General features: G+C 70.6%; 56 protein-coding genes (1 of these 56 only partly in view). 27 read left to right on the top strand and 29 right to left on the bottom strand.

Translation table 11 applies throughout. The features are described from left to right. Positions 1-125 precede the first annotated feature (125 nt). From AC4PMY_RS14715 to AC4PMY_RS14705, 3 genes are all read right to left on the bottom strand, one after another. The gene (locus AC4PMY_RS14715; RefSeq protein WP_064294941.1) at positions 126-2,378 is read right to left on the bottom strand and encodes a DUF7507 domain-containing protein; all 2,253 of its coding nucleotides are present in this window, start codon (positions 2,376-2,378) and stop codon (positions 126-128) included. Between the two features lie 180 nt (positions 2,379-2,558). After that, entirely contained in the window at positions 2,559-3,224 is a 666-nt protein-coding gene (locus AC4PMY_RS14710; protein ID WP_064294940.1) for a hypothetical protein, read from the bottom strand. A 116-nt stretch (positions 3,225-3,340) separates the two neighbouring features. Next, entirely contained in the window at positions 3,341-5,728 is a 2,388-nt protein-coding gene (locus AC4PMY_RS14705; protein WP_491623076.1) for an immunoglobulin-like domain-containing protein, read from the bottom strand. Positions 5,729-5,970: 242 nt separating this feature from the next. Here AC4PMY_RS14705 and AC4PMY_RS14700 point away from each other — a divergent pair, with 242 nt between their 5' ends. Then, positions 5,971-6,621, top strand: a complete 651-nt coding sequence (locus tag AC4PMY_RS14700; RefSeq protein ID WP_064294938.1) for a GntR family transcriptional regulator — start codon at positions 5,971-5,973, stop codon at positions 6,619-6,621. An 88-nt stretch (positions 6,622-6,709) separates the two neighbouring features. On the opposite strand, the gene AC4PMY_RS14695 is transcribed toward AC4PMY_RS14700, so the two are convergent. Both AC4PMY_RS14695 and AC4PMY_RS14690 read right to left on the bottom strand, forming a co-directional pair. Continuing rightward, positions 6,710-7,957, bottom strand: coding sequence for an APC family permease (locus AC4PMY_RS14695; RefSeq protein WP_064294937.1), 1,248 nt, complete (start codon positions 7,955-7,957; stop codon positions 6,710-6,712). Between the two features lie 43 nt (positions 7,958-8,000). Further along, complete coding sequence (locus AC4PMY_RS14690) at positions 8,001-10,001, bottom strand: ABC1 kinase family protein (RefSeq protein ID WP_064294936.1); 2,001 nt, start codon at positions 9,999-10,001, stop codon at positions 8,001-8,003. Between the two features lie 158 nt (positions 10,002-10,159). Here AC4PMY_RS14690 and AC4PMY_RS14685 point away from each other — a divergent pair, with 158 nt between their 5' ends. Then, positions 10,160-10,990 carry a hypothetical protein gene (locus AC4PMY_RS14685; RefSeq protein WP_064294935.1) on the top strand — a complete coding sequence of 277 codons (831 nt, stop codon included), beginning with the start codon at positions 10,160-10,162 and terminating at the stop codon, positions 10,988-10,990. Positions 10,991-11,024: 34 nt separating this feature from the next. Here AC4PMY_RS14685 and AC4PMY_RS14680 read toward each other — a convergent pair whose 3' ends face one another. The 4 genes from AC4PMY_RS14680 to AC4PMY_RS14665 are packed head-to-tail and all read right to left on the bottom strand — an operon-like array spanning position 11,025 to position 14,842. Then, positions 11,025-11,519: an NUDIX domain-containing protein gene (locus AC4PMY_RS14680; protein WP_491623075.1), complete on the bottom strand. Its 495-nt coding sequence runs from the start codon at positions 11,517-11,519 to the stop codon at positions 11,025-11,027. A 39-nt stretch (positions 11,520-11,558) separates the two neighbouring features. Continuing rightward, positions 11,559-12,539: a hypothetical protein gene (locus AC4PMY_RS14675; RefSeq protein ID WP_491623074.1), complete on the bottom strand. Its 981-nt coding sequence runs from the start codon at positions 12,537-12,539 to the stop codon at positions 11,559-11,561. 54 nt (positions 12,540-12,593) lie between these two features. Beyond that, complete coding sequence (locus AC4PMY_RS14670; protein WP_491623073.1) at positions 12,594-13,820, bottom strand: MFS transporter; 1,227 nt, start codon at positions 13,818-13,820, stop codon at positions 12,594-12,596. Next, complete coding sequence (locus AC4PMY_RS14665; protein ID WP_064294933.1) at positions 13,817-14,842, bottom strand: zinc-dependent alcohol dehydrogenase family protein; 1,026 nt, start codon at positions 14,840-14,842, stop codon at positions 13,817-13,819. The genes AC4PMY_RS14670 and AC4PMY_RS14665 overlap by 4 nt, the downstream gene beginning before the upstream one ends. Before the next feature lie 128 nt (positions 14,843-14,970). On the opposite strand from AC4PMY_RS14665, the gene AC4PMY_RS14660 reads away from it, so the two are divergent. Together AC4PMY_RS14660 and AC4PMY_RS14655 are read left to right on the top strand one after the other, a co-directional pair. Beyond that, positions 14,971-15,903 (top strand): helix-turn-helix transcriptional regulator, encoded by a 933-nt coding sequence (locus AC4PMY_RS14660; RefSeq protein WP_064294932.1) that lies wholly within the window; start codon positions 14,971-14,973, stop codon positions 15,901-15,903. Beyond that, positions 15,903-16,625 (top strand): SDR family NAD(P)-dependent oxidoreductase, encoded by a 723-nt coding sequence (locus tag AC4PMY_RS14655; RefSeq protein WP_064294931.1) that lies wholly within the window; start codon positions 15,903-15,905, stop codon positions 16,623-16,625. Before AC4PMY_RS14660 ends, AC4PMY_RS14655 begins: the two co-directional genes overlap by 1 nt. 78 nt (positions 16,626-16,703) lie before the next feature. Here the strand turns inward: AC4PMY_RS14655 and AC4PMY_RS14650 are convergent, their stop codons facing one another. From AC4PMY_RS14650 to AC4PMY_RS14610, 9 genes are all read right to left on the bottom strand, one after another. After that, positions 16,704-17,573 (bottom strand): MurR/RpiR family transcriptional regulator, encoded by an 870-nt coding sequence (locus AC4PMY_RS14650; protein WP_491623072.1) that lies wholly within the window; start codon positions 17,571-17,573, stop codon positions 16,704-16,706. Continuing rightward, positions 17,563-18,576, bottom strand: coding sequence for an N-acetylmuramic acid 6-phosphate etherase (gene murQ / locus AC4PMY_RS14645; RefSeq protein ID WP_082915984.1), 1,014 nt, complete (start codon positions 18,574-18,576; stop codon positions 17,563-17,565). The genes AC4PMY_RS14650 and murQ overlap by 11 nt, the downstream gene beginning before the upstream one ends. Then, a complete protein-coding gene (locus AC4PMY_RS14640) occupies positions 18,560-19,501 on the bottom strand; it encodes an N-acetylglucosamine kinase (protein ID WP_064294929.1) in 942 nt (313 codons plus the stop codon). Before AC4PMY_RS14640 ends, murQ begins: the two co-directional genes overlap by 17 nt. Beyond that, a complete protein-coding gene (locus AC4PMY_RS14635; RefSeq protein WP_491623071.1) occupies positions 19,498-21,126 on the bottom strand; it encodes a glycoside hydrolase family 3 protein in 1,629 nt (542 codons plus the stop codon). The genes AC4PMY_RS14640 and AC4PMY_RS14635 overlap by 4 nt, the downstream gene beginning before the upstream one ends. Next, the gene (locus AC4PMY_RS14630) at positions 21,123-21,965 is read right to left on the bottom strand and encodes a carbohydrate ABC transporter permease (protein WP_064294955.1); all 843 of its coding nucleotides are present in this window, start codon (positions 21,963-21,965) and stop codon (positions 21,123-21,125) included. Before AC4PMY_RS14630 ends, AC4PMY_RS14635 begins: the two co-directional genes overlap by 4 nt. A gap of 83 nt (positions 21,966-22,048) precedes the next feature. Beyond that, complete coding sequence (locus AC4PMY_RS14625) at positions 22,049-23,020, bottom strand: carbohydrate ABC transporter permease (protein ID WP_369808448.1); 972 nt, start codon at positions 23,018-23,020, stop codon at positions 22,049-22,051. Between the two features lie 6 nt (positions 23,021-23,026). Then, positions 23,027-24,313: a sugar ABC transporter substrate-binding protein gene (locus AC4PMY_RS14620; RefSeq protein ID WP_064294926.1), complete on the bottom strand. Its 1,287-nt coding sequence runs from the start codon at positions 24,311-24,313 to the stop codon at positions 23,027-23,029. 240 nt (positions 24,314-24,553) lie between these two features. Beyond that, positions 24,554-25,231, bottom strand: a complete 678-nt coding sequence (locus AC4PMY_RS14615; protein WP_064294925.1) for a FadR/GntR family transcriptional regulator — start codon at positions 25,229-25,231, stop codon at positions 24,554-24,556. Further along, on the bottom strand, positions 25,228-25,956 hold the full coding sequence (locus AC4PMY_RS14610; protein ID WP_064294924.1) for an SDR family oxidoreductase: 729 nt from the start codon (positions 25,954-25,956) through the stop codon (positions 25,228-25,230). Before AC4PMY_RS14610 ends, AC4PMY_RS14615 begins: the two co-directional genes overlap by 4 nt. A 116-nt stretch (positions 25,957-26,072) precedes the next feature. On the opposite strand from AC4PMY_RS14610, the gene AC4PMY_RS14605 reads away from it, so the two are divergent. Both AC4PMY_RS14605 and AC4PMY_RS14600 read left to right on the top strand, forming a co-directional pair. After that, complete coding sequence (locus tag AC4PMY_RS14605; protein ID WP_071260465.1) at positions 26,073-26,843, top strand: SDR family NAD(P)-dependent oxidoreductase; 771 nt, start codon at positions 26,073-26,075, stop codon at positions 26,841-26,843. A gap of 268 nt (positions 26,844-27,111) precedes the next feature. Beyond that, a complete protein-coding gene (locus AC4PMY_RS14600; RefSeq protein WP_064294922.1) occupies positions 27,112-28,017 on the top strand; it encodes a serine hydrolase in 906 nt (301 codons plus the stop codon). Positions 28,018-28,115: 98 nt separating this feature from the next. On the opposite strand, the gene AC4PMY_RS14595 is transcribed toward AC4PMY_RS14600, so the two are convergent. Continuing rightward, positions 28,116-28,547 carry an NUDIX hydrolase gene (locus AC4PMY_RS14595; RefSeq protein ID WP_071260463.1) on the bottom strand — a complete coding sequence of 144 codons (432 nt, stop codon included), beginning with the start codon at positions 28,545-28,547 and terminating at the stop codon, positions 28,116-28,118. Then, a complete protein-coding gene (locus AC4PMY_RS14590) occupies positions 28,544-29,344 on the bottom strand; it encodes an esterase/lipase family protein (RefSeq protein ID WP_139205363.1) in 801 nt (266 codons plus the stop codon). The genes AC4PMY_RS14595 and AC4PMY_RS14590 overlap by 4 nt, the downstream gene beginning before the upstream one ends. A 154-nt stretch (positions 29,345-29,498) precedes the next feature. On the opposite strand from AC4PMY_RS14590, the gene AC4PMY_RS14585 reads away from it, so the two are divergent. Continuing rightward, positions 29,499-30,092, top strand: a complete 594-nt coding sequence (locus AC4PMY_RS14585) for a DUF4190 domain-containing protein (protein ID WP_491623070.1) — start codon at positions 29,499-29,501, stop codon at positions 30,090-30,092. A 118-nt stretch (positions 30,093-30,210) separates the two neighbouring features. Here the strand turns inward: AC4PMY_RS14585 and AC4PMY_RS14580 are convergent, their stop codons facing one another. Further along, positions 30,211-31,671 carry a glutamyl-tRNA reductase gene (locus AC4PMY_RS14580; RefSeq protein WP_071260461.1) on the bottom strand — a complete coding sequence of 487 codons (1,461 nt, stop codon included), beginning with the start codon at positions 31,669-31,671 and terminating at the stop codon, positions 30,211-30,213. 114 nt (positions 31,672-31,785) lie between these two features. Here AC4PMY_RS14580 and hemE point away from each other — a divergent pair, with 114 nt between their 5' ends. From hemE to AC4PMY_RS14555, 5 genes are all read left to right on the top strand, one after another. Next, positions 31,786-32,877, top strand: coding sequence for a uroporphyrinogen decarboxylase (gene hemE / locus AC4PMY_RS14575; protein ID WP_064294918.1), 1,092 nt, complete (start codon positions 31,786-31,788; stop codon positions 32,875-32,877). Beyond that, positions 32,874-34,418, top strand: a complete 1,545-nt coding sequence (locus tag AC4PMY_RS14570) for a protoporphyrinogen/coproporphyrinogen oxidase (protein WP_071260460.1) — start codon at positions 32,874-32,876, stop codon at positions 34,416-34,418. The genes hemE and AC4PMY_RS14570 overlap by 4 nt, the downstream gene beginning before the upstream one ends. A gap of 132 nt (positions 34,419-34,550) precedes the next feature. Beyond that, a complete protein-coding gene (locus AC4PMY_RS14565; protein WP_064294916.1) occupies positions 34,551-34,973 on the top strand; it encodes a hypothetical protein in 423 nt (140 codons plus the stop codon). A gap of 17 nt (positions 34,974-34,990) precedes the next feature. Further along, positions 34,991-35,413 (top strand): phage holin family protein, encoded by a 423-nt coding sequence (locus AC4PMY_RS14560; protein ID WP_064294953.1) that lies wholly within the window; start codon positions 34,991-34,993, stop codon positions 35,411-35,413. After that, positions 35,403-35,654, top strand: coding sequence for a DUF3618 domain-containing protein (locus tag AC4PMY_RS14555; RefSeq protein WP_079003603.1), 252 nt, complete (start codon positions 35,403-35,405; stop codon positions 35,652-35,654). Before AC4PMY_RS14560 ends, AC4PMY_RS14555 begins: the two co-directional genes overlap by 11 nt. Positions 35,655-35,670: 16 nt before the next feature. Here the strand turns inward: AC4PMY_RS14555 and AC4PMY_RS14550 are convergent, their stop codons facing one another. Beyond that, positions 35,671-36,132 carry a GNAT family N-acetyltransferase gene (locus AC4PMY_RS14550; RefSeq protein WP_064294914.1) on the bottom strand — a complete coding sequence of 154 codons (462 nt, stop codon included), beginning with the start codon at positions 36,130-36,132 and terminating at the stop codon, positions 35,671-35,673. 91 nt (positions 36,133-36,223) lie between these two features. Here AC4PMY_RS14550 and hemQ point away from each other — a divergent pair, with 91 nt between their 5' ends. The 9 genes from hemQ (at position 36,224) to AC4PMY_RS14505 (ending at position 43,903) form a co-directional block, all read left to right on the top strand. Further along, on the top strand, positions 36,224-36,946 hold the full coding sequence (hemQ, locus tag AC4PMY_RS14545) for a hydrogen peroxide-dependent heme synthase (protein WP_064294913.1): 723 nt from the start codon (positions 36,224-36,226) through the stop codon (positions 36,944-36,946). Further along, on the top strand, positions 36,946-38,196 hold the full coding sequence (locus AC4PMY_RS14540) for a ferrochelatase (RefSeq protein ID WP_064294912.1): 1,251 nt from the start codon (positions 36,946-36,948) through the stop codon (positions 38,194-38,196). Before hemQ ends, AC4PMY_RS14540 begins: the two co-directional genes overlap by 1 nt. Further along, complete coding sequence (gene hemC, locus AC4PMY_RS14535) at positions 38,193-39,140, top strand: hydroxymethylbilane synthase (RefSeq protein ID WP_064294911.1); 948 nt, start codon at positions 38,193-38,195, stop codon at positions 39,138-39,140. The genes AC4PMY_RS14540 and hemC overlap by 4 nt, the downstream gene beginning before the upstream one ends. Next, the gene (locus tag AC4PMY_RS14530; protein ID WP_071260454.1) at positions 39,137-39,961 is read left to right on the top strand and encodes a uroporphyrinogen-III synthase; all 825 of its coding nucleotides are present in this window, start codon (positions 39,137-39,139) and stop codon (positions 39,959-39,961) included. The genes hemC and AC4PMY_RS14530 overlap by 4 nt, the downstream gene beginning before the upstream one ends. 61 nt (positions 39,962-40,022) lie before the next feature. Further along, a complete protein-coding gene (gene hemB, locus AC4PMY_RS14525) occupies positions 40,023-41,030 on the top strand; it encodes a porphobilinogen synthase (RefSeq protein WP_086475190.1) in 1,008 nt (335 codons plus the stop codon). Continuing rightward, on the top strand, positions 41,027-42,442 hold the full coding sequence (gene hemL / locus AC4PMY_RS14520; RefSeq protein ID WP_491623069.1) for a glutamate-1-semialdehyde 2,1-aminomutase: 1,416 nt from the start codon (positions 41,027-41,029) through the stop codon (positions 42,440-42,442). Before hemB ends, hemL begins: the two co-directional genes overlap by 4 nt. A gap of 108 nt (positions 42,443-42,550) precedes the next feature. Next, positions 42,551-42,898 carry a hypothetical protein gene (locus AC4PMY_RS14515; protein WP_064294907.1) on the top strand — a complete coding sequence of 116 codons (348 nt, stop codon included), beginning with the start codon at positions 42,551-42,553 and terminating at the stop codon, positions 42,896-42,898. Between the two features lie 192 nt (positions 42,899-43,090). Next, positions 43,091-43,501, top strand: a complete 411-nt coding sequence (locus AC4PMY_RS14510; RefSeq protein WP_491623068.1) for a DUF4190 domain-containing protein — start codon at positions 43,091-43,093, stop codon at positions 43,499-43,501. 111 nt (positions 43,502-43,612) lie between these two features. After that, entirely contained in the window at positions 43,613-43,903 is a 291-nt protein-coding gene (locus AC4PMY_RS14505; RefSeq protein WP_064294905.1) for a hypothetical protein, read from the top strand. Positions 43,904-44,172: 269 nt separating this feature from the next. On the opposite strand, the gene AC4PMY_RS14500 is transcribed toward AC4PMY_RS14505, so the two are convergent. The 6 genes from AC4PMY_RS14500 to AC4PMY_RS14475 form a co-directional block, all read right to left on the bottom strand. Continuing rightward, the gene (locus tag AC4PMY_RS14500; protein ID WP_071260450.1) at positions 44,173-45,189 is read right to left on the bottom strand and encodes an MDR family oxidoreductase; all 1,017 of its coding nucleotides are present in this window, start codon (positions 45,187-45,189) and stop codon (positions 44,173-44,175) included. A gap of 100 nt (positions 45,190-45,289) precedes the next feature. Then, positions 45,290-46,114: an ABC transporter permease subunit gene (locus AC4PMY_RS14495; RefSeq protein WP_071260449.1), complete on the bottom strand. Its 825-nt coding sequence runs from the start codon at positions 46,112-46,114 to the stop codon at positions 45,290-45,292. After that, the gene (locus tag AC4PMY_RS14490) at positions 46,111-47,016 is read right to left on the bottom strand and encodes an ATP-binding cassette domain-containing protein (protein WP_071260448.1); all 906 of its coding nucleotides are present in this window, start codon (positions 47,014-47,016) and stop codon (positions 46,111-46,113) included. The genes AC4PMY_RS14495 and AC4PMY_RS14490 overlap by 4 nt, the downstream gene beginning before the upstream one ends. A gap of 214 nt (positions 47,017-47,230) precedes the next feature. Further along, complete coding sequence (locus tag AC4PMY_RS14485; protein WP_064294901.1) at positions 47,231-48,184, bottom strand: L-lactate dehydrogenase; 954 nt, start codon at positions 48,182-48,184, stop codon at positions 47,231-47,233. Between the two features lie 144 nt (positions 48,185-48,328). Then, a complete protein-coding gene (locus tag AC4PMY_RS14480; protein WP_491623067.1) occupies positions 48,329-48,802 on the bottom strand; it encodes an SRPBCC family protein in 474 nt (157 codons plus the stop codon). 12 nt (positions 48,803-48,814) lie between these two features. Continuing rightward, entirely contained in the window at positions 48,815-49,798 is a 984-nt protein-coding gene (locus AC4PMY_RS14475) for a tRNA uridine(34) hydroxylase (RefSeq protein WP_491623066.1), read from the bottom strand. A gap of 150 nt (positions 49,799-49,948) precedes the next feature. Between AC4PMY_RS14475 and AC4PMY_RS14470 the strand changes: the two genes are divergently transcribed. The 5 genes from AC4PMY_RS14470 (at position 49,949) to AC4PMY_RS14450 (ending at position 54,098) form a co-directional block, all read left to right on the top strand. Continuing rightward, positions 49,949-51,130: a thiolase family protein gene (locus AC4PMY_RS14470; RefSeq protein WP_491623065.1), complete on the top strand. Its 1,182-nt coding sequence runs from the start codon at positions 49,949-49,951 to the stop codon at positions 51,128-51,130. 33 nt (positions 51,131-51,163) lie between these two features. Continuing rightward, positions 51,164-51,943 (top strand): 3-hydroxyacyl-CoA dehydrogenase, encoded by a 780-nt coding sequence (locus AC4PMY_RS14465; RefSeq protein WP_491623064.1) that lies wholly within the window; start codon positions 51,164-51,166, stop codon positions 51,941-51,943. Positions 51,944-51,992: 49 nt separating this feature from the next. Next, positions 51,993-52,826 (top strand): enoyl-CoA hydratase/isomerase family protein, encoded by an 834-nt coding sequence (locus tag AC4PMY_RS14460; protein WP_491623063.1) that lies wholly within the window; start codon positions 51,993-51,995, stop codon positions 52,824-52,826. Continuing rightward, complete coding sequence (locus AC4PMY_RS14455) at positions 52,823-53,647, top strand: SDR family oxidoreductase (protein ID WP_064294896.1); 825 nt, start codon at positions 52,823-52,825, stop codon at positions 53,645-53,647. The genes AC4PMY_RS14460 and AC4PMY_RS14455 overlap by 4 nt, the downstream gene beginning before the upstream one ends. Before the next feature lie 118 nt (positions 53,648-53,765). Further along, complete coding sequence (locus AC4PMY_RS14450) at positions 53,766-54,098, top strand: helix-turn-helix domain-containing protein (protein ID WP_491623062.1); 333 nt, start codon at positions 53,766-53,768, stop codon at positions 54,096-54,098. 85 nt (positions 54,099-54,183) lie between these two features. Here the strand turns inward: AC4PMY_RS14450 and AC4PMY_RS14445 are convergent, their stop codons facing one another. Next, positions 54,184-54,645: a hypothetical protein gene (locus AC4PMY_RS14445; RefSeq protein WP_491623061.1), complete on the bottom strand. Its 462-nt coding sequence runs from the start codon at positions 54,643-54,645 to the stop codon at positions 54,184-54,186. Between the two features lie 270 nt (positions 54,646-54,915). Between AC4PMY_RS14445 and AC4PMY_RS14440 the strand changes: the two genes are divergently transcribed. Beyond that, positions 54,916-55,310: the 5' end (the start) of an MmgE/PrpD family protein gene (locus AC4PMY_RS14440; RefSeq protein ID WP_491623060.1), read on the top strand. The gene runs 1,129 nt beyond the window's last position; only the first 395 of its 1,524 coding nucleotides appear in the window; it begins with the start codon at positions 54,916-54,918; its stop codon lies off the right edge, out of view.

Raw genomic sequence — 55,310 nt, 5'->3', positions numbered from 1 at the left:
AAGGCCTGATCGGGATTCGGGCTTGGGCGGCCGTTCGGCGATCATGCCGACGAGCGGGGTCGCTCCGGGAACACAGCGGAGGGCGGGTTGTCGACAACCCGCCCTCCGCTGCACCAGTGATGCGTCTACGCGTTCCGCTCAGCGCCTGCTGCGGCGCGTGACCGTCGGCGCGTTTCCGCGAGCACCGCGGCGCCGACGCCGAACAGGAGCAGTGCGCCGAGGGTGAGTCCGGTGAGCGCGCCGCTGTCGACGCCGGTCTTCGCCAGGTCGCCGGTGGTCGCGCCGGGTGCCGGGGCGACCGTTCCCGGAGCGGGCGACCGGGAGGGCTCCGGGGTCGGCGTGGGATCCGGGTCCGGGGTCGGTTCCGGGTCCGGCGTGACGATCGAGCTGCTCAGATCGGTTGACACCGAGGCGCTGCTGTCGACGCCGACGCCGTCGGGCCCGGTTCCGCTCGCGGTCGCCACGTTCCTGACCGACCCGAGCTCGATGTCCGTCGCCGTGATGGGGTACCCGGTCGTGACGCGGACCTGCTCGCCGGGAGCGAGGACGCCCGCCGCGCCCGGCCACTCGATGACGAACTCGGACAGCTCCGGGAGCGATGCGGTGACCGTTGTCCCGGTGAGGGTTCGCGTGCCGGTGTTCGCCGCGATGATGGCGTAGCCGATGGGGTCGCCGACCGCCGCCGGTTCGCCGACGGACGTGGTGTCTGCCGTGATGGTCACGCTGATCTCGTTCAGTCCGTCGATCGGGAGGGTGGCTGCCGCTTCGTTCGAGACCACCGGCGAGGTCGCCGCGGCTCCAGTGGCGGTGGCGGAGCTGTCGAGGCGCATGGCATCGATGTCGGTCTGCGTCAGCGTGCTCGTCGCCGTCGCCGTCGCGACCTGTCCCGGCGCGAGGACACGCTCGGCCGCGGGCCAGTCGAAGCTGAATCCGGAGAGGCCGGGAGTGGTGTCGGTGATCGAGACGTCGGAGACCGTCGCCGTGCCCGTGTTCCGGAGGGTGTACGTGTGCGTCACCGTGTCGCCGGGGGCGGGGTGGGTGCCGGTCTCCTCGAGCGCCATGGACTGCTCGAGTTCGAGCGACCCGACCGTCGCGATCGAGCGCTGGGTGATCCGCCCCGAGAACGCGGAGTACGAGCCGATGCCGAGGTCGCGGACCGTCCATGCGAGGGAGTTGTTGCCGACCGCTGCGAACGTCCAGGTGTTGCTCGCTGAGTCGTACTGCGCGGTGGCCGAGGTGACGGGCGCCGGGGTTCCGTCGAGCGACCGGATCGGGTTCTCCTGTGGTGCGCCGACGGCGATCTCGGGGAGCGCGATCACCTGGCGGTCCAGGCGGACGTAGTTCGTCGCGACCAGGCCGGCGAGCGGTGCGATGGAGGAGATGTGGTTCCCGGACAACTCGAGGGTCTCGATGTGGACCAGTTCGCGGAGCGGTGTGACGTCCTCGATCAGGTTGTCGTTGATCGTGAGCACCTGGAGCGCGGTGAGCGGGATGAAGGGCGAGAGGTCGGTGATCCGGTTGTCGTCGAGCGCCAGGGAGGTCAACCTCGTCAGGGTGCTCAACGGGCCGGCGTCGGACACGCGGTTGAGTTGCAGGTTCAGGGTGCGGAGGTTCGTGAGGCCTTGGATCGGCGTGACGTCCTCGATCTGGTTGGAGAGCAGGTTCAGGTGCTGCAGCCTCGTCAAGCTCGCCACCGGCGAGACGTCGGAGATCTGGTTGGACGCCGCCTCGAGCGAGTGCAGCGCGGTGAGTGTCGACAGCGGCGCCAGCGTGGTCAGCCGGTTGCCCTTGACGGAGAGGGCTTCCAAGCCGGAGAGACCGCTGAGGGGGCTCAGATCGCTGGCCCCGACGTCGTTGAGTCCGAGGCTCGTGAGGTTCACCATCGAGGCGAGCGGCGACAGGTCGGTCAGCGGCGCGGACTGGATGTTGAGCGATGTGAGCTGTGTCATCCCGGCGATGACCGACAGGTCGAGACTCGATGTCCCGGTGAGCGACAGGCTCGTGATCGAAGCGAGGGACGCGAGCGGCTCGACGCCGGCGGAGAGCGGCGCACGGGTGAGCGAGAGTGACGTGAGGTTGGTGAGTGACTCGATGCCGACAAGCGACTGGACGGTCGTGCCGCAGCGGAGCGTGGTCACCGTCGCAGCCTGCTCCTCGGAGATGGGCGTCCCGGATGGGAGCCCGAGCGCCTGTTGGACACAGTAGTTGAGGTTGCCATCGGCGAACGTGACGTCTGCGGCATGCGCTGGCGTGGCATTGGCGATCGCCGCGACGGCGCCGATCGCCAGCGCGGCGATGGAGCGGAGTACGGGTGCCCGTCTCCGCGGCGGAGCGGCACCGACGCCTGGGTCGGGTTGGACGAGTGAGGGAGGGGTCATGAGATTCCTTCGATGGGGGAGCTGGTCGAAGACCATGGCTCTCGCCACGGCGCGGACGGACTTCCGGCGAACGGAGCTCAGCTCACGATGAAGGATCAGTATATCAGTCTGATATGCAGAATATGTTCGGATCGAGTTTCTCGTATCACGAGGGGCGCCACCCTCCACTGCCACTTTGGCTCACGACAGGACGAGCACCCCGCCCGTCGTGTCGGCGATCAGCGCCGCGAGGCCCGCCTGGAGCGCGTCGCCCGCATGCGCGGCGACCCCCGGCAAGCCGTTCGGCGCCGCTCGGGGCTCGTCGGCACGTCGCGCGGTCGCACCCGGCCAGACCACCGCGGTGACGTTCGCCGTCGGCTCCGGCAATTGTGCGCCGATGATGAGGAACTGCTGCCCGAGATTTGACGCCGAGGAGCGGTCGGCGACGTCGAGCAGCTCCAGGCCGAGCACGACCACGAGGTCGGGGGAACCGGCGAGCACGTCTGTGAGGGGATCTCCCGTGCCGGCGCCACCGGGAGGCACCACCGTCCTGCTGACGGCCGCGCCGGTTCGCGCGCCGATGGCGTCCACCGCGGCGTCGATCTCGGGGTCGGCGCCCTGGGGCACTGCGGTCACGACGGCGACCGTGAACCCCTCCGGTGCGACGGCGTCGGCCCATGAGGCGGGCTCGGGCGTGCTCGTCGCGCCCGGCACCGACGGCGCAGCGTCGGTCCGACCGGTCGGCGCTGTCAGGACCCCTTCGGTTCCACCGGTTCCGGAGCACCCGGTCAGTGCGAGTGCGAGCGCGAAGACGGCTGCGGAGTGGAAGCGGGCGACGCGCGATGGGCGCGTGCGGGTGGGCGACATGTGGGATCCGATCGTGCAGGCGATGACGAGATGACCGACCAGGGCCGGGCGCGGAAGCAGAGGTGCCCCGCCGTCGGATCGCGGACGACCATGGACGACGGGGCACCCGCCCGAGGTCAGCCCTCGCGACGCGCGCGGGCCCGACGCTGCAGCAGCGTCAGCGCGCCACCCAACAGGAGCATGAACGCGATCGCGACGATCCCGCCGATCTCCGCACCCGTGTTCGCGAGCGGGTCGGAGCCGGACGCGACCGGCGTCGGGGATCCTGCACCCGTCCCGCTGCCGGCGCCCGGTGTGCCCGGAACGGCGGGGGCAGCGGTGACTGTCACCGAGCGGCTCGCCGTCGCCGTGTTGCCGGCGGCGTCGGACACCGCGTAGCTCAAGGCGTAGGTGCCCGGCGTCGTCGTGTCGACCGATCCTGAGACGGTGATCGCCGCGGTCAGGTCACCGTCGCGCGTATCCGTCGCCGTGACGCCGGCGAGCGCATCGAACGCAGCACCCTGTTCCACCGTGGTCTCGGTCTCAGGCAGCACGAGCTGCGGCGCGACGGTGTCCTCGCGCTGCAGGGTCACCTCGTCCACGACGCTGTTCACCGCCGCCCGGGCGGCAGAGTTGGCCTCGCTCCGGAGCGTCGTGATCGTGATGGAGTCGTCGGTCACCCGGATGTTCGAGTAGTTGCGCGTGTACTCCTGGTTGATGACCGAGGCGAACCAGGCGTCGGGCGCCTTGACGTCGTAGTACTTCGACCCGCTCGCGGAGTTGGCGGTGACGTAGAGAACCTCGCCTGGGCCCGCGGTGACGGTGCCCTGTGCGGCGGTCTCGTCCGGGTTCGCGAGCTCGCCGTCCTTGATGAGGTAGCTGCGCGTGTAGCTGTGGTCGTGTCCCTGGAGGACGAGGTCGACGCCGAGGTCGGAGATGATCGACGGCAGCTTCGCCCGCATGTCCACGATCTGCGTGTCGTTCGTGTGCGCCGCCACCGAGTAGATCGAGTGGTGGAACGCGAGCACCTTCCACTTCGCGGACGCACCCTGCTCGGCGACGACCTGCTCGAGGAACGCGGCGTGCGAGTCGTAGTCGCTGCTGTTCGAATTGATCACCATGAACAGGACGTCCTTGTAGGAGAACCAGTAGTCGCCGCCCGAGGAGGTACCGGAGGTCGCCGCGCCGGCGGTGGGGTCCAGGTTCGGCACGTTGTAGTGCTGCTCGTAGGCCTTCGAGCCGACGTCGTGGTTGCCGTTGACGGGCACGAGCGGCATGGTGCGGAGCTGCTCGGGGGCGAGGAAGGCGTTGTAGTGGTCCTCGTTGCCGGCGCGCTCGACCTGGTCACCCGCTGAGAACAGCAGTTCCGCATCGGGGTAGGCGGCCTGTGCGACGTCCAGGGTGTCGGCCCAGCCGGCCTGGTCGTCCGCCACGTTCCCGGAGGCTCCGATCTGCGGGTCCCCGACGAAGAGGAAGTCGTAGTCGCCGGAGAAGGACTTGGTCGTGAACGCCGAGACCTCCGACCATCCGTTGTCGTCACTGCCGACCCGGTAGACGTAACCGGTGCTCTCGGCGAGTCCCGTGATCGTCGCGAAGCGGTTGAACTCACCACTCGTCGTGACGCCGCCGACACCCGGCACGTTCACCGCCGACGCCTCGGGGAAGGCGTCACCGGTCATCGCGGACGCCGGTGCGACCTGAGCGACCTGGGCGACATCGCGGTCGCTGTACCAGGTGATGCCGCGTTCGCTCTCATCGGCGCCGATCGTGAGGACGACGTCGGAGATCGACACGGGTTCGTCGGCTGCGACCGGGGCGAGCGAGGTCAGGTCGAAGTAGATGTCCGAGCTCGTGGCCCGGTCCTGGTAGAGCGCGACCGCGACGGTGTTCTCGCCGGCGACGAGTGCGCCCGCCGGAACGGTGAACGTGGAGGTGAGCGGATCGCCGTTGCTGGCGCCGGCGTACATCTGGTTGCGTGACGCCTCCGGCGCCGCCTCGACCTGCTCGTCGACGAAGCCGGCGACCTTGGTGCCGTTCACGAAGACCTGCACGGCGTCGTCGTACACGATGCTGCCCTGGAGGCTGTCGAGTCCGTCGAGCTGCTCACCGGTCAGCTCGAAGTCCGAACGGAAGTGATACGTCGGCACATCGGGTGCCGCGCTGCCGTCGATGTACTGGTTGAGCAGGGTCTTCGCGGTGTACGGGCCGATGCCGGTCGCGCGACCGTTCTTCGCGCCGAAGCTGCCGTTCGCGGTCTTCCATGCGCTGTCGTCGAAGCCGCCCTGCGTCCAGACCAGGCGATCGGCGGAACCGGCGGCCGGGTCGCTCGCGTCGTCGGAGTAGCTCCAGACGGTCGACGCGGTGTCGAGGAAGGTGTCGGGGTACGAGGCCGCCTGCGCCGGTGCGGCGGCGGTGGTGCCGACGCCCACGAGGAGCACGAGCGCTCCGAGGGTGCCGCCGGCGAGTCGCGTCGCGCGGTGTCGCGAGCGGTGGCGCGTGTCAGTCGCGCCGGTGATGTCGTTCACGCAGATCTCCAGTGTTCTTCCGAGGTGCAGGCATCGCCCGAACCGCCGAGCGAATCGCAACGCTCGGCAGCCGATCACGGTACGGAGACCGGATGAATGCGCGGTTGCGGGCGGGCGACCCTGCGGTGACCGCGCGGTGACCCCGCCCGTCAGGTGTCGTCGACTCTCCCGTCAACCCCGGGTGGATCCGCTGATATTCGGTACGCTGATGGCATAGCATTCGCCGACGAAGGAGATCCCGCATGCCCGTGCCCTCAGCCAACCCGCCCGTCGAGCGTCGGTCACTCCGCGAGGTCGCGGTCGAACGCATCCGCACGGCCATCTTCGACGGCACCCTCGAGCCCGGTGAGCACCTCAACGACGGCGAACTCCAGTCCTGGCTCGGGATCTCCCGCACGCCGATCCGCGAGGCCCTCAACGACCTCGCCCGCGTCGGCCTCATCGAGATGGCCGCACAGCGGTACACCCGAGTCGCCCTGCCCGACCCGGCACAGCGCACCGAGGTCATGCAGACACTGGGCGCGATGCTCGGCGGTGTCGTCCGCGTCACCGTGCCCGGTCTCGGCGCGACGCAGAAGAAGGCGCTCGTCCGCGCGATCAACCAGGTGATCGTGGTCGTCGAGCAGCGAGACATGGCCGAGCACGGGCGACTCAGCTGGGAGCTCTTCGACGCGTTCATCGCCGCGTGCCCGAACGCCACGCTCGTCGCGGCGACGAAGGACATCATCGACGGCCTCACCTACCGGTCCTCCGCGACCCGCACCGAGGAGAACACGGACTGGGCGGCCAAGGAGCAGGGCTATCCGGAGCTCCGTGAGGCGGTCGAGGCCGGTGACGCGATCGCCGCCGAACTGGCGGTCGAGAACATCTTCCGCCTCTCCACGCAGCTGTAGCCCCCTTTCGTCGGCCACCCTCCGACAGGCGGATCCTGAGCTTGTCGAAGGGCAGGGACCAGCATCCGGTCACTGAGCCGAATTCCGGTCACTGAGCCTGCCGAAGTGCCACCGCCCGCCCGGCGAACCCGACGAGGACGACGACGCCGCCCACGAGCACCGACGTCGGCGGCAGTGTGAACATGAGGACGACGCAACCGACGGCGCCGAACACACTGACCGCGCGAGGGTACCGTCGGTGCTCGCGCGTCTGGCGGAACGCCGCGACGTTGGCGACCACGTAGTAGAGCAGCACGCCGAACGAGGAGAACCCGATCGCGCTCCGGAGGTCGATGAGCAGGACGAGGACGACGACGACCGCGCCGACGAGGAGCTCCGCCCGGTAGGGGGTCGCGAAGCGCGGGTGCACCGCGTCGAGCACCCGGGGCAGGTCGCCGGTCCTCGCCATCGCGAAGGCGGTCCGTCCGATGCCTGCGAACACGGCGAGGAGCGCCCCCAGACAGGCCGCCGCCGCACCGAGTCGCACCAGCGTCGCAGCCCACGGCCACCCGTTCGTCTCCACCACCGCGGCCAAGGGGCGCGCACTGGACGCGAGACCGTCTGCGCCGAGCGTGAGCAGCGACACGACCGCGACGGCCGCGTAGACGATCACCGCGACGGCGAACGCGATCCCGATGGCGCGCGGGATCGTCTTGGCCGGGTCGCGGACCTCCTCGCCGAGGGTCGCGATCCGCGCATACCCGGCGAAAGCGAAGAACAGCAACCCCGCGGACTGCAGCACGGCGAGCGGGCCGGCGTCGAACCCGAGCGACGCGAGCCCCGTCGAACCGGCGTCCGGTCCGACGAGGCCTGAGCCGACGACCACGGCGAGGACCAGGAGGACGGCCACCACGATCACCCGGGTCGCGGTCGCGGTGCGGGTGACCCCGAGGCAGTTGGTCACGACCACGAGGGCGACCGCGAGCGCGGCGACCGGACGACTCCACTCGGCCGGTGCAGCGTACGCGGCGAAGGCGACCGCCATGGCTGCGGCGCTCGCCGTCTTGCCCACCACGAAGCTCCATCCGGCCGCGAAGCCCCACCACGGCCCGATGAGTTCGCGGCCGTACAGGTAGGTGCCGCCGGCCGAGGGGAGTTGTGCGGCGAGTTGCGCGGAGGACATCGCGTTGCAGCAGGCGACGACCGCGGCGATCATGAGCCCGATGAGGAGTCCTGCGCCGGCGACCTCCGCCGCCGGCTGGAACACCGCGAAGACGCCGGCGCCCATCATCGACCCCAGGCCGATGAACACCGCGGCGCTCGTGCCCAGGCGTCGCTGCAGTCGGGGATCGCTCACCCGATCACGGTAGTGCCGTCAGGTGAACAGCAGGGTGCTCCGGTCACCGACCTCGGCGGACGACGGTCTGCCGCAGCACGCGCAACAGGCCCAGGAAGCCGAGGAACCCGATGAACGCCGCGATCAGGTCGAACACCCGGAGGCCGCCGGGGAGGACCGGGCCGGCACCGGTGACGACGAGGACCACGGCGATCACGAGGGCGGCGATCGAGATCAGGGTTCCCACGATCTCCGCGGTCACACCCTCCACGAGCCCCTTCGCCGGTTCATCGGCGAAGCCCTTCAGCGTCACGCCCACCGTCCCGTCCTCGAGGCCGGACAGCAGCGAGTCGAGTCGGCGCGGGAGGTTGCGGGCCAAGGCGGCGGTGACGGCGGCCTGCGCCTGCAGGGTGACCGCCGTCTGCCGGATGGACTGCGAGCGGCGGAGCAGGCGCGGGACCATCGGGAGGGCCTGTTCGAACATGTCGAAGTCGGGGTCGAGCGCTTTGAGGCACCCTTCGAGGGTCGCGAAACTGCGGAACGCGGCGGCGAGGTCGCCGGGGAGCGCGATGTGGTGCTGCCGGATGACGTCGAGGAGTCGGCTGAAGATCGAGCCGTCGCCACCCGGGCGGTGACGTTCGGTCGTGATGACGATGCCCACGTCGTGGCGCAGGGCATCGAGGTCGGCGTCCTCGGGCAGGTCCACGATGAGGAGGAGGGCGTCGGTCGCCGCGATGTCGTCCTCGCTGACGGTGGCGAGCATCACCGCGGTGAGTCGCTGCCGCTGGCTGCGCTCGATGACGCCGACGGCCCCGAAGTCGATCAGTCCGAGCGATCCGTCCTCGCGGAGGATGACGTTGCCCGGGTGGAGGTCGGCGTGGAAGACGCCGTGCACGAGGATCTGTTCGAGCACGACCTCCATGAGGCCGGTCGCGAGGGTCTCGCGTTCCTCCTTGGGGATGGTCGCGATGCGGTCCCGCGCTCGACTGAGTGGCAGTCCGTCGACGAGGTCCATGGTGAGCAGGCGGGCACCGGAGGCCGCCGGATAGACGCGTGGGACCGTGATCCGGACGCCTTCGTCGCGCTCATCGCGACGCTTCAAGGTGCTGCGGATCATCTCCACGTTGCGGGCTTCGATCCGGTAGTCGAGTTCTTCGAGCAGGGTCGAGGTGAAGGCCCGCGCAACGGAGGCGAGGCGGAGGTCCTGCCCGAACTTGGTGTGCGTCTCGGCGCGCTCGGCGAGGCGGACGACGATGTCGGCGTCTGCCTCGACCTGCACGCGGGCGGCCGGTCGCTGGACCTTCACGACCACGGGGGTACCGTCGAGCATCTCGGCGGTGTGCACCTGGGCGACGGATGCGGCCGCGAGCGGTTCGGAGTCGATCGACGCGAACACGGTGTCGATCGGTGCGCCGAGCTCGGTCTCGATGACGACCTGGACCTCGTGCCAGGGGAGGGTGGTCGCCTCGGACTGCAGGGACGCGAGGGCGCTGAGGTACGGCTCGGGCACGAGGTCCCGTCTCGTGGAGAGCACTTGTCCGAGCTTCACGAAGGTGACGCCGGAGTCGTTGATCGTCGCGATGATCGCGTTGGCGCGCTGCTCGCTCGTGGTGAGTTCGAGCTGGACGCGGGACCGGCCGTGCACGAGCCAGCCCGCGCCGTGTCGGGATGCGATGGCGAGGATCTGCAGGTATCGCCTCGTCCGTCGCCGTCGTTTGATCGCGGAGCGGACGACGTCGATCGGGTTCATCAGCGGCCGGGTCGGGATGATGACCTCGATGGCGACGAGGACACCGAGCCCGAGGGCGAAGATCCAGCCGATCGCGAGGAGGGCGACGGCGATCGCCGCGAAGGCCGCCCGAGCGTCCCCGGCCTCACCGGGCTGGACCAGGCCGGTCTGTTGCAGCAGCCAGTTCACGAACGGTGGGCCGGTGACGAACACGACGAGCCCGACCAGGATGCTGCGTGGCCAACCCACCGGGGCGTCGAGCACCCGTCGGGCGGCGAACCCGAGGAGCAGCGCCGACACGACCGCCAGCACGATGGTGAGTGCGTCAGTCAGCATCCGGCATCCCCTCGTCGGTCGAGCGTTCGTCTCGCCCCGCTCGCCAGCGTATCCGGCCCGGCTGAGCGAGCGCGAGCGCTGACCCTCCTCGGGATCCGGCGGAACGGTCCCTCTCCGCCCGGGGTTCGCTAGGGTGTCGGACGGGGACGGGGATATCTATGGGCGACCAGCGGGTTCAGAAACAGGCCGCGGCGGCGGACGGGGGCCGCCGGGAGACCTTTCGTCGCCATCAGCTCGTCGTCATCCGCGTCCTCTGCGGCGTGCTGGCGGTGCTCGCGTTCACCAGTGCGGCAGGGCTCACCCTCCCGGTCGTGCCGGCGGACGGGCCGGCGTTCAGCGCGCCCGACCGCATCACCGTGACCACCGCGGACGGAACCGAGGTCGAGCTCGAACGATTCCAGGGCCCGGTCGGTCGCTTCGGGTCGTACTCGCGTGATGATCGGACCTTCACGCTCATCGACGTCGACACCCGCTCCCGTGTCCCGGACCGCGTGTCGATCGTCGAGCCGTCCGAGCTCATCCTGTCCGACGACCTTCCTGCACGGTTCATCGCCACGGTGAGCGGGCGGGATGGCGTGGAGGACCCGAACGAGCGTGAAGCGTCACTGGCCGACGAATGGCGCATGTACGTTCCGTTGAGCGCTGGGCTGCCCGAGTACACCGATGCGCAGATCAACCGGGGCGAGGTCGCCGCTGCCGGTGAGACGGTCACCACGGACGAACCCTCGGTCCTCGCGATGGCACCCTACTACACCGATGGAGTGCAGCGTCCACAGGAGTGGGTCGTCCTGTTCGACTTCGCCGCGCTGCATGCCGCGGGCAACACCAATCTCAGCTTCCCGCTCGCTTGGTACGAGGACGGCCCGGTGGTCCCCGCCATCCGTGCCGTGGCCCCCTGGCTCGGCGTCGCCCTCCTCGGGCTCGCGCTCTTCCTCCCCCGACTGGCCCGCTCGCCGAGATCGCACAAGCGGCGCTCATCCGCCGTCTGAGGCGACATCTACTGCGCTCTCGTGGAGCGCGGCGTCACCCCGCCTGAAACCTTCCCGACGCGGCGTAGGCGTCGAACAGGCGCAGGACTTCGAGGGTCGGACCATGCGTCGGTGAAGGCGGGGCGATGAGCGGAGCCCAGCGGAACTCGACGACCTCGTCCACCTCGGCGCGGAGCGAACCGGTCCACGTGTGTACCACGAAGCACATCGCGAACGCGTGGACCCGGTCGCCGTTCGGGTACTCGAGGACGTGGTGCTCAGCGGCTGAGAGACAGGCGAACGGCTCGAGGTCGCGCTCGTCCACTGACAGACCGGTCTCTTCGATCAGTTCGATGACTGCGGTCTGCGCGAAGCTGCTTCCGGGCTCGCAGCTGCCGGCCGGGATCTCCCACAGGCCGGTGTCGACCCGCCGCTGGAAGAGTGCGTTCCCCTCGCTGTCCAGCACGAGCACCTGCGCACCGGGGAGCGCGAGGAGCCGATGCCCCACGAGCTGCCGCAGCTCCCAGAGATCGCTTCCGACATAACCCATGCGCGGGAGTCTAGGTGGCTCAGGTCCTCGGGCGAAGCGTCACCCGACGGCGTCGCGACGGCGGATGAGTTCCTGCAGTTGCTCGTCACGTCGGTCGGCGTCCGCCCTGACCATCGCACGCAGTGAGGAGTCGTACACGGACGCCGCTTGCTCCGGCTCACAGTCCAGGACGGCTGCGATGCGCTCCAACGCCTCGTCGTCCGACACCGCGCTCCCGACCACCTCGGCGATCTCGGGCCAGGACCGGCGGGCGCCGACTCGCAGCTGCTCTGCTTCGATCTGTCGTTCGAAGGCTCGGCGCTCGCTCGCGGGGTCGGCCCGGTGACGGTTCTGCTTGGCGACCTGACGCGCCACCATCTCTGCAGTCAGCTCGACCCGCAGCGGCTCGGCGAGGCGCAGGCCGAGTTCGACGACCACGACGTGCAGGTCGTAGGGGCCGGGCCGCAATGATGACGGGTCGGACTGCAGTTGCAGCTGCACCGGGACGCGGTTGTACTCCCCGGGGTCGAGCGGGACGGCGCGGCCCGCCGCGGAACCCATCCATCCGAAGGAGAACCCGGTCTCGCCTGGAGTGGTGAGTGCGCCGATGGCAAAGAACCCCTCGTCAGTGGGCGTCCATCTGGTGGTGCCCGCGTTGACGATGTCGATGACGAGCTCGCTCGGGTCGGCCAGCTCCGCGATGAACCGCGGCCATCGCAGCACCAATCCCTCTCGGCGCTCCGCTCGGCTCGGTCGCACGTCCAAGGTGTCCGGGTGCACGCGCACCACCGGAGGCCGCTCTCCCTCATGCACCTGTGCCAGGCGCCAGGTCCGGTGGTCCGCATCGACCGGCGAACCGAGATACACCGCACCGCTCTCCAACCGGCGGAGCACCCGCCAACCATCCGACGGGGCCTCAGCGGTGGTGGCGTCGTCGACGCCACAGGCCAGTTCGTCCGCCAGCGCCGAGAGTGTCGTGCCGTCGCCGGTGAGTGCGTCGCCGTCGACCTCGAGGTCCCCGATCCGGGGTGCATCATCCATGGAAGCCATGCCCGATGGTCTCACGCGACCACCGCCGCCGGCTCGGCCTCGTCGTCACCCCGCGGCGAAGGCCGACCGGCGTCCCGCGATCGTGAGCAGTAGCGCAGCGAGTCCGAGGGCGATCATGACCACCGGGAGGATCAGGCCGTCGAAGGTGCCGAGGAGGAGCGCCCCGAGGACACCGCCGGCGAAGATCGCGAGGTTGAACGCGACGGGCAGGAAGGAGTTCGCGACGTCCGAGTGCTCGCGTCCCGATCGGGTGAGCGCCGACTGCAGCTGGGCCGAGGAGCCGCCGAACGCCAGGCCCCACAGGACGGTCGCAATGAGGACGGCGACCATCGACGCGTGGCCGATCAGGAGCAGCGCGCCCGCCGTGACGAACATCGCGACGCTCCCGTGGAGCAGCGCACGCGGAGCCCGGTCGATGAGCGCCGCCGTGAGACCGATGCCCGCGATGGACGCGACACCGTAGACCAGCAGCACGAGATCGGCTCCGAGTCCCGTGCCCGAGGACCGAAGGAACGGCGAGATGTAGGTGTAGACCGTGTTGTGCGCCAGCATCCAGACGACGATCACCGCGAGGACGACAGCGACACCCGGTAGGACGAGCACCCGTCGAAGCGGGAGCCGTGCCGAGCGAGGCTGTCCGGGCGCGTCGGGCACCACCACCGCGATGGACACGAGCACGACGAGCGCGAGCGCCGTGAGTCCTCCGAACGCCCAGCGCCAGTCGAACGCGGTGCCCAGCCAGGCGCCGAGCGGTGTCCCGAGCGCCAGCCCGGCAGGCGCTCCGACGGACACGATCGACAGTGCGAGGCCTCCACGGTCGGGCGGGCTGATGCGACGCCCATAGGCGGCGAGCATGCCCCAGATCACCCCGCAGAACGCACCGGCGACGAACCGCGACACCAGCGCGACGACGACGTCCCCCGCGACCGCGGTCACGGTGTTCGCGAGGATGAGCCCGACGATCGCGCCGAGGAGGAGCGGCTTGCGACGCAGCCCACGGGTGATGGCGAGCGCCGGGATCGTGACGATGACGGTCCCGAGCGCCCACACACTGATGAACTGACCGATCAGGCCCTCGCTCGTCTCGAGATCTCGGGCGATGACCGGGAGGAGCCCTGCCGGCATCGTCTCCGAGGCCACGAGGACGAACCCCATGGCGGTGAGGGCCGCGAGCGCGAACCAGGGCATCCGGGTGGGCGCACCGGCTGTCGGGAGAGGCGACGCCCCGGCCGGAGCGTCCGGGGTCGAGGTGATCGGTTCCGCGGGGTTCACAGTGTCAGCAGCACCTTGATCGCACGACGCTCGTCCATGGCCCGGTAGCCCTCGGCGGCGTCTTCGAGCGGCAGCGTGAGGTCGAAGACCTTCCCCGGGTCGATCCTCCGCTCCCAGATCATCCGGATGAGCTCGGGGAGGAACCGTCGCACCGGCGCCGGCCCACCGTGGAGGTGCACCTCGGCGAAGAAGAGCTCGTCGAGCGGCAGCGAGACACCCTCGTGGGCGACGCCGACGAAGCCGACGTGGCCGCCCCCGCGGGTGGAGCGGATCGCCTGCAGCATGGATTCCTCGGTGCCGACCGCCTCGATGACGCTGTGCGCGCCGAGACCGCCGGTCAGCTCCGTGATCCGTGCGACACCCTCGGCGCCGCGCTCCTCGACGATGTCGGTCGCGCCGAACTCGCGGGCGAGCGCCTGCCGGTCGGCGTGACGGGACATCGCGATGATGCGTTCCGCCCCGAGCTCCCGGGCCGCGAGGACGCCCATGAGTCCGACGGCCCCGTCACCGACGACCGCGACCGTCTTCCCCGGCCCCACCTCGGCGGCGACAGCGGCGAACCAGCCCGTCCCGAGTACGTCGGACGCGGCGAGCAGCGAGGGGATGAGCTCCGCGTCCGGCTGCCCCGGCGTCGCCACGAGCGTGCCGTCGGCGTGGGGGATACGGGCGAGCTGCGCCTGCGTGCCGGCGGCGACCGACACGAACTCGGCGTGCACGCACTTCGACTGGTACCCCGCCTGACAGATCTCACAGGTGTTGTCGGAGGTCACGAAGGAGCCCACCACGAAGTCGCCGACGGCGATCGTCCGAACGTCCTCGCCGACCTGCTCGACGACACCCACGTACTCGTGCCCCATGTTCGTGTGGTCGACGGGCTCGACCCCGCGGTACGGCCACAGGTCGGAGCCGCAGATACAGGTCGCCGTGAGCCGGATGACGGCGTCGGTCGGGTCGATGACGGTGGGGTCCGGACGGTCCTCGACCCGGACGTCGCCGGGCGAGTGCATGACGACTGCGCGCATGTGTGCTCCTTCTGTCGGGTGGTGCAGGCGACCAGTCAACGCCCGGGGCGACGCGGGAGGGAGTCCCGCCTGAGAGGTGTACCGAGAGGGCACCTGTCGGTTCGCCGCGAGGACGTATCGTCGGAGGCATGGACGATCGAGCAGACGTACGCGAGTTCCTCATGACGCGTCGGGCACGGCTGACCCCGGAACTCGCCGGCCTCACCGCGGGCCCCAACCGTCGGGTGACCGGGCTGCGGCGTTCCGAGGTGGCGGCGCTCGCCGGGGTCAGTGTCGAGTACTACGCGAAGCTGGAGCGCGGAGCCATCGCCGGAGCGTCCTCGACCGTCCTCGACGCCATCGCCCGGGCGCTCCAGCTCGACGAGGCGGAACGCACCCACTTGTTCGACCTCGCCCGCGCGGCCGACGGCGTCCCACTCTCCGGTCGACCGCGTCGCCGGGTGGCCAAGAACCCCGCGACCCGGGCGAGCCTGCACTGGATGCTCGATGCGATCACCGACGGCATCGCCTTCGTCCGCAACACCCACCAGGACCTCCTCGCGACCAACGAGCTCGGGCGCGCGTTCTACTCACCGGTCATCGGCGACGGCGGGCGCACCCCGAACCTCGCGCGGTTCCAGTTCCTCGACCCGGCCTCCCGTGACTTCTACCCCGACTGGGACGTCTTCGCCGAGATGTGCGTGTCGGTCATGCGTGCCGAGGCCGGCCGGGACCCGCACGACAAAGGACTGCACGACCTCGTCGGTGAGCTGTCGACCCGGAGCGACGCCTTCCGCACGCTCTGGGGAGCGCACAACGTGCGCACGCACGGCACGGGCACGAAGCGGTTCAACCACCCGATCGTCGGCGAGATGACCTTCGCCTACGAGGAGCTCGCGATCACGGCCGACCCCGGTCGCGTCGTGCTCGTCTACACGGCGGAGCCCGGCTCGCCGTCCGCCGAGCGACTGCAGTTGCTCGCGAACTGGGCGGCGTCCCAGCGGCAGGCTGCGCAGCGTGACGGTGCGGCGGTCACGAACGAGCCCGACACCAGCGAGGCCGGACGGGCAGGGGGTCGCTGATGGCGCGCATCCTGGTGACCGGTGCTGCCGTCGGCCTGGGGCTCGGCGCCGCGACCGAGCTGGTCGACCACGGGCACGAGGTGCTCGTCCACGCACGGAGCCTCGCCCGCGCCGACGGTGTCCGGCTGCTCGACGAGCCCTCCGCGCACCTCGTCACCGGTGACCTCACCACCCCCGACGGCGTCCATGAGCTCGCGGAGCAGGTCGCCGCAGCCGGTCCCGTGGACGCGATCATCCACAACGCCGGCGTCCTCGACGGAACGGCCGTCCTGCCGGTCAACGTGGTCGCGCCCTACCTGCTCACCGCCCTCGTCCCCGCGCGGCGACTCGTGTTCCTCAGCAGCAGCATGCACCGCGGCGGTACCGCGACGCTCGACGGTCTCGACTGGTCGGGCTCCACGAGGACGACGAGTTACTCCGACAGCAAACTCCTCGTGACGGTCCTCGCGGCGGCCATCGCGCGAGTGCGTCCCGGGGTGTTCAGCAACGCGGTCGACCCGGGGTGGGTGCCGACACGGATGGGCGGGCCGAACGCGCCCGACGATCTGGAACTCGGGCACCGGACCCAGGTGGCGCTCGCCGAAGGGCGCGGCGCCGACACCTCCGGATACTGGCACCACCAGCGACGCGAGGAGCCGCACCGCGCGGTCCGAGACGAGGCGTTCCAGGACGAGCTGCTGCTCGCGCTCGCCGAGCACACGGGCGTGCCGCTGCTGCCGTGACTCCCACGAGAGCGTAGTGCACGCGCTCACGGGGCGAATTCGAGAGCATCGACTGCGCTCTCGCCGGCCGGGCCGGATTCAAGTGTCGATGCGGTGGTCCTGGATGGACTCGTAGGTGACGCGGAGGGACTCGGCCGCGGCGTCGTAACGACGTTGGGCGACACGGATGAAGAGCAGGTCGACGAGCGCGAGCTGGGCGATGCGCGACGACATCGCACCCGAACGGTAACGGCTCTCCCTCGCCTGCGTCGCGAGGACGAGGTCGCACCGGCTGGCGATGGGGGAGTCGGGGAAGTTGGTGATGCACACGGTCGTCGCGCCGGCGGCCCGCGCGAGCTGCATCGCCTGCTCGGTCTCGACCGTGAGCCCGGAGTGCGAGATGCCGATGGCGACCCCACCGGGCCCGAGGAGGGCGGCCGAGGGCAGTGCGAGGTGGGCGTCGACGAAGGTGTTGGCCGGCATGCCGATCCGGTAGAGCTTCTGGTGGAGGTCCTGCGCCGTGAGGCTCGAGGACCCGAAGCCGATGACGTCGATCCGTGGGGCGACGAGGAGGGCGTCGACGACCGCGTCCAGGGCGTCGCGGTCGAGTGAGCGGGCGGTGAGCTCGATCGCCTGCACCTCCTGGTAGGCGACCTTCGCGACGACCGTCTCGACCGAGTCGTCCGGGTCGATGTCGGCGTCGTCGACCTCGAACCGGTCACGCTCCGCCTGCTCGCGACTCGTGGAGGTCGCGACGGCGACCCGGAACTCCCGGTAGCCGGTGTACCCGATGGTCTGGCAGAACCGCGCGACGGTCGCCTGGGAGGTGCCGCACGCCTTCGCGAGTTCGGTGATGGTCAGCTCGACGACGAGCGAGGGGGTGCCGATGATGGTCTCGGCGACGCGCGTCTCGGCGGCGCTCAGACGAGGGATCGCCTGGCGGAGCACGAGCAGCGCGTCAGTGGACATCCGGTGCGGCCCCCGTCGGGTCTTCGACGGCGTGCGCTGCGATGGCCGCGCTGAGGGAGCCGTCGCCACCACGGAGGCGGGCGACGGCTTCGTCTGCGGCGATGCCGGTCACGAGGACGAGGATAGCGGCCTTCACCCAGCCGTCCACGGATGCGAGCGTCTTCGCGGCCGTGGCGGCGTCGACGTCGGTCGCCAACATGACCGTGCGTTCCGCTCGCGCCCGCAGCTTCTCGTTCGTGGTGAGGAGGTCGACCATGAGGTTCCGGTACGTCTTCCCGAGCCGCACCATCGTGATCGTCGACAGCATGTTCAGCACGAGCTTCTGCGCCGTCCCCGCCTTCAGCCGGGTCGATCCCGTGAGGAGCTCCGGACCGACGACCGCCTCGATGCCGATGTCCGCGTCCCGGGCGAGCGGGGAGCCGGCGTTGCACGACAGGCCGATCGTGATCGCACCGATCGAGCGCGCGTACTCGAGGGCGCCCAGGACGTAGGGCGTGCGGCCGGACGCGGAGACCCCCACGACGGCGTCGTCCGCGGTGATCGACAGCGACTCCAGATCCGCCCGACCGAGGTCGTCGCGGTCCTCGGCGTTCTCCACCGCCTGCTGGATGGCGCCCGGACCACCCGCGATGAGTCCGACGATGAGGCCGGGGTCGGTCCCGAACGTGGGTGGTGCCTCACTCGCATCGAGGATGCCCATCCGTCCGGCGGTCCCGGCGCCCAGGTAGACGAGTCGTCCGCCCCGGCGGAGGCGCTCGACGATCGCTTCGACGGCCTCGGCGATCTCGGGTTCCACGGCCGCGATGGCGTCGGGGACGGAACGGTTGTCCTCGTTCATCGCGGAGACGAGTTCCCGGGTGGAGAGGGCGTCGAGGTCGGGGTGTCGTTCGTTCACCTGCTCCGTCGAGAGCGTGGCGAGCTCCGCGCGGATGATGTCGCGTTCACCGGTCCCTGGGCCTGTCGAACGGTGGGCGGCCGAAGCGTCCTCAGGCTGCGTGGACATCGTCGCGCACGACCCTTCCGTCGTAGGAGATCGCGGTGTCGAGTGCGACGAGTCTGGCTCCGTCGAGTGCGTCACCGCGGGGTGCGACGAGGTCGACGCCGACCTCGTGCAGGGCCGTCGCGAGATGTGCGGCGACGTAGGGGTGGGAGGCGATCCCGCCGACGACGCACACGGCACCCGTGCGGGCAGCGGCGGCGCTGACAGCCAGATGGGCGCAGGCGGCGTCGACGATGTCCGCGGCGACCGCGTCGCCCTCCTCGGCTCGGGTGATGACCGCGGGCGCGAAGGTGCCGAGTTGGCGGGCCGGTGCTCCGGTGCTGGAGACCCAGCGGGGGAGCGCGGGGATCGACCCGATGAGCGCCTCGGCGTCGGCGAGCATGGCGGTGGCGGGGCCGCGGCCGTCGAAGGCACGCATGCACGCCTCGAGGCCCTGCTGCCCGATCCACCGACCGCTGCCCTCGTCTCCGAGCCAGGGACCCCAACCGTCGATCTGCTTCACGGAGCCGTCGGCGTCGACGTCGAACACGACGGATCCGGTGCCGGCGATGAGCACCGTGCCGGGACCACCGGCGAACGCACCGGCGTGGGCTGCCAGGGCGTCGTTCACGACGGCGATCGTCGCTCCGAGCGCCAGACGCAGTTCGGCGGTGAACGCGGCGACCTCGTGCGGGGCCGCCTCCACCCCGGCGGCGCCGATCCCGACGTGCTGCACCGCGGTGAGGAGGTCGGCCGGGAGGTGCGCGACCGTCTCGAGGACTGCGCGGGCGGACAGCTCCGCACCCTCGTGGTCGGCGAGGCCCGGTGCACCGTGGCCGCGGGCCTCCGCGAGGATGGTCAGGTCGTCGCCGGATCCGCTCGTGATGCGGGCGCGACAGGAGGTCTTCCCGAGATCGATGGCGAGGACGGGTGCTGCGAGGTGGTTCATGATCCGTTCCGGTGGTGCTGGTCGTGCAGATGGTGCGTCGGTGCCGCGGTGGAGGCCGCGGCGAGGAGTTCGGTGACCCGGTCGGCGGACGCTCGGGAGGCCGCGAGCGTGTCGATCACCGGCAGGGGGAGGACGGCGTCCTCGGAGAGCGGTAGTCCGACGCTCACGACGACGGCGTCCGGCCGGACCAGCGCGACACGGTCCACCGCGAGCCGCTGCGGGGTGTCGGCGCCGAGGCGGTCTGCGAGGAGGACGACGCCGTCGTCGGCGGGGATCGTCTCGAGGAGGAGGGCCAGCTCATCGGAGGCGGGTGCCTCGGCCTGCGGATCCGGTGTCCGGAGGCTCGGGCCGGCAGCGAGCCGGGCGACGGCGAACCGTTCGGCGAGCGATTCGGCGAACGGATCGTGGGCCGAGGCGACGGCGAAGGTCGGTCGGTCGCGGAGGTCGACGAGGGTGATCGCCGACGCTGCGATGGCGACGTCGCCCCGGACGCGCACGACCCGGCGGATGGCGTCGGAGAAGCGCCCTTCGACAAGCTCAGGGACCGGTGACCGCTCAGGGACCGGGGACTCCTCGGGGACCGATTCCCCGGTCCCTGAGCCTGTCGAAGGGCTGACGGACCGTGCGAGCCACGCCACCCGGGCGGCCGCGCGCTCGACGATCGCTCGATCGAGCTCACCGTCGGCCACCGCCGCGCAGACCGCCTCGAACACCTCGAGGTAGTCGTCCTCGTCGGTCGTCGCGCCCTGCTTCGGCCCGAGGTTGGACGGGTTGCCGATGCAGAGCAGATCGACCCCGGCCTGGAGGGCGAGGACCGCCCCGCGTCCGGAGCCGGTGGTGGAACGGATGGCGGCCATGTCGAGTGCATCGGAGATGATGACACCGTCGAAGCCGCTCTCGCGCAGCCGGCGGAGGGGGATCGGGTTGAGTGTCGCCGGGGCGTCACCGAACGCCGGGACGACGATGTGGGCGGTCATGACACTCGCGACGCCGGCGGCGATCGCCGCGTCGAACGGTGGCAGATGCTCGGCTTCGAGCTCCGCCAGGTCCAGGTCGATGCGGGGCAGATCCAGGTGCGAGTCGCTCGCCGTGTCGCCGTGTCCGGGGTAGTGCTTGACGCACGCGGCGACCCCGCCGGTCTGCAATCCGTCGACCATCGCGGCGACGTGGCGGGAGACGAGGTCGGCGGTGGGTCCGAACGAGCGCACCCCGATGACCGGGTTCGCGGGGTTGGTGTTCACGTCGGCGACGGGCGCGAGTGCGACGTTCGCCCCGGCCGCGTGGAGCCGCTCGGCGAGTGCAGCACCCACCGCGCGCGTCGTCTCGACGTCGTCGAGTGCACCGAGCTGCGCATGCCCGGGCAGGGTGGAACCCGTCTGCGCCTCCAGGCGGGAGACGTTGCCGCCCTCCTCGTCGACGCCGATGAGGACCTCGGGCCGGTGGACGCGGAGTTCGGCCGACAGCGCCGCGACCTCCGCCGGGTCCGAGGAGAGGTTCTGCCCGAAGTACACGACGCCCGCGAGGCCGCCGTCCAGTTCGCGCAGCAGCCAGTCCGGGGCGGTCCGGCCGAGGAACCCCGGCCAGAGGACGCCCCGGACGAGCCGCGCGACGTCTGGGTCGATCATCCCTTCACCGCTCCGGACACCAGTCCGCCGGAGAGGCGGCGCTGCACGAGGATGAAGAAGATCATGACCGGGATCGTGATGATGGTCGACGCCGCCATGACCGAACCCCAGTCGTTGGAGTTCAGGCCGAAGAACTGTTTGAGGCCGATGGCGACCGTGTAGTTCTCCGTCGAGCCGCCGAGCAGGGTCATCGCGAAGATGAACTCGTTCCAGGCCGTGATGAAGCTGAACACGCTCGTCGCGACGAGGCCCGGGGCCACGAGCGGGAGCATGATCGAGCGGAACATGCGCCACCAGCTGGCACCGTCGAGGAAGGCCGCCTCTTCGAGCTCCACCGGCACCGCCGCGACGAAGCCGCGGAGCATCCAGATGCCGAACGGCAGCGCGAGCGCGACGTACACGATGATGAGCCCGAGCAGGGTGTTGAGCAGCTGCAGGTCGCGGATCTGCACGAACAGCGGGATCACGAGCGCCTCGAGCGGCACCATCTGCACGACGAGGATCATGAGCAGCACCGCGGTGCGGAATTTGAACCGGAAGCGGGCGACCGCGACCGAGGCGAGGAGCGCGACGGCCGCCGAGATGAGCACGGTGGCGGCTGCCACGATCGCGGAGTTGCGGAGGAAGACGCCGAAGCCGCCGTCGGTCAGGACCGACTGGAAGTTCGTGAGCGACAGTTCCTTCGGGAAGAACGACTGCCCGCCGCTCGACGCCTGTGCGTCGAACGCGCTCGACAGCATCCAGTACGCCGGGAACAGCGTGAAGACGAGCAGCAGGGTGACGAGGATCGCCTTGACGGTGTTCGAGCGGATCTTCCGACCGCTCGCCTTCCGGTGCATCGGGACCTGCGGCGTGGCGGACCGGTCGATGCCCGGCTTCTGAGCCGGTCGACGGTCTGCGGTGGGGGCCGGAGCCTGGGTGGTCACAGTTCGTCCTCCTTCATGAGGGCGCGGATGTAGACGATCGTGATGCCGAGCAGGACGAGCGTCAACAGCACCGCGATCGCGGAGCCGAAGCCGTAGCGGTTCTGTCCGAAGGACTCCACGTACGACCACACGCCGAGGTTCAACACCTCGCGGTTCGAGCCGGAACCACCCGGCATGAGGTAGATCTGCGCGAACACCTTGAAGTCCCAGATGGTCGACAGGATGATCACGACCGAGAACACCTGACGCAGCGATGGGAAGGTGATCTGGAAGAAGCGACGGAACGCGCCCGCCCCGTCCATCTCGGCGGCTTCCAGCATCTCCTTGGACACGCCGAGCAGGCCGGCGAGGACGGTGATGGCCACGAAGGGGAAGCCGTGGTGGATCACGTTCAGCAGCGCGATGCCGTAGAACGTGAACTGGTTCGTGAACCAGTTGAAGGGCTCGTCCATGAGCCCGAGCCCCATGAGCGTCTGGTTGACGATGCCGCGGTCGGCGTCGAAGATCCAGACCCAGACGTAGGTGCCGGTGACGGCGGGCATCGCCCAGGCGACCATGATGGCGCTGCCGACGATGGTGCGCCAGAAGGAGCCGAGGTTCGCCATGAGGAGGGCGACGAGGGTGCCCAGGACGACGGTACCGATGACGGCCGCGGCGGCGAAGAGGACGGTGTTCGGGAGGACGACGGTCCAGAGGGTCGGGTCGGCGAAGACCTCGGCGTAGTTCGCGCCGCCGTTGAAGTTGGTGTCGCCGCTGACGATCTCGCGCAGGCCGTAGTCCTGCAGGGAGAACAGGACGACGCGGATGAGCGGCCAGAGGAGGAGCACGGCGAGGATGAGGAGCGCCGGCGTGAGCAGCAGCCAGGGGCGGGTGCGCATCAGGAGGCGCAGCCGCTTGGGGGAAGGGCCCCCGGCCACCCGCGAAGCGGGGGCTTCGCGGGTGACCGTGGGCGGGGTGAGGGTCGACACGATCGGCTACTTGCCGTTCATGATGTCGTCCATCTCCTTGGCGGCGTCGGTCGTCGCCTGGTCGACCGACTTGCTCCCGGAGAGGATGGCCTGGATCATCGCGTTGGTGGTCTTCTTCGCCTGCACCGCACCGAACTTCGGGGTCACGGGGAGGGAAGCGCCGCCGTCGACGAACTGCTCGGCGAAGGGCTTCACCAGCGGGTCGTCGCTCTCGGTCGAGTCGCTGAGGAGCGAGGTCTGGCCGGGGAAGTACCCGGTCTGCTCGGCCCACTCGGAGGCGAACTTGCCGGTGGTCATCATCTCGATGAACTGGAACGCGAGGTCCTTGTTCTTCGAGGTGTTGAACATGCTGAGGTGCGAACCGCCGAGCACGGAGGGCGACATGCCGCCGTCTTCACCCGGGATCGGGATGGCGGCGAACTTGCCCTCGAGCTCCGGGTTCTTCTGGACGATCGTCGCCGGGGTCCAGGAGCCCATGATCGCCATGGCGACCTTGTCCTGCACGAAGTTGTCGAGGACGTCGGTCTCCTTCCAGGTGGTGGCACCCGAGGAGGAGAGGTCGTACTTGGTGGCCAGGTCGGTCCAGAACTGGATGCCCTTGCGCGAGTCGTCGCTCGCGAGACCCGACTTCCAGGTGTCGCCGTCGAGCTCGGAGACCTCGCCGCCGGCGCCCCAGACCCAGGGGTACGCCGTGAACTCGGCGTCACCGGGGACGGGGAACGGGATCATGTCGGGCTTGGCGGCCTTGATCGCGGTGCCGGCGTCGATGATCTCCTGCCAGGTGGTCGGCGCCTTGAGGCCGAGCTCCTCGAAGACGTCGGTGCGGTAGACGATCGAGCGGACGCCGGCGTACCACGGCATGCCGTAGAGCTCGCCGTCGTAGGTGCCGGAGTCGGCGAGGCCCTTGACGAGGTCGTCCTTCAGGCCGGCCTTGTCGACGTAGTCGCCGATGGGGGCGAGGGCGCCGGCATCGGCGAACTCGGCCGTCCAGGTGGTGCCCGTCTCGGCGACGTCGGGGGTGGTGTTCCCGGCGATCGACGTCACGAAGCGGTCGTGGGCGTCGGCCCACTGCACGTACTCGACCTTGAGGGTGGCGCCGGTCTCCTTCTTGAAGGCCGAGCCGACCTCCTTGAAGAAGGCCTCGGAGTCGGGGTTGGTGCCCTGCATGATCCAGACGGTGAGCGTCTGGCCGTCTGCCGAGACGTCGCCTGAGCCGGAACCGCCACCGGCACAGGCGGTGAGGCCGAGTGCCGCGGTGGCGAGGACGGCCAGCGGAAGGGTGCGCTTGCGCATGGTGCTGCTCCTCGATTCTGGGATCGGGAGTCCGGGCCGTCGTTGGCCCGGGATCCGTGATGACCGGGAAACCGCGGTCGATCCCTGCTGTTTTCAGTGGGTGTGGAAACAGTATTCAATAAGTACAGGAAGCTTGCAAATATTTTCCAGCACTGCAACACGGTCGTTACCTGCGTGACGGACGTGTTTCGCGAAGCTGCGAGAACCGTGTGTGTGGATGGCGGTCGGCCACCGCCGTCGTCAAGCCGTGCGGAGGATGATCACGCGCATCGTCGCGGCGGCCCGCTCGCCGTCCTGCGCCTCGATCGCCGACGCGAGGTCCGTGTGCAACGCCGCGTCGTGGTGGTCGATGCCGTCACCGGGCAGCTGGACCACACGATCCCGGAGGGCCTCGTCGACGGCGTCGCCGACCCGGTCGAGGATCGGGTTCCCCGCCGCCCGTCGGATGAGGCGATGCAGCAGGAGGTCGGCCTCGAGGAACGCGATCGGATCCTGGCGAGCCGCCGCCGCGCGGAGTGCCTCGCTCGTCTCGCGGAGCTCACGGGCGTCGCCGTCGCCGCGTCGCTCGGCCGCGAGCCGTGCCGACTCCGGCTCGGTCGCCGTACGGAGCTCGCGGATCGCGAGGAGGGTGGACTCCCGTCGCCCGCTCGCCAGTGCCCAGCGGAGCACCCGGGGCTGCAACCAGTCCCAGCTCGACGACGGCTGCACGGTGTGACCGACGTGGGCCTTGCTGGCGAGGAGTCCCATGCCGGCGAGCACACGGGTCGCCTCCCGGACCACCGACCGTGAGTGCCCGGCGCGGTCGACCAGCTCGTCCACCGTGCACACCGTGCCGGCGGGCAGTCCGCCGTCGACGATGTCGGTGCCGATCCGGTCGAGCGTGCGTTCGAAGGCCGATGTCCCCGGTGCGCGACTCACGCCCGTGCTGACGGACGGGTGGGGGAGATCACGAGTTCGTCGATCCGCACGTGCGGCGGGCCGTCGAGGATGAACCGCACGGCGCGGCCGATGTCCCCGGGCGTCAGCATCGTCTCGCGCGCCGACGCGTCCGGCACCTGCGGCCGCATGGAGAGGAACGGGGTGTCGACGTCGCCCGGGCAGAGGTGGGTGGCGCCGACGCCGTGGAGTCCCTCCTCCTCGTTGAGGGTCGCGCAGAGCGAGGCGAGCGCGGTCTTGCTCGCACTGTAGGCGACGCCACCCTTGGTCGAGAAGCGCCAGCCGGCGAAGGAGGAGATGACGACGATCCGTCCCTGCGCGTCGCGGATGGTGGGCAGCGCGAGGTCGATCGTGCGGGCGACCGAGGTGAGGTTGGTGTCGACGATCGCGGCGAACTCCGTCATCGTCTGGTCGTCCCACCGGCGCCGAGGTGCGTTCAGGCCCGCCGCGGTGACGAGGTCGTCGACCGGGCCGAGCTCGGCGACGATGCGTTCATGGGCTCGGGCGAGCGAAGCGGGGTCCGTCGCGTCGGCCTCCGCGTCGACGGCCACACCGCCGGCGGAGGTGACGGCTTCCACCGTCTCGAGGAGCGCCTCGCGCCGCCGCCCCGTCACGGCGACGCGCCATCCCGCCTCCGCGGCCGACACCGCCACGGCCTGTCCCATACCGCTGCCGCCACCCGTCACCCAGAGCACTCGATCCGTCATGGCGCCAGTGTAGCGAACCGACCGGCCATAAGTATGTTTTACTCGCCTGGTGCGTACGCGGCCGTCGGCACCGGGTCGACGCGTCGAGGGTTGCGCTCGGACGACGGGAGACACCGATGCTGCTGGACCTGACGGACCGACGGGTGATCGTGACCGGAGGTGCTCGGGGGATCGGGCTCGCCCTCGTGGAGTCCTTCCTCGCCGAGGGGTCCCGCGTCGCGGTGCTCGACCTCGACGTCTCCGCCCTCGACGCGCTCGTGGCAACCCACCACGGTGGCCTCGTCGCCATCACGTGTGACGTGCGATCCGAGGACTCCGTGTCGCGCGCGGTCGCGGCGGCTGCCGCCGAGCTCGGAGGGATCGACGTCCTCGTGAACAACGCCGGGATCAACGTGCAGTCGTTGCTCGAGGAGACGAGCGACGCCGCGTGGACCAGGTGCTTCGACGTCAACGTCGGCGGCGTGTTCCGGGTGTCGAAGGCGGTCATCCCGTATCTGAAGGGACAGCGTTCCGGGCGCATCATCAACGCCGCGAGCTTCGCCGCGGTCATCCCGAGCGTCGGCAGCGCGGCCTACGCGGCGTCGAAGTCCGCGGTGGTGCAGCTCACCAGGGTCCTCGCGAGCGAGCTGGGACCGTGGGACATCACGGTGAACGCCTACGCCCCCGGCATGGTGCCGACGGCGATGAACGGTTTCGCCGACCTCCCGACGGCGCAGCAGGACGAACTCCTCGACACACTCTCGGTGCGCCGTTGGGAGGAACCGGAGGACGTCGCGAACGTCGTCCGGTTCCTCGCGAGCGACCAGGCGGGCTACGTCACCGGTGCGCTGATCGACGTCAGTGGCGGCAAGTTCGCGACCCAGTTCCCAGCCCGCGCTCGCGTCTGATCAGGCTCTGGACCTGACGGGATCCGGGCGGTGGACCGGCCGGATTCACGGGTGGTGAAGCGACGGATGTCGGACCGACGCGCCCGGGAACGACGTTCCCAGGCCCGGATTCGCAGCCAGCGCGAAGGCCGCTTACGATACCGTGGACGGCACATCCGGAGGCCCGCTGCGCGGGTCGGCGGAGGGCCGTCGAGTGGGCTGACCGGGGCAGGTCCACAGCCGCAGGATCGTCGGGATCACCATCTGGAGCAGAGGAGTTCGGTCAGCCGTGGCTTCACGAGTGCACGAGTCGGAACGTCGCCGTTCGCGCGATGCGCGTCGAGGGCGCCACCGTGCCTCAGCCCAGATCGAACCCTTCACCCGCGGGTTCAGCGCCCTCGGTGAGCTGGCCGCGTCGGGCGCGCAGGTCAGCCTCCGGATCAACGACATCACCACCGGCGAGATGCTCATGTCGGCCGACGACCACGTCGTCGTGCCCACCGCCTCGATCGGCAAGGTCCTCCTCCTCATCGAGGTCGCGGCCCGCCTCGGCGACGCCGACTTCAGCGGCCTCACCATCCTCGACCGCGAGCCGCTCGACGCCGTCGCCGACTCCGGGATCTGGCAGCACCTCCAAGCGCCGTCCCTCCCGGTCGCCGACCTCGCGGCCCTCGTCGGCGCGACGAGCGACAACCTCGCCACGAACGTCCTGCTCCGCCACATCGGTCTCGACGCCGTCCGCCACCGTGCCGAGGAGATCGGGCTGAAGCGCACGGCTCTCCTCGACATCGTCCGCGACCACCGCGGCCCCGACAACGCACCGCAGCTCTCCGTCGGTTCCGCCCGCGAACTCGCCTGGCTGTTCCAGGCACTCGCGACCGGCGAGATCGTCGACGCCACCACGAGCCGCCGGGTCCTGGCCTGGTTGTCGCTCAACACGGACCTCTCGCTCGTCGCCTCGGGCTTCGGGCTCGATCCGCTGGCCCACCGTGAGCCCGACCACGGCATCCAACTCTTCAACAAGACCGGATCCGGGGTCGGTGTGCGAGCCGAGGCGGGCATCCTCCGAGGCCCGAACGGCGCCGTGAGCTACGCCGTGTGCACGAGCTACGACGACACGGAGCTCGGCACGCGCCTCGGGGTGGTCGACGCCGTCCGGATCCTCGGCCAGGACCTCCTCGAGTACGTGCACTGAGCCGGTCTCGCTCCTCCGGTCCCTGAGCGTGTCCAAGGGCTCACCTCCTCCGGTCCCTGAGCGTGTCGAAGGGCAGGATGCGGCTGTCGAACGCCCACTCAGTCGATGAGCCCCGCCGCCGCGAGGCGTTCGAGCACCTCACGCCCCGCGGGCGGGCAGCGGTCGAGTGACTCCGTGCCCACCCAGTGGACCGCGCTCACCTCGGCGGAGGGCATCGGTGTCTCGTCCGTCTCTGCCGCGAAGACGTGCATCCGCACCAACCGGCCGTCGGGCTCGCCGTGCGCCTGCGTGACCACCGTGAACAACGGCGAGACCCGCGCCGGATCGATCTCGACCGCGACCTCCTCGCGTGCCTCCCGGACGGCGGCCTCGGCCGGCGTCTCGCCCGCGTCGATCTTCCCGCCGGGCATGTACAGGACGTCGCGACCGCGAGCCGTCACCATGAGGACCCGCCGTCCGCGGACGATCGCGACCGCGGACACGAGGATGTCGGGGAGCGGGCTGCCCGAGCCCGCGGGTGCACGGCTCACCGGTCGGCCGGGCTCTCGGGGTCGAGCGCGGGCCGCACCCGATCGGCGAACCCGTCGACGGCGAGTTCCACGGCGTCCTTGAGCTCGTCCGTGCTGAGGATCACGAAGTGACCCGGAACCGGGAGGAGCACGTTCGTTGCTCCGGGCAGCACGCTGCTGGACGGCACGTGCGGGTCGAAGGTGCTGTAGATCGAGACGATGTCGGTGTTGACGTCGTGCGGGGCGCCGAGCGCGACGATGGTCTCGTCCGTCGGGAGGAACGCACGGAGGCTCGGGTCCACCACGTACTTCGCGAGCACCGATCCGGAGAACGGCGAGCAGATCGCGACGACCCCGAGCAGGCCCAGCCGCTCGCGTTCGGTGAGGAGCAGCTCCTTCCCGACGAGCCCTCCCTTGCTGTGCGCGACGATGACGCACCCGGCGGCGGGCTTCGGCAACCGCCCGAGCGCGCGAGCGAAGCGGGCCGCCGTGTCGCGGATGGGTTTGCGGTTGTAGCCGAGGCCGCGCGCGATGCGGATCCGGTAGCCGTCGGCGTTCAGGCGGTCGGCCACCGGCTTCAGGAACGCCCAGGTCTCGTACACGCCGGGGATGAGGACGACGACCGGTCGACTCGCGTCGCCACGGGCGTACTCCTTCGGGATGCGCCCGCTGAAGAAGGCCCGCGTGTGCCAGACGACCGAGTGGACCCAGTCGGCGGCGACGATCCCGGCGATGGCCAGCGCGCCAGGTCGCTCGGCGACCGGCGGGGCGTCGGCGAGCGAGACGTCCTCGGCTTCCGCCACCGATTCCTCGTCCATCCGCACCCCCTCGTCCATCTTGCCACCGCCTCCGGTGCGCGCCGCACGAGCCCAGTGAACATCAGGGATCGCGGGTTACCCTGTGTTGACAAGGCGACGGCACGCTGCAAGCATGAGTCCGTTCGTCGAACCCCTATGCGCGAGGTGCACCTTCATGACTGATCCGAACTCCGGCCAGCCGAACGACCCATACGGTCAGAGCCAGAACCCCCAGCAGCCGGCCTACGGCGAATCGCAGGTTCCGCCGGCTCCGCAGTACGGGGAACAGGCGCCGCAGTACGGTCAGCCCTCGCCCTACGGCGAGCAGTCGGGCCAGCAGGCTCCGCAGTACGGCGAGCAGCCCAAGTACGGCCAGCCGCAGGCTCCGTACGGCGAGCAGCAGAACCCCTACGGTCAGCCCGCCGCTCCCTACGGTCAGCAGCAGAACCCCTACGGTCAGCCCGCCGCTCCCTACGGTCAGCCCCAGGCTCCGTACGGCTACGCGCAGCCGACCGGCCCGAAGACGAACGTCATGGCGATCATCTCGCTCATCGCCCCGTTCGTCGGGTTCGGCGTCGTCGGCCTCGTGCTCGGCATCATCGCGCTCGGTCAGATCAAGCGCACCGGCGAGCAGGGCCGCGGCTTGGCCCTCGCCGGCACGATCGTGAGTGGCGTCTCGGTGCTCGTCGGTGTCATCTTCATCATCTTCTACGTCCTGCTCATCGCCGGCGCGATCAGTACCGCGAGCAGCTACAACTACGACTACTGATCCACGGCCTGCTCGGCAGGCGGATCATGACGGGCATCGGCATCGCGCCGGTGCCCGTTCGTCGTTCGAGCGCCCTTCGACAGGCTCAGGGGCCAGACGGCTCAGTGGGGCCGGAAACCTAGGAGGCGGAAGCTGCCGAATCGGTGTCGGCGACCGGAGCGATGACCGCCGGTGCCTGGGGGACCTCGATACCGAAGAGCGTCTGCAGCGCCGTCGTGTACGCGGCCTGCTCGCCGTTGCGGGCGAGGTTCCGCGCCCGCACCGTCGGTTCGTGCAGCAGCACGCCGGCGAGGTGCCGCAGTGCACGGGCGGTCGAGCCGTCGTCGTCGCCACGCGCGGTCGCACGGGCGACCTCGGCCTCGACGAGCGCGTGCACGTGGCTGCGGAGGGCGACGACGGCGGGCTCGAGGCTGCGCTCCTCGCCGACCGCAGCGAACTTCTGTGCGGCGCGGCTGACGATGGAGCGTGCGACCTCGGTGGCCTGCAGCTCCTCGAGCGGCGCGTGGATGCGGATGGTCTCGAGGTCGAGCAGGACGACACCGGACACCGTGGCGACGTCGGGGTCGACGTTACGCGGCAGGCCGAGGTCGATGACGAGCTGGGCCGAGGCGTGCGGCACGGGGCACTCGGCGGCGGCTTCGGTGATGACGTCGTGGACGAGTGCGGAGACCCCGGTGGGCTCGGGTGCCGCCGGTGCGTCGGCCGGGGTGATCAACGAGAGCGTCGGTGCGTCCGTGGCGGCCGCGGCTCGTGCGCGGTGGTCGGCGGCGACGGCCGTGCGACCCGCGCGGAGCAGTTCGGCGTCGACGACGTGGCCCTCGGCGGTGGTGCAGGTCACGATGATGTCGACCTCGCCGGTGGTGCGGGCGAGGTCGTCGTGTCCGATCCAACCGATCTCGTGCGAGCGCGCGAACTTCTCGGCGCGGCCGGACGGCGAGTACACGAGGACGTCGGTGACGCCGCGGTCGCGGAGGGCGGCGAGGCTCGCGCCGGCGTACGCGCCGGTGCCGACGAGCAACACTCGCTGCGTGGCCCAGTCGTCGATACGGCTCTCCGCGAGGTCGAGGGCGAGACGCACGATGGAGCGCCCGGCGCGCCCGAGCGGCGTGCGGTTCTTGATGCCGCGGGAGGTCTGAGACGCGCGCTGGAACAGACGCTCGAGCTCGGAGCTGGTGGTGCCACCGGCGCGAGCTGCCTCGAGGGAGCGCCGCACCTGGCCGGCGATCTCGCCCTCGCCGACGACGACGGACTCGAGTCCGGCCGACACGGCGAAGAGGTGCTCGGCTGCTGCGGTGCCGATGCTGAGGTCGAACACCTCCCGCAGCTGCTCGGCGGGGATGCCTGTGGTCTCGCTGACGGCCTCCGCAGCGGCCTCGAAGGCGACGGATGCGGCGGCGGTGACGGGCTCGTCGAGGTCGATGTACGCCTCGAACCGGTTGCAGGTGGCCACGACGACGGCACCCGAGACGCACTCGTGGTGCTCGACCAGGCGCGCGGCAACGCCCTCGGCACCGACTGAGAGTCGTTCGAGGAGGTCGAAGGTGGCGTTCTTATGGCTCGCCGTCACACACATGAGCACCCGATGAGTCTACCCGAGCGGGCACGTCGGCCTCTCCGGGAAGCCACCCAGGTGACCCTCACCCGATCGCACGCACGCCCCTCGCTCTCAGGGCGGAGATGGGAGGATGGAAGGGTGAGTCTCCCACCCGAACACCCCCTCGTCACCGGCGTGACCCGGTCGTCGCCGCTCATCACCGCGTACCGCGGCACCCGTCCCGAGCGGACGCCCGTCTGGTTCATGCGGCAGGCCGGCCGGTCGCTGCCCGAGTACCGCGAGTTGCGGATCGGGACGGCCATGCTCGACGCCTGCCTCGACCCGGCGATGGCGAGCGAGATCACCCTCCAGCCCATCCGACGGCACGGGACGGACGCGGCCATCTTCTTCAGTGACATCGTCGTGCCGTTGAAGCAGGCCGGCGTCGCGGTCGAGATCGTGCCGGGCCGTGGTCCCGTCATGGGGTCGGCGGTGCGGACGGCCGCCGAGGTCGACGCGCTCGTCGCGCTCGATCCCGCCGTCCTCGACGACACACTGGCGCCCATCCGCGAAGGCGTCGCGCTCACCGTCGCCGGGCTCGCGGGGATCGGCGACGGCCGCACGCCGCTCATCGGCTTCGCTGGCGCGCCCTTCACGCTCGCCGCCTACCTCGTCGAGGGCGGGCCGTCGAAGGACCACCTCGCCGCCCGCACCCTCATGCACGCCGACCCGGACTCGTGGGCGAAGCTCATGGCCTGGTGCGCGGACGTCACCGGTCGCTTCCTCCGCGCCCAGGTGCTCGCCGGCGCGTCGGCCGCGCAGCTCTTCGATTCGTGGGCGGGGGCGCTCTCCCTCGAGGACTACGAGCGTCACGTCGCCCCGGCCTCCCGGGCCGCGCTCGCGCACGTCGCCGACCTCGCCGTCCCGAAGGTGCACTTCGGCGTCGGGACCGGTGAACTGCTCGGCGCGATGCACCGGGTCGGCGCCGACGTGGTCGGGGTCGACTACCGGCTGGCGCTCGACGAGGGCATCCGACGTCTCGGTGGCGGCGTCCCCGTGCAGGGCAACATCGACCCGGCACTGCTCGCCGCCCCCTGGCCGGTCCTCGAGGCGCACGTCCTCGACATCCTCCAGCGCGGGACGGCGGCGCCGTCGCACGTCCTCAACCTCGGCCACGGGGTCCCGCCCGACACCGACCCGGACGTCCTGACCCGCATCGTCGCCCTCGCCCACGATTGGCAGCCCGCATGAGTCTCGAGCCGAAGCGTCTCGTCGTCATCGGCGGTGGTGTGGCCGGACTCGTCGGCGCGGTCGACTGCGCCAAGGTCGGCATCTCGGTCACGGTCGTCGATGCGCAGGAGTCGTTCGGTGGTGCGCTCGCGGCCGCCGAGGTCGCGGGTCTCCGCGTCGACGTCGGTGCCGAGAGCTTCGCGACGCGCGGTGGCTCGGTCGTCGAGCTCATCGAGCAGCTGGGCTTGACCGACCGCGTCGTGCGTCCCAACCGGGCGGGGGCTTGGTTGCACGTCGCCAAGCCCGGACAGCCGCAGCGGAGTGTCCCGCTCCCCAAGGCGGGACTGCTGGGCATCCCGACGAACCCCCTCGCGGACGACGTCCGTCGGGTCATCGGTTGGAAAGGTGCCCTGCGCGCCTACCTCGACCGCATCCGCCCGCCGCTCACGATCGGCACCGAGCACAACCTCGGTGCGCTCGTCAGGAAGCGCATGGGCGCGGCCGTCCACGACCTCCTCGTCGCACCGGTCACCTCGGGCGTCTACTCGGCGGCTCCGGACGACCTCGACGTCGACCGCGCGGCTCCTGGACTGAACGCCGCGCTGACCCGCACCGGGGCGCTGTCCCTCGCCGTCGCGGCCCTCCGGGAGAACGCGCCCGCCGGTGCCGCGGTCGGCGGCCTCGACGGTGGCATGACCGTCCTCGTCGAGGGATTGACCGCGGAGCTCGAGCGGTGGGGGTCGACGCTCATCACCGGCGTCGCCGTCACGGCGATCTCCCGGAACCCGTTCGACATCGACGTGGACGGACCGGGTGTCGGCCTCGGCGACGCCGGCCTCCCGCGGATGAGCGAGCGCCCCGCCGCCGCGGGTGCGTCGAAGGCCCCCTGGTACGTCGCCCTGACCGACGGTCGGGTGCTCGAGGCCGATCTCGTCCTCATCGCGACGCCCGAGCAGCCGGCCCGCAACCTGCTGGCCGACGTCGGGCCGGCGCTCCGCGATCTCCCCGCCGCCGGCGACGATGCGGGCGACCCGGTCCTGCCCGCGCCGATCGAACTCGTGACGATCGTGCTCGACGAACCGGCACTCGACGCCGCACCGCGCGGCTCCGGGCTGCTCGTCGCACCCGGCTCCACGCTCCACGCCAAGGCGCTCACCCACGCGACGGCGAAATGGGCCTGGCTCGCCGACCGCGCGAAGGAGCATGGCGAGCACCGCCACGTCGTCCGCCTGTCCTTCGGCCGTCAGGGCGAGGCCGACGCGACGAGCGCGTTGACCGACGAGGAGCTGCTCTCGACGGCATTGCACGACGCGTCCGCGATGCTCGGCGTCCAGCTCGACCCGGGCAGCGTCCGCGGCTTCCACCGCATCTCCTGGACAGGGACGCAACCGACCGCCGCGCGCGGCCAGCGTGAACGCTCGACGGCCATCCGGGAAGCGGTGGCCGAGGTGCCCGACCTAGCGGTCACTGGTGCCTGGTTGTCGGGCACGGGGCTCGCCTCGGTGGTCCCCGACGCCCACGAGGCGGCGGCACGACTCCGCCATCAGGCGCTGCAGCGGTAGACGCGCCCATATGCCCGACCCGGCATCTTTTCCTGTCAACCCCCGACCGGATGGTGGCGTCGGAGTGACACCCGACTACGCTGGTCCCGTTGGATGCAGCATCACAGCACCACTCGAACAGACGGAGGCGCCATGAAGGGCAAGGTCATGTTCGTCGTCGGTGGGCTCACGGGCTACGTGCTCGGTACCCGCGCCGGACGCGAACGCTACGAGCAGATCAAGACGCAGTGGGTCAAGCTGTGGAACGCGAAGCCGGTGCGCGCGCAGCGCGGCAAGGTCGAGGACTTCGCCAAGGCACGCATCAGTGAGGTCCCCGCGGCTCTGTGGAGCGGCGTCAGCGCCGTCGCGAAGGTCGTCAGCCAGCAGGGTTCGACGCCCGGCCAGAAGCTCGATAAGGCCATCTCGAAGACCGAGGACACCGTCCAGGACGTGTCCGAGACGGTCAAGGACGCCCGCACGGCCTCCGGCACCTCGACGTCGTCGGCCTCGAAGCCCGCAGTGCGGAAGCCTGCCGCGCCCAAGACGACGGCACCGAAGCCCAAGAGCGGCGAGTAGCACCGACGATGCCGTTCATGAGTGACCGCAACCGCTCGGAGCCGCGCTACGACAAGCGCGACGAGTCCCTCCTGACCCTCGTCGGCCAGTTGCCCGGGGTCGTCTCGAACCTGGTCAAGGCCGAGATCGCCAACCTCAAGACGCAGCTCGCCCACAAGGGCAAGTACGCGGGTATCGGCGCGGCCTTCGTCGCCGGTGCCGCGGTGTTCCTCTTCTTCGCGGTCGGCGTGCTCGTCGCAGTGCTGATCCTCGCGCTCGCGCTCGTCATGCCCTCGTGGCTGGCGGCGCTCTGCGTCTTCGTGCTCTTCGTCCTCGTCGCTGCGGTCCTCGTACTGATCGCGCTGCGCTACTTCAAGAAGATCAACGAGGACCCGAGCCCGATGGACAACGTGAAGGAAGACATCAAGGCAGTGAAGGGACTCGGCGAGTATGACCGTTGACCAGTTCCCGGGGGCGACGCCCTCGCCCGAGCAGGCTCGTGCCGAGCTCGTCGCCACACTGAACGCGATCGAGGACAAGCTCAACGTCCCGAAGCAGGTGCACCGCGCCAAGCGTCGAGCCATCGTGCAGATCGCGACCGTCAAGGTCGAACGCCCGGCGGTCTTCTACGCCGGTGTCGCGGGCCTCGCCGGTGCGGCGGGGCTGGCCGTATGGGGCATCGTCCGCGCCATCGCGCGCTGACGCGTCGCGCCGCCGGTCAGTCGCTCGGCGTGGCGACGCGCGTCATCGGGACGTGCACGATGTCGTCCTCCACATAGTCGGGGCCGCTGATCTCGAACCCGAACCGGCCGTACCAGTCGGCGAGGCGTTTCTGGGCGCCCATGCGGAGTTCCCGATGCCCGTGGTCGGCGACCGCGCGGCGGATCAGTTCCGCGGCGAGACCTCGCCCGCGGGCGGTGAACGCCGTGGCCACCCGTCCGATCTCCGAGTGCTCGGCCTCGGTCAGGATCCGGATCGTCGCGAGCACCTCGTCGCCCTCCTGCGCCCAGGCGATGAGGGTCCCGTCCTCGATGTCGCGTCCGTCGAGATCGGCGAAGAGCGCCGTCTGCTCGACGACGAAGACGTCGACGCGGATCTTCAGCACACGGTAGAGCGTCACCGGATCCATCTCGGCCGCTCTGGCGACGTGGTACTGGACGGGAGGCTGCTCGCTGGTCATCACCCGACTGTATCGCCGGTGAGGCTGGGCTCGGTGTCAATCGTGACCTGCCCCTTTTGCCCAATCGACCGAACTGGGTGAGGATAGGACTATGACTCACCCGGCCTCTGCCGAGGCATCGCACCACCCGACCGACTCAGCCACCCCGACTGGCCCCTCAGGATTCACCCTCTGGGCTGTCCTGCGCCGCGAGCCGGCGAGTGCGCTGCCGCTCGGCGAAGAGCATGTCTCCGAACTCGAAGCATCCATCGCACTCGTCGAAGCCCAGGGCGTGACCCTGCGCGGCATCTACGACGTCTCCGGCCTCCGCGCCGACGCCGACCTCATGCTGTGGCTCCACGGCGACACCGCCGAGGGCCTGCAGGCCGGCCTCCGCGAGCTGCGCCGCACCGCCATCCTCGGTTCGCTGGCACCCACCTGGAACGCCATGGGCGTCCACCGCGACGCCGAGTTCAACCGGCAGCACGTCCCCGGGTTCCTCCGCGGCATCGAGCCGAAGGGCTGGCTCTGCCTGTACCCCTTCGTGCGCAGCTACGAGTGGTACCTCCTGCCGGAGGAGGAGCGTCGCAAGATGCTCGCCGAGCACGGCCGTCAGGGTGCGGCGTTCACGGGTGTGCTCGCCAACACCGTCGCCTCCTTCGCCCTCGGCGACTACGAGTGGCTCCTGCCGCTCGAGGCCGACGACGTCGTCGAACTCGTCGACCTCATGCGCGACCTGCGCAACACCGAAGCGCGCCGCCACGTGCGCGAAGAGGTGCCGTTCTTCACGGGCCGCCGTATCACGCCCGCCGAGGCATTGGAGGTGGTGCGCTGATGGCAGCCATGAACCTGGGGAGCACCGGAGCCGAGGCCCCCGAGCGCATCGTCCGCGGCGCGACCGACGCCGCAGCGGCCGGTCCTGAGCACGTCTCCGAGCCGACGGACTACGACGCCATCCTCCTCGCCGGCTTCGGCGGGCCCGAGGGCCAGGACGACGTCATCCCGTTCCTCCGCAACGTCACACGCGGGCGCGGGATCCCCGAGGAGCGTCTCGAAGAGGTCGCGCACCACTACCGCCACTTCGGCGGCGTCAGCCCCATCAACGACCAGAACCGTGCGCTCAAGGCGGCCCTGGAGCTCGAACTCGCGTCCCGTGGCATCGACCTCCCGGTCCTCTGGGGCAACCGCAACTGGGATCCGTACCTGCGCGACGCGCTGACCGAGGCGCACGAGCGCGGCTTCACGAAGCTCATCGCGATCGCCACGAGCGCCTACTCCTCGTACTCGAGCTGTCGGCAGTACCGCGAGGACTTCGCGATCGCCGTCGACGAGACGAACCTCCAGGGCGAGATCCAGATCGACAAGGTGCGTCAGTTCTTCGACCACCCCGGCTTCGTGACCCCGTTCATCGACGGTGTCCGTGAGGCGATCGCCGAGTACCTGCGCGAACAGCCCGAGCTCTCCGCCGAGACGGAGATCGAGGTGCTCTTCGCGACGCACTCGATCCCCACCGGCGACGCCGCGCGCTCCGGCCCCGACTTCCGCGGCTTCGGCGACCACGGGGCGTACGAGGCCCAGCACCTCGCGGTGGCCGAGGTCGTCATGGCGAACGCCATCGACCAGCTCCGTGAGGCCGGTGTCCTCGGTGGCGCGGTCGGCAGCGGTGTCTCGGTGCCGTGGCAGCTCGTCTACCAGTCCCGGTCGGGCCCGCCCAGCATGCCGTGGCTCGAGCCCGACATCAACGACGCGATCGCCGAGCTGCCCGCCGCCGGCCGCAAGGCGATCGTCATCGTGCCGCTCGGCTTCGTGAGCGACCACATGGAGGTCATGTGGGACCTCGACAACGAGGCCATCGAGACGGCTGGCGAACACGGCCTGGCCGCCGTCCGCGTCCCGACGCCGGGCACCGCCGCCGCCTACGTCAAGGGACTCGTCGACCTCGTCCTCGAGCGCCGCGACGGCACGCCCGTCGAGGAACGACCGCACATGACCGACCTCGGCCCCTGGTACGACGTCTGCCGCCCCGGGTGCTGCGAGAACGCCCGGCTGGGCTTCAAACCGGCGTTCTCGGGGATCGCCCCATGACCCTTCGTATCGGAACCCGCGGCAGCGCCCTGGCGCTGGCGCAGACCGGTCATGTGGCCGACGCCCTCACGGCGGCCACCGGTGAGGACGTCGAGATCGTCACCGTCACGACGCAGGGCGACACGAGTCGTGAGTCGCTCTCGACCATCGGCGGGACGGGCGTGTTCGTCAACGCGCTCCGCGACGCCCTGCTCGACGGCGCGTGCGATCTCGTCGTGCACTCCTTGAAGGACCTCCCGACGGCTCCGGCCGAGGGCTTCACGATCGCCGCCATGCCGATGCGCGAGGATCCACGCGACGCGCTGTGCGCCTCGGACGACCGCTCGCTCGACGACCTGCCGCAGGGGGCCAGGATCGGCACCGGCTCACCGCGACGGATCGCCCAGCTGAAGCGCATCCGGCCCGACCTCGAGGTCGTCGACATCCGCGGCAACATCGACACCCGCCTGCGCCGCATCGACGACGACCTCGACGCCGTCGTCCTCGCGGCCGCCGGTCTCACCCGCCTCGGACGGCTCGATGCCGTCACCGGGCTCTTCGACCTCGACACCTGGCCGACCGCGCCGGGGCAGGGGGCGCTCGCGATCGAGTGCCTCGACGACGACGAGTCGTCCATCGCCGGTTCCATCGCGCTGCTCGACCACGCGCCGAGCCGATGGCAGGCCACGGCGGAACGGGCCGTGCTCCGTCGACTCGAGGCCGGTTGCTCGGCCCCCGTCGGCGCCGCAGCGTGGCTCGATGACGAGGACCTCGTGCTGCAGGCCGCCGTCTACTCACTCGACGGCACCGAGATGATCCACCGGGAGAGCCGCGCGGAGGGGTTCTCCGGCGACGGACACGGGCGGGAGCTGCTGCAAGCGGCCGACGCGCTGGGTGTCTCGCTCGCGGACGAGCTCATCGAGGCCGGCGCAGCCGACCTCGCCCCGCTGGGAGGCGCTGCGTGAAGGACTGGACGAAGTCGAACACCGTTCCCACCGCCACCAAGCCGCTCGGCGGGTGGCGCGTCCTCGTGCCGCGCGGCGGTCCGTGGGGCGATTCGGTCGCCGGGACGGTCCGTGGCAAGGGCGGGTCGCCCGTCGTCGCCCCGATGATCAACTTCGCCAGCACCGACGACCCGGAGACCCTCGGGACCGCGCTCGCGGCGCTCGAGGCGGGCGAGTTCGACTGGCTCACCGTGACGAGCGCGACCACGGTCGACGTGCTGTCCTCGCAGCGGATCCGGATCCCCGAGACGACGAGGGTCGCCGCCGTCGGCGAGACCACCGCTGCCGCACTCACCGCCGTCGGCTACAGCGTCGACCTCGTGCCGGCGAAGGACAACTCCGCCAAGGGCATGGTGCAGGAGCTCACGGCGCTCGAACCGCACCCGAAGCGCATCCTCACGCTCCGCTCGGCCATCGCCAAGCCGCTCCTTACGGAGGGCCTGATCGCCGCCGGGCACGACGTCCAGTCCGTCGTCGCCTACCGCACGGTCGGTGTCCCGGTCGCCGAGAAGATCGTCGCCGACGTCGCCAGCGGCCGGGTGCGTGCCATCCTCGTCACCTCGGGCAGCGTGGCGGAGCAGGTCCGTTCGCAGTTCCCCGAGATCCCCGAGAGCACCGTCATCGCCGCGATCGGACCCCGCACGGCTCGTGACGCCCGAGGCTACGGGCTCCGGGTCGACGTCGTGGCGGAGCAGCAGACGGTCGACTCGCTGATCGAGGCGATCGTGTCCGTGGCGCTCAGCCAGAAGCGCGACGAGGACGCCGGCGACGAGAACCGCTGACCGGCTTCACGCCCTGCGCGAACCGGGAGGGCGCGTCGGCGGCGGCGCGTAGGCTGGACGGGTGAGCATTCCCGAGACCCGTCCCCGTCGTCTCCGGCAGCAGCCGGCCATCCGTCGCCTCGTCAGCGAGACGCGACTCGACCCGGCGGAGCTGGTGCTCCCCATGTTCGTGCGGGAGGGCGTCTCCGAGCCGGTCGAGATCTCCTCGATGCCGGGCGTCCGGCAGCACACCGTCGACAGCGCCAAGCGGGCCGCCGCCGAGGCGGCAGCGGCCGGCATCGGTGGGGTCATGCTCTTCGGCGTCCCGGCCGAGCGCGACGCTGTGGGTTCCGGCGCGACCGACCCCGACGGCATCCTCAACGTCGCGACCCGTGCGCTCGTCGCCGAGGTGGGCGACGCCCTGGTCGTGCAGACCGACCTCTGCCTCGACGAGTTCACCGATCACGGACACTGCGGCGTCCTCGACGACCGCGGGCGCGTCGACAACGACCGCACGCTCGACCGTTACCGCGACATGGCGCTGGCCCAGGCCGAGTCGGGTTCGGCCCTCCTCGGGCTCTCGGGCATGATGGACGGCCAGGTCGCCGCCGTCCGCGAGACGCTCGACGCCGCCGGGTTCGACGACACGATCATCCTCGCCTACTCGGCGAAGTTCGCATCCGCGCTCTACGGGCCGTTCCGCGAGGCCGTGGACTCGCAACTGCAGGGCGACCGCCGCACCTACCAGCTCGACCCCGCCAACCGTCGTGAGGGTCTGCGCGAGGCCCTCATCGACGAGGCCGAGGGCGCCGACATCGTCATGGTGAAGCCCGCGGGGAGCTTCCTCGACGTCCTGGCCGACGTGGCGGACACGGTGTCGATCCCGGTCTGGGCGTACCAGGTGTCCGGTGAGTACGCCATGATCGAGGCCGCCGCCCGGCAGGGCTGGATCGACCGTCGACGCGCGATCGAGGAGTCGGTGCTGTCCATCAAGCGCGCCGGAGCCGAGGTCGTCCTGAGCTACTGGGCCGTCGAACTCGCCGGTTGGTTGGATGAGGCGCGCGGCCTGCGTGCAGGAGGAACCCGATGAACGACGCAGCATTCGTCAGAGCCCAGCGGTCGATCCCCGGTGGGGTGAACTCGCCCGTCCGCGCCTTCCGCTCGGTCGGCGGTACGCCGCGGTTCATGGTGTCCGCGACCGGTCCCTACATCACCGACTCCGAGGGAGTGGAGTACGTCGACCTCGTGAGCGCCTGGGGCCCCGCGCTCCTCGGACACGCGCACCCGCAGGTCGTCGAGGCCGTGCAGGCCGCTGCGGCCCGCGGTCTCTCCTTCGGCGCGTCCACCCCGGCCGAGACCGAGCTCGCGGAGCTCGTCAAAGAGCGCGTCCAGGCGTCCGGTGTCGCGCCGATCGAGAAGCTGCGCATGGTCTCCACCGGCACCGAGGCGACTATGACGGCCATCCGCCTCGCGCGCGGTGCCACGGGTCGCAGTCTCATCGTGAAGTTCGCCGGCCACTACCACGGCCACTCCGACGGCCTGCTCGCCGAAGCGGGATCGGGCGTCGCGACCCTCGCCCTGCCGGGGTCCGCCGGGGTCACCGCCGAGACGGCCGCCCAGACGATCGTCGTCCCGTACAACGACCGGTCGGCACTCCGCGAGGTCTTCGCCGAGCGTGGTCAGGACATCGCCGCGATCATCATGGAGGCGGCCTCCGCCAACATGGGCGTCGTGCCGCCGGCTCCGGGGTTCAACGCGAGCGTCGTGAAGCTCGCGCACGAGTACGGCTCGCTGGTCATCATCGACGAGGTGCTCACCGGGTTCCGCGTCTCCTCCGCCGGTTGGTGGGGGCTCGACAACCGCGGACTCGCCGCCGTCGCACCGGGCACGGAGCCCGTGCCGGGCGCCGAGGCCTGGGAGGCCGGCAACCACGCCGTCGCCAACTCGACCGGTGCCATCAGCATCCCCGTCGGTGTGTACCAGCCCGACCTCTTCACCTTCGGCAAGGTCATCGGTGGCGGCATGCCCCTCGCCGCGCTGGGTGGGCGCGCCGAGCTCATGGACCTGCTGGCGCCGACCGGCCCGGTCTACCAGGCCGGGACGCTCTCGGGGAACCCGGTGGCCCTCGCCGCCGGCATCGAGACGTTGCGCCTCGCCGACCAGAACGTCTACCGTCGGGTCGATGCGGCGGCCGCGATCGTGTCCGAGGCGACCTCGAACGCACTCACGGAGGCCGGGGTCGCGCACACCGTGCAACGCGCCGGGAACCTGTTCTCCTTCGCCTTCAGCGAGACGGCACCGACCGATTACGCCGCGGTCCTGCGGCAGGACGCCTTCCGGTACCCGGCCTTCTTCCACCGCATGCTCGACGCCGGGGTGTCGCTCCCGCCGAGCGTGTACGAGGCCTGGTTCGTCTCCGCGGCGCACGACGACGAAGCGATCGGACGCATCGTCGACGCCCTGCCCGCGGCGGCCCGCGCGGCTGCGGCGGCCATCCGCTGAGTCGGACGGTCGCCCCGCCGCCGACGTCGGCCGTCGCACAGGGCATGCGTTACCGCTTTGTGAACTTCCGGCAACGCGAACGTCGGTGGGGGTTGGCAGACTAGAGGCATGGCCTCCTTGCGTCTGCACCCCGACCGACTGGAGATCGAGCTGTCCGCGTACGACAAAGCGCTCTCGCTGCGTCGGAGCAACGTCGTCGTGCCACGGTCGAGCATCCGTTCCGCCACCATCACCGACGACCCGTGGATCTGGGTCCGGGGCATCCGAGCGCCCGGCACCGCGATCCCGTTGACGCTCGCCATCGGCCAGTGGAAGTTCCACGGTGGCATGGACTTCCTGGTCATCAAGGGCACCAAACCGTCGGTCGTCATCGATCTCGAAGACGCGGAGTACTCGCGGCTCATCATCACGACCCGTCGCAGCGCCGAGCTCATCGCGGCCCTCGACCTGCACTAGGACGAGCTGCCGGACGCACGGCGGTCTCGGCCGGGCCCGGATCGTGGGCCAGGGCACGGTGCCAGCGCATCCTGGCGCTGATCAGGGCCGTTCGCAACCATTTCCCTCGAACAGGGCACAAAACGACGTCTGACCGGTATTCTGGGCGCGCTCGAACCTCCGCAGATCCGCCTGTTCGAAAGGACCACAGCCATGTCGACTCCTCCTCCCGGTGAGTACCCCGGCCAGCCGCCGCAGGCTCCCCAGGCGCCGCAGCCCCCGAAGGATCAGTACGGCTCCGCTCCCGCGTACTCCGGCGGCGCAGCTCCCTCCGGCGACGCGACCGCCGGCAAGACGCTCGGCATCGTCGGGCTGATCCTCGCGTTCCTCGCTCCGCCGATCGGCCTCATCCTCAGCATCGTCGCACTGGTGCAGTCGAAGAACGCGGGTGTCAAGAACACGCTGGCGAAGGTCGGCCTCATCCTGTCGATCGTCTTCATCGTGCTGGCGATCATCGCGATCATCGCGGGTATCGCGATCGGTGCTGCGGCGTTCAACGAGGCATGTGAGTCCCTCGGGAGCGGTGTCCACACCGACGGCACGACCACCATCACCTGCCCGTAATCAGATGACATCCGGGCGATTGGGGAGTTGTCCCCATCGCCTGTCGGGTACCTAACCCACTACTGTTGGCTCGCGCCCGTGGCGCATCTACCATCCTCGAGAGGAACCATCATGACCAACGCACCCCAGTACAACGCCCCGCAGCAGCCGGGCGGCGCCCTGCCCGCCGACTACCCGGGCAAGACGCTCGGCCTCGTCGGCCTCATCCTCGCGATCGTCGTGCCGCTCGTCGGCCTGATCATCAGCCTCGTCGCGCAGAAGCAGTCGAAGGACGCCGGCTACCCGAACCAGCTCGCCAAGATCGGTGTCATCATCGGCATCATCCTCGTCGTGCTCGGCATCATCGGCGGCATCTTCTACGCCGTCGCGCTCGGCTCGGTCATGTCGACCGCCGGCTACTGAGTCTCAGCAGTCCCGTCGGCAGCGGCCGGTCGCCTTCGGGCACCGGCCGCTGTCGCGTTCCTGGAGCGCTGCGCGGTGTCCCTGTCTCAGGAGTCGGCCGGTGTGTCGCCCGGGTGGGCGTGCGCCGCACCGCAACTCTCCTGAGTTGGGGACGGCGGGTCGGGTGATGTCCCTGTCTCAGGAGTCGGCCGGTGTGTCGCCGGGGTGGGCGTGCGCCGCGCCGCAACTCTCCTGAGTTGGGGACGGCCGGGCCTGTTCCTTGGGCCCGATCAGGCGCGGACGTCGACGACGATCCGGCCGTGGACCGAGCCTGCGAGGACCCGCTCCGCCGCATCCGTCGCGTCGGCGAGGGGGACCGTCTCGGTCAGGGTGTCGAGGACATCGAGGTCGAGCGCGGTGGTAGCGCGCTCCCAGGCGGCCTGCCGCAGGGGGAGCGGTGCCTCGACGGAGTTCACGCCCGCGAGCGTGACTCCGCGGAGGATGAACGGCATGACCGACGTCGGGAGATCGGACCCACCGGCGAGACCACAGGCGGCGACCGTCCCGCCGTACTCGACCTGCGACAGGACCGTCGCGAGCGTCTGACCGCCGACGGAGTCGACGGCTCCCGCCCAGCGCTGGCTGCCGAGCGGGCGACCGGCCTCGGCGAACTCGGCGCGATCGACGATCGACGTCGCACCGAGCCGCCGCAGGGCGTCACCCAGCTCGTCGACCCGCCCCGTCGAGGCGGTGACTTCGAAGCCGGCGGCGGCCAGCAGTGCGATCGCGATGCCTCCGACGCCGCCACCCGCTCCTGTGACGAGCACGGGGAGCCCGCCGACGCGGACGGCGCCGGAGGTCGCGCTGCCGTGCTCGAGCGCGAGCACGGCGAGGGCCGCGGTGTACCCGGCTGTGCCGATCGCGGCGGCCTGTGCGCTCGAGACGTGGTCGGGGACGCGGACGAGCGCCTCGGACCGCACCTTCGCACGCTCGGATAGCCCGCCGTACCGGGTCTCGCTCAGGCCGTCGCCGAACAGGGCCACGCGGTCGCCGGCCGTCCACGCGGGATCACTCGACGCCGCGACGACGCCGACGAGGTCGATGCCCGCGACCATGGGGAACGACCGCACGACGCCCGGCTTCCCCGTGAGGACGAGGGCGTCCTTGTAGTTGATGCTCGAGTACTCGACGTCGACGGTGACGGCGGCGTCGGGCAGTGAGGCGTCGGGGAGGTCGCGGAGGTCGACCGTCCGGGTGGGTTTGCCACCCTCGTGCTCGACCTGCTCGACGAGGTATGCGCGGCCCATGGTGCTCCTGTCTCCGGTGCGGTGACCGGTCGGTGGCTGTCCGTCGAGCCTACGCCTCCCCGCCGAGGGGCCGCCTGGCGCGAGCCATCGCGCGCCGTGCCTAGGTGACGTCGCGGCGCCAGGTCGTGGCGTAGCCGATGAGCGCGACGATCACTCCGATGCCGAGGAGGACGAGTCCGCCCTGCCACCAGGCCAGCGCGTCCTGCTGCGCCGACATCATCGAGTAGAAGCTCGGCCCGACGAGGGCGTCCGTCGCGGCACCCGGCAGGAACCGGCCGATGGACGCGGTGATCTCCGAGAACGAGGAGGCGAGGCGCAGCAGCGGCTCGACGAACTGCGTGAAGGCCAGTACGACGATGATCGCGCCCACCTGGCTCGGCAGCACCGCCCCGAGACCGACACCGATCGCACCCCACAGGGCCATCGCGAGCACCGCACGGCCGATGAGCGCCCAGGTGTCGGAGTCGGTCAGCATCGGATCGATGCCGCTGATCGCCAGGGCGCCGCCGCCGAGACCGACGGACGCAACAAGCGCGATCACGCCGTACAGTGCGCCGACCCCGGTCAGCGCCAGGACCTTGCCGACGAGGACGTGACCGCGGTTCGGGTTGGCAAGGAACGTCGGCGTCAGGCTCTGATGCCGGAACTCGCCGGTCGTGGCGAGCGCACCGAGCAGGACGGGGAAGACGTAGCCGATGCTCGTCGCGAAGCCGTAGATGAGACCGGGTTGGGTGAGCATCTCGCTCGTCGCCTGCGCTCCGGCCCCGCTGGACTCGGCCGCGCCCGGGATGTTGGCGAAGAGGAGTGCGGCCCCGGCCGCGGCGAAACCGACGTACACGAACAGGATGAGCGCGAGGCCCCACCACACGCGGGTGGTGAACACCTTGAGGAACTCGGAGCGGATGGCTGCCAGAAGTGAGGTCATGCGTGGTCCTCCCCACCGCTGACGAGCGCGAGGAACGAATCCTCGAGCCCTGATCGATGCCGCGACAACGCACTGAGTGGAATGCCGGCGGCGAGCGCGACCCGGCCGATGTCGATCGCCTCCACGTCGTGCACGACGAGCCCCGAGCGGGCCTGGTCGAAGGTGTACCCCGCGGCGGTCAGCGCTGTGGCGAGCCGCTCGTGCTCCGGGGAGTTCACGACGACGCGCAGGGTGTCGGCGGCGTCAAGGCTCGCGAGGGTGCCCACGTGCGCGAGCCGCCCCTTCGCGATGATCACGACCTCGTCGACGGACTGCTGCACCTCGCTGAGCAGGTGCGAGCTGATGAGGACGGTCCGGCCCTCGGCCGCGAGCGCGGTGAGGAAGCCGCGGATCCACTTGATCCCCTCGGGGTCGAGCCCGTTGATCGGCTCGTCGAGGACGAGCACACCGGGGTCGCCGAGGAGCGCGGTCGCGAGGCCGAGCCGTTGTCGCATGCCGAGTGAGTACCCGGCGACGCGTCGGTCCGCGACGTCGAGCAGCCCGACCTGCGCGAGCACGAGGTCCACCCGGTTCGCCGGCAGACGCGCTGCCGAGGCGTGCACGCGCAGGTGGTTGCGGGCGGTGCGGCCGGGGACGAAGCTCGCCGCCTCGAGAGCCGCGCCGACGGTCGCGGCAGGCACCGGCAGCTTGGCGTAGGGGACGCCGCCGAACGTCGCGCTCCCGGACGTCGGTTGCACGAGGCCGAGCAGCATGCGCAGGGTCGTGGTCTTCCCGGCGCCGTTCGGGCCGAGGAAACCGGTGACCTTGCCCGGTTCCACGTGGAACGTCAGGTCGTCGACCGCCTGCACCGCCCCGAAGGATTTCGAGAGTCCGTCGAACTCGATCGTCACGCCAGCGGTCATCCGGTACCTCCCCAGGGGCGCGGCCGGATCCGCGCCTCGTCCCGCAACGCTATCGGGGCCGAGACCGGTTGCGCATCGGCCGCTCGGGGGAGATCCCGGTGCAGGCGCCTGTGGCCCCGTCTCAGGAGATGCCCGGCGTGGCGGGCTCGCATCGGGGCGACGCGCCGCACCTTTCCTGAGACAGGGACGGCGGAGCCGAGGACGAGGTCGGCTGCTACAGCCCGAGCGAGTCGAGCGACGCGCGGACGGCGGCGGCCGAGTCGGCGAACTGCTGTTCCTCGCGCGGCGACATCGCGACCTCGACCACCGACCGCACGCCCGAGCGGTCGACGATGCTCGGCACCGACAGGGCGACCCCGCTGACACCGTGGTACCCGTCGAGCACGGTGCTCACCGGCAGGATGGCGTGCTCGTCGCCGAGGATGGCCTCGACGATGCGTGCACCGGAGAGCCCGATCGCGTAGTTCGTCGCGCCCTTGCCCTCGATGACGCGATAGGCGGCCGTCCGGACGTCGACCGCGATCTCGTCGAGCTGCTGCTCCGTGAAGCGCGATCCGTCGGGCAGCTCCCAGTCGAGGATCGGGACGGGGCCGATGGTCGCCTGCGACCACAGCGGCAGTTCGCTGTCGCCGTGCTCGCCGACGATGAGTGCGTGCACCGCCGAGGTCGCGACACCCGCGTGCTCAGCGAGCAACCAGCGCAGCCGGGAGGTGTCGAGGACGGTGCCGGAGGAGAAGACGCGTTCGCGCGGCAGCCCCGTGATCTGCTGGGCGGCGACGGTGAGGACGTCGCACGGGTTCGTGACGAGCATGTAGACGGCGTCCGGCGCCTGCTCGACGAGTTTCGGGAGCAGCTGCTCGAGGATGCGGATGTTCGTGCCCGCGAGGTCGAGTCGGGTCTGGCCGGGCTCCTGCTTCGCGCCGGCCGTGATCACGACGACGTCCGCATCGGCCACGACCGAGATGTCGTCACCGCCCGTGATGCTGCTCGACCCGGTGAACTGCGTCCCGTGGGCGAGGTCGAGCACCTCGGCCGAGGCGCGCTTGCCGTCGATGTCGTAGAGCGCCACCCGCCGGGCGCTGCCGCGGATGAGCGAGGCGTAGGCGAGGGACGAACCGACGCTCCCCGCCCCGATGATGGCCAGTTTCGACTTCGTGCGAGCACCCATGGCTCCATTTTGGCAGGGGCGGATGTGCGCGGTCAGGGCGAGGCGCGACGGGTGTCGGGTTGTCTCGATGTCGAGGTATCTGCCCTTCGACAGGCTCAGGGACCGGACCGCCACACCCTCCGGTCACTGAGCCGCACCTTTCGGTCACTGAGCCTGTCGAAGTGCCTCCGCCAACCACCGGTTCCGCGACTCGATGAGTCGTCGCAGGTGCCGGGTGAGCGCGACGTGTTCGGCCACGACCCCGAGCGGACCGAAGGGCGCTGCGAACGTGACGTCGTCGAGCATGATGGTCCGCGCCGTCCCCATCGGTCGCTCCAGCGGTTCGAAGAGGTGGACGTGGCGGAACGTCCGGAAGGGACCGGACACCTGTTCGTCGGTGAACCGGTGGGGTTCCTCGAACGCGGTGATCCGACTCGTCATCGTCCACGGCACACCGAAGTGCTTCGCCCGCCAGGTGACGGTCTCACCGAGGCCGATCAGCCCGGAGGTCACGCCGCCGACCGCCCGTTCACCGGTGTCCGCCATCGAGCCGAGGTGGGCGTCGATCGACCGCGAGAGGTCGAAGGCCTGCTGCATCGTCCCGTCGAGCTCGGTGCGGAGGCGGAAGTGGGCGGTCATGACGGTGGCGGCTCAGGCGGGCTGGCCGGTGCGAGCATCAGCGGAGACGGCGGCCCCGGTGTGCACGGCGCATCGCGGGCCGCCGTCGGGCCCGTCCGCGTGCGCCTCGCACACGACCAACTGTGTCTTGCATGAGGGATCGGCGCAGTTCTGCAGGTGCTTCGTCGAGGCGTCGCAGACGACGCAGTGCCCGATGACGGCCGCGTGATCGCTGAACTCGAGCGAGCCACGCTTGTCGAACACGTACAGGGATCCCTCCCACAGGCCGTCGTCGCCGAACTGCTCGCCGTACCGGACGATGCCGCCGTCGAGCTGGTACACCTCGCCGAACCCTCGCGATCGCATGAGTCCCGAGAGCACCTCGCAGCGGATGCCGCCCGTGCAGTAGGTGACGACCGGCTTGTCCTTGAGGTGGTCGTACTTGCCGCTGTCGAGCTCGGCGACGAAGTCACGAGTGGTCGCGACGTCGGGGACGACCGCGCCGGCGAACCGTCCGATCTCGGCCTCGAACGCGTTCCGACCGTCGAAGAACACGACGTCGTCGCCACGCTCCGCGACGAGCTCGTGCAGTTCCGTGGGCTGCAGATGCACCCCGCCGCCGGTGACGCCGTGCTCGCCGACCACGAGCTCACCGGGGGCGCCGAAGGACACGATCTCCTCGCGCACCTTCACGCTGAGCTTCGGGAAGTCGCTACTCCGTCGCCAGGGCGCGGGCCGGTGCCTGGCCGTGCGGACGGGGTCGTCCTCGTCGAAGCCGGAGCCGTCGCTCCACTTCACATCGAGGTCGCGGAACGCGGGGTGCTCCTTCGTCTTCCGGACGTAGAGCTTGCAGGCGTCGAGCTCGCCGCCGACGGTGCCGTTGATGCCGTCCTTCGAGATGAGGATGCGACCACGGAGACCGAGCGACTCGCAGAGGTCGCGCTGCCACAGCCGGATCGCCTCCGGGTCCGCCAGGGGAGCGAACGCGTAGTAGAGGAGGATCTTCGGGTCGGCCACCGCTCAATCGTACGTGGCGCCGACCGCGGATCGTCGGGCCGGTCCAGCGGACACGGACGTTCCGGCCCCTCGCTTGTCGAAGGGCCACAACCGCCGCCGTCCGCGCAGGCGCCAGGCCTAGGGTGGACGCAGACCTCGAAGGAGATGGCTATGCGCACTGCAGTGATCGTCGACGCGATCCGGACGCCGTCCGGCCGGGGCAAACCGGGCGGTGCGCTGAACGCCGTGCACCCGACGGACCTCCTCGCCGGCACGATCCGCGCGCTCGTGGAGCGGACCGGCATCGATCCCGCGGTCGTCGAGGACGTCTACGCCGGCTGCGTCACCCAGTCCGGCGAGCAGGGGCAGAACATCGCGCGGAACGCGGCGCTCGCCGCAGGCCTCCCGCAGGAGACGCCCGGCACCACCATCGACCGGCAGTGCGGCTCCAGCCAGCAGGCCACCACCTTCGCCGCACAGAGCGTCATGTCGGCGGGCAACGACGTCGTCATCGCCTGCGGGGTCGAATCGATGAGTCGAGCGCCGATGGGCTCCAACGTGCAGGGTGCAGACCCCTTCGGCTCCGAGCTCCGAGCCCGCTTCCCCGAGGGCCTCGTCGGCCAGGGCGTCTCCGCCGAACTCATCGCCGCCCGCTGGAACCTCAGCCGCGATGAACTCGACGCCTTCGCCGCCCGTTCCCACGAGCGCGCCGCCGCGACCTGGGCGTCCGGCGGTTTCGACGGCGAGGTCGTCGCCGTCACCCTCCCCGGCGGCTCCGTCGTCACGACCGACGAGACGGTCCGTGCTGGGACGACCCCCGAGGCGCTCGCCGGACTCCCCGCCGTCTTCCGCGACGAGCGGCTCGCGGCGCGCTTCCCCGAGATCGCCTGGCGGATCACGCCGGGGAACGCCTCACCGCTCACCGACGGCGCCTCCGCCGCGCTCGTCATGAGCGAGGTCCGGGCACTCGAGCTGGGGCTGACGCCGCGTGCGCGCTTCGTCTCCTTCGCCGCGGTCGGGAGCGACCCGATCGAGATGCTCACCGGAATCCTTCCCGCCACCCGCCGCATCCTCGGGCGCAGCGGGCTCGACATCGACGACATCGACGCGTTCGAGGTCAACGAGGCGTTCGCGTCCGTCCCGCTCGCCTGGCAACGCGAGTTCGGGGTGGACGACGACCGGCTCAACCCGCGTGGCGGGGCGATCGCCCTCGGACACCCGCTCGGCGCCTCCGGGACGAAGCTCCTCGCCACCCTCCTCGGCCAGCTCGAGGCGACCGGCGGGCGCTACGGTCTGCAGACGATGTGCGAGGGCGGCGGCATGGCCAACGCGACGATCATCGAGCGCCTCTGACGGGCGCGCCCACCACGTGAAGGGAACCACGACATGGATGTGACCGGTAGTTCGGCGATCGTCACCGGCGGCGCCTCGGGACTCGGTTTCGCGACCGCGACGCGGCTGGCCGGTGCCGGCGCGCGCGTCGTGCTCGTCGACCTCCCCGGTTCACCAGGGGCAGAGCGGGCCGAGGAGCTCGGTGGGTTCGCGACCTTCGTGCCCGCCGACGTCGCCGACGGTGAGCAGGTGCAGGCGGCGGTCGAAGCGGCGGTGTCGCGTGGACCGCTGCGGGTCGTCGTGAACTGTGCCGGCATCGCGCCACCGGCGAAGGTGCTCGGCCGCGACGGTCCGGCGGACCTCGGCGCCTTCGAACGCGTCCTCCGCGTCAACGTCCTCGGCACCTTCAACGTCATCCGGCTCACGGCCGAGGCGATGCAGTACAACGATCCGGACGGTGATCCCGTCGACGGCGCCGGAGACCGCGGCGTCATCATCAACACCGCGTCCGTCGCAGCCTTCGACGGACAGATCGGCCAGCCCGCCTACGCCGCGTCCAAGGGGGCGGTGCATTCGATGACGTTGCCGATCGCCCGCGAGCTGGCGCGCTTCGGGATCCGGGTCGTGACGATCGCACCCGGCATCATGGAGACGCCCATGCTCGCCGGACTGCCCGAGGCGGCGCAGGAGTCGCTCGGGCACCAGGTGCCGTACCCGGCCCGCCTCGGCCGTCCCGACGAGTACGCCGCACTCGCGCTGCACATCGTCGAGAACGGCTACCTCAACGGTGAGACGATCCGCCTCGACGGCGCGATCCGGATGGCGCCGAAATGACCGGCTCTCCGATGCCGACGAACCCATCCACCGACCAGGGAGCCACTCCGTGACCAGCGACGACACCATCCTCTTCGAGGTGAGCGACGGCCTCGCGCACCTCACGCTCAACCGGCCCGCGAGCCTCAACGCGATCGACGACCGTGCGGCCAGACGGTGGCGCGACCTCGCCCTCGAGATCGCGGAGCGCGACGACGTCGGGGCGGTCCTGTTCGACGCCAACGGACCCGCGTTCTGCGCGGGCGGCGACGTCCTCGCGATGTCGCGGATGGGTGACGGCAGCGCAGGATCGACGGGCGCCTTCGTCACCGAGCTCGCCGACATCATCCACGAGGGCCATCGGACGCTGCAATCGGTCGCGAAGCCGATCGTCGCCGCCGTCCAGGGCGCCGTCGCCGGCGGCGGACTGGGGTTCATGCTCGTCGCCGACGTGATCATCGCATCCGACCGGGCGAAGTTCGTCAGTAAGTACGCCGACATCGGCCTCACGCCCGACTGCGGCGTGAGCACCCTGTTGCTCGAGGCGGTCGGCATGCGTCGGGCGCTCGAGCTCACCCTCGGGCCGCGGATGCTGAGCGCGGACGAAGCACTCGACTGGGGGCTCGTGACCGAGGTGGTCCCCGCCGAGCATCTCGACGCCCGTGCCCGCGAGGTGGCCGCGTTCTGGTTGGCCGGAGCCACGGCCGCGTTCGGTCAGGCGCGGCGGCTGCTGCGCGAGAGCGTCGGCCGCGGCTATCAGGACGCCCTCGACGACGAAGCCCGCACGATCGGTGCGGCGATCGAGACACCCGAGTCGGTCGCGCGCGTCGCGGCGTTCGCCGCCGCGTCGGCGAAACGCTCGGCTGCGTCGACCACCACCACCCCGAAGGAGCCCACCGCATGACCACCCTCGCCGGCAAGACCATCCTCATGTCGGGCGGCAGCCGCGGCATCGGCCTCGCGATCGCCCTGCGTGCCGCCCGCGACGGTGCGAACGTCGCGATCCTCGCCAAGACCGACACCCCCGATCCCCGCCTCGAGGGGACGATCCACACCGCAGCGGACGCGATCCGCGAGGCCGGTGGGCAGGCGCTCCCGATCCTCGGTGACGTCCGGAACGACGACGACATCACGCGGGCCGTGTTCGAGACCGCCGGTGAGTTCGGCGGCATCGACATCGTCGTCAACAACGCGAGCGTCATCAGCCTCGCTCGGACCCTCGATCTCGACGCGAAGCGGTACGACCTCATGCAGGACGTGAACGTGCGGGGCACCTTCATGCTGTCGCGGGCGGCCATCCCTATGCTGAAGGACGCGGAGAACCCGCACATCCTGTCACTGTCACCGCCGCTCAACCTCGACCCGAAGTGGCTCGGCGCGCACACCGGCTACACACTCGCGAAGTACGGCATGTCGATGGTGACGCTCGGTCTCGCGGCCGAGTTCGGACGCGACGGCATCGCCGCGAACACGCTCTGGCCGAAGACGACGATCAAGACGGCGGCGGTCGGCAACATCCTCGGCGGCGAGGCCCTCCTGGCGAAGAGTCGCACCCCGGAGATCTACGCCGACGCGGCCTACGAGGTCCTGACGGCGTCGGCGCGTGAGCTCACGGGTCGGTCGCTCATCGTGGAGGACGTCCTCGCGGAGGCCGGGGTCACCGACCTCGCGAAGTACTCACCGGGCGTCGACGAGTCGGAGCTCTACCCCGACATCTTCCTGTAGCGGACGGCTCGCCCTGTCCGCTCACGGCAGAACGCGTGCTCCCCGAGCCTGGCCGACCCGCGCCTACAGTGAGAGCACGCGGTCACGGAGCCCGCGCCCGCAGCCGGAAGGAGTCGCCATGTTGTACCGCGAAGCCCTCGGCGCGGCCCTGCGCACGCGTCGACTCGAACAGGGGCGCACCCTGCAGGACGTCGCGACCGCCGCAGCCGTCTCGACGCCCTACCTGTCGGAGATCGAACGCGGCCGGAAGGACGCCTCCTCCGAGGTGGTGGTGACCATCGCCGACGCGCTCCGCACCCGCCTCGACGCGCTCATGTTCGACATCGCGGACCGCTTCGAGACCGCGGCGGCTCCGATCGTCGTCGACCTGCCGCTGGCCGAGGACGTGCTCGCCGATGCGACGATCACTCCGCTGCGCCCCGCGGCCGACCCGCAGCTGCTCGCCGCCTGACGCCGACCGTCGGCGATCGTCCGGACACGGTGCTTCATCCCGTCCGGTGACTGCCCGTCGCTCGCTCGGCCCACCGCTCCCTCCGTCAGCCGCGGGCGAGTGCCTCGAAGGTCTCGTTGAGGAGCGGCTCGGCCGTCTCCCACGTCGTGTCCGCATCCCAGGCACCGAGGTCGGTGACCTCGGTGTGGCGGCCGGCCTGGTGCTTCGGCTCGGGATCGCCCGGGAGCCGCAGCCGCTGGGTGAACCCTCCGGTCGTCCGGTCGAAGTCGAGCACGTGGAAGGCGACGTTCCGGTTCCAGTCCTCGGACGGCCACGAGATGAAGTTCACGCGCACCCGCTCAGCGGACAGCGGCCCCTCGGCGACGTAACTGCCGGGGTGGTCCTCGCCCGGCGACAGGATGCGGTACGCGCCGTTCGAGCAGTACAGCAGCAGGGCCGGCACGAACGGCTTCTCCGCGAACAGTTCGGTGTAGTGGAGCGCCTCGGCTCGAACCACGTCGCCGAACAGGTGCGGGGTCTGCGGTACCCCAGGGGTGTGCATCGGCACGGTCGTCTCCTTCGGTTCGTCAGGGGTCGGTATGCGTGTCACTCTGGCCGCGGCCGCCGTATGCGCGGTGTACGCGGGCTGGGTGGATGCGGAGAACGACGCTGGTATTCCACGGTGCCAGGAGATCGGCGCGACAGCAGGACCGTTCCACGCGAAATGTCCTGTTCCCAGGCGGTTCTCCTGCTGCGGCGCGACGGACCCGCGGGCGTAGGCTGGAGGATGCGACGCCCCGCAGCACACTCGGACGGGCCGCACCCGAAAGGAACACCCGTGATCCAGCACCACCTGCGCGTCCATCGCAGCGACGAGAACCTCGCCCGCGAAGGACAGCTCGCCTGGCAGCTCGCCCGCGTCGCGACCGATCCGGTGGAGGTGACGCCCGAGGTCGTCGACATGATCATCAACCGGGTGATCGACAACGCCGCCGTCGCAGCCGCCTCGCTCACGCGCCGGCCCGTCTCCTCGGCTCGCGCCCAGGCGCTCAGCCACCCCGTCAGCACCGGCGGCGACGGTGCCACGGTGTTCGGGCCCCACCTCGCCCGCCGCGTCTCCCCGGAATGGGCCGCCTGGGCCAACGGCGTCGCCGTGCGCGAGCTCGACTTCCACGACACCTTCCTCGCCGCCGAGTACTCGCACCCGGGCGACAACATCCCGCCCATCGTCGC

The organism is Plantibacter sp. MDV22-iso1 (assembly GCF_058408345.1).
Note: the sequence above shows the minus strand (reverse complement) of the source record. Positions and strands in the feature narration are given on the sequence as shown.

What these genes read in the sequence shown, in the direction of transcription:
- AC4PMY_RS14715 (WP_064294941.1), bottom strand. Translation starts at nt 2,378, where the DNA reads ATGACCCCTCCCTCACTCGTCCAACCCGACCCAGGCGTCGGTGCCGCT.
- AC4PMY_RS14710 (WP_064294940.1), bottom strand. Translation starts at nt 3,224, where the DNA reads ATGTCGCCCACCCGCACGCGCCCATCGCGCGTCGCCCGCTTCCACTCC.
- AC4PMY_RS14700 (WP_064294938.1), top strand. Translation starts at nt 5,971, where the DNA reads ATGCCCGTGCCCTCAGCCAACCCGCCCGTCGAGCGTCGGTCACTCCGC.
- AC4PMY_RS14690 (WP_064294936.1), bottom strand. Translation starts at nt 10,001, where the DNA reads ATGCTGACTGACGCACTCACCATCGTGCTGGCGGTCGTGTCGGCGCTG.
- AC4PMY_RS14685 (WP_064294935.1), top strand. Translation starts at nt 10,160, where the DNA reads ATGGGCGACCAGCGGGTTCAGAAACAGGCCGCGGCGGCGGACGGGGGC.
- AC4PMY_RS14680 (WP_491623075.1), bottom strand. Translation starts at nt 11,519, where the DNA reads ATGGGTTATGTCGGAAGCGATCTCTGGGAGCTGCGGCAGCTCGTGGGG.
- AC4PMY_RS14675 (WP_491623074.1), bottom strand. Translation starts at nt 12,539, where the DNA reads ATGGATGATGCACCCCGGATCGGGGACCTCGAGGTCGACGGCGACGCA.
- AC4PMY_RS14665 (WP_064294933.1), bottom strand. Translation starts at nt 14,842, where the DNA reads ATGCGCGCAGTCGTCATGCACTCGCCCGGCGACGTCCGGGTCGAGGAC.
- AC4PMY_RS14660 (WP_064294932.1), top strand. Translation starts at nt 14,971, where the DNA reads ATGGACGATCGAGCAGACGTACGCGAGTTCCTCATGACGCGTCGGGCA.
- AC4PMY_RS14655 (WP_064294931.1), top strand. Translation starts at nt 15,903, where the DNA reads ATGGCGCGCATCCTGGTGACCGGTGCTGCCGTCGGCCTGGGGCTCGGC.
- AC4PMY_RS14650 (WP_491623072.1), bottom strand. Translation starts at nt 17,573, where the DNA reads ATGTCCACTGACGCGCTGCTCGTGCTCCGCCAGGCGATCCCTCGTCTG.
- murQ (WP_082915984.1), bottom strand. Translation starts at nt 18,576, where the DNA reads ATGTCCACGCAGCCTGAGGACGCTTCGGCCGCCCACCGTTCGACAGGC.
- AC4PMY_RS14640 (WP_064294929.1), bottom strand. Translation starts at nt 19,501, where the DNA reads ATGAACCACCTCGCAGCACCCGTCCTCGCCATCGATCTCGGGAAGACC.
- AC4PMY_RS14635 (WP_491623071.1), bottom strand. Translation starts at nt 21,126, where the DNA reads ATGATCGACCCAGACGTCGCGCGGCTCGTCCGGGGCGTCCTCTGGCCG.
- AC4PMY_RS14630 (WP_064294955.1), bottom strand. Translation starts at nt 21,965, where the DNA reads ATGCACCGGAAGGCGAGCGGTCGGAAGATCCGCTCGAACACCGTCAAG.
- AC4PMY_RS14620 (WP_064294926.1), bottom strand. Translation starts at nt 24,313, where the DNA reads ATGCGCAAGCGCACCCTTCCGCTGGCCGTCCTCGCCACCGCGGCACTC.
- AC4PMY_RS14610 (WP_064294924.1), bottom strand. Translation starts at nt 25,956, where the DNA reads ATGACGGATCGAGTGCTCTGGGTGACGGGTGGCGGCAGCGGTATGGGA.
- AC4PMY_RS14605 (WP_071260465.1), top strand. Translation starts at nt 26,073, where the DNA reads ATGCTGCTGGACCTGACGGACCGACGGGTGATCGTGACCGGAGGTGCT.
- AC4PMY_RS14590 (WP_139205363.1), bottom strand. Translation starts at nt 29,344, where the DNA reads ATGGACGAGGAATCGGTGGCGGAAGCCGAGGACGTCTCGCTCGCCGAC.
- AC4PMY_RS14585 (WP_491623070.1), top strand. Translation starts at nt 29,499, where the DNA reads ATGACTGATCCGAACTCCGGCCAGCCGAACGACCCATACGGTCAGAGC.
- AC4PMY_RS14570 (WP_071260460.1), top strand. Translation starts at nt 32,874, where the DNA reads ATGAGTCTCGAGCCGAAGCGTCTCGTCGTCATCGGCGGTGGTGTGGCC.
- AC4PMY_RS14565 (WP_064294916.1), top strand. Translation starts at nt 34,551, where the DNA reads ATGAAGGGCAAGGTCATGTTCGTCGTCGGTGGGCTCACGGGCTACGTG.
- AC4PMY_RS14560 (WP_064294953.1), top strand. Translation starts at nt 34,991, where the DNA reads ATGAGTGACCGCAACCGCTCGGAGCCGCGCTACGACAAGCGCGACGAG.
- AC4PMY_RS14555 (WP_079003603.1), top strand. Translation starts at nt 35,403, where the DNA reads ATGACCGTTGACCAGTTCCCGGGGGCGACGCCCTCGCCCGAGCAGGCT.
- AC4PMY_RS14550 (WP_064294914.1), bottom strand. Translation starts at nt 36,132, where the DNA reads ATGACCAGCGAGCAGCCTCCCGTCCAGTACCACGTCGCCAGAGCGGCC.
- hemQ (WP_064294913.1), top strand. Translation starts at nt 36,224, where the DNA reads ATGACTCACCCGGCCTCTGCCGAGGCATCGCACCACCCGACCGACTCA.
- AC4PMY_RS14540 (WP_064294912.1), top strand. Translation starts at nt 36,946, where the DNA reads ATGGCAGCCATGAACCTGGGGAGCACCGGAGCCGAGGCCCCCGAGCGC.
- hemC (WP_064294911.1), top strand. Translation starts at nt 38,193, where the DNA reads ATGACCCTTCGTATCGGAACCCGCGGCAGCGCCCTGGCGCTGGCGCAG.
- hemL (WP_491623069.1), top strand. Translation starts at nt 41,027, where the DNA reads ATGAACGACGCAGCATTCGTCAGAGCCCAGCGGTCGATCCCCGGTGGG.
- AC4PMY_RS14515 (WP_064294907.1), top strand. Translation starts at nt 42,551, where the DNA reads ATGGCCTCCTTGCGTCTGCACCCCGACCGACTGGAGATCGAGCTGTCC.
- AC4PMY_RS14510 (WP_491623068.1), top strand. Translation starts at nt 43,091, where the DNA reads ATGTCGACTCCTCCTCCCGGTGAGTACCCCGGCCAGCCGCCGCAGGCT.
- AC4PMY_RS14505 (WP_064294905.1), top strand. Translation starts at nt 43,613, where the DNA reads ATGACCAACGCACCCCAGTACAACGCCCCGCAGCAGCCGGGCGGCGCC.
- AC4PMY_RS14500 (WP_071260450.1), bottom strand. Translation starts at nt 45,189, where the DNA reads ATGGGCCGCGCATACCTCGTCGAGCAGGTCGAGCACGAGGGTGGCAAA.
- AC4PMY_RS14495 (WP_071260449.1), bottom strand. Translation starts at nt 46,114, where the DNA reads ATGACCTCACTTCTGGCAGCCATCCGCTCCGAGTTCCTCAAGGTGTTC.
- AC4PMY_RS14490 (WP_071260448.1), bottom strand. Translation starts at nt 47,016, where the DNA reads ATGACCGCTGGCGTGACGATCGAGTTCGACGGACTCTCGAAATCCTTC.
- AC4PMY_RS14485 (WP_064294901.1), bottom strand. Translation starts at nt 48,184, where the DNA reads ATGGGTGCTCGCACGAAGTCGAAACTGGCCATCATCGGGGCGGGGAGC.
- AC4PMY_RS14480 (WP_491623067.1), bottom strand. Translation starts at nt 48,802, where the DNA reads ATGACCGCCCACTTCCGCCTCCGCACCGAGCTCGACGGGACGATGCAG.
- AC4PMY_RS14470 (WP_491623065.1), top strand. Translation starts at nt 49,949, where the DNA reads ATGCGCACTGCAGTGATCGTCGACGCGATCCGGACGCCGTCCGGCCGG.
- AC4PMY_RS14465 (WP_491623064.1), top strand. Translation starts at nt 51,164, where the DNA reads ATGGATGTGACCGGTAGTTCGGCGATCGTCACCGGCGGCGCCTCGGGA.
- AC4PMY_RS14455 (WP_064294896.1), top strand. Translation starts at nt 52,823, where the DNA reads ATGACCACCCTCGCCGGCAAGACCATCCTCATGTCGGGCGGCAGCCGC.
- AC4PMY_RS14450 (WP_491623062.1), top strand. Translation starts at nt 53,766, where the DNA reads ATGTTGTACCGCGAAGCCCTCGGCGCGGCCCTGCGCACGCGTCGACTC.